Origin of the sequence: Actinacidiphila cocklensis (assembly GCF_907177275.1) — a bacterium.
Taxonomy (GTDB): Bacteria; Actinomycetota; Actinomycetes; order Streptomycetales; family Streptomycetaceae; genus Actinacidiphila; species Actinacidiphila cocklensis.
In genome coordinates this window covers 1-55,441 of sequence record NZ_CAJSLV010000081.1, presented here as the reverse complement: position 1 = coordinate 55,441, position 55,441 = coordinate 1, and the positions used below count along the sequence as shown (strand labels likewise).

At 73.0% G+C, this 55,441-nt stretch carries 59 protein-coding genes and 1 riboswitch; of the genes, 35 read left to right on the top strand and 24 right to left on the bottom strand.

Annotation, left to right across the window (positions count from 1 at the left end; genetic code table 11):
* The first annotated feature begins 12 nt into the window (after positions 1–12).
* Entirely contained in the window at positions 13–1,179 is a 1,167-nt protein-coding gene (locus NFU81_RS29385; protein WP_251496324.1) for an 8-amino-7-oxononanoate synthase, read from the top strand.
* Positions 1,180–1,286: 107 nt separating this feature from the next.
* On the opposite strand, the gene NFU81_RS29380 is transcribed toward NFU81_RS29385, so the two are convergent.
* Both NFU81_RS29380 and NFU81_RS29375 read right to left on the bottom strand, forming a co-directional pair.
* Positions 1,287–1,532 (bottom strand): DUF397 domain-containing protein, encoded by a 246-nt coding sequence (locus tag NFU81_RS29380; RefSeq protein ID WP_251496322.1) that lies wholly within the window; start codon positions 1,530–1,532, stop codon positions 1,287–1,289.
* On the bottom strand, positions 1,529–2,419 hold the full coding sequence (locus NFU81_RS29375) for a helix-turn-helix domain-containing protein (protein WP_251496806.1): 891 nt from the start codon (positions 2,417–2,419) through the stop codon (positions 1,529–1,531). Before NFU81_RS29375 ends, NFU81_RS29380 begins: the two co-directional genes overlap by 4 nt.
* Positions 2,420–2,697: 278 nt before the next feature.
* Between NFU81_RS29375 and NFU81_RS29370 the strand changes: the two genes are divergently transcribed.
* Together NFU81_RS29370 and NFU81_RS29365 are read left to right on the top strand one after the other, a co-directional pair.
* Complete coding sequence (locus tag NFU81_RS29370) at positions 2,698–3,126, top strand: ATP-binding protein (protein ID WP_251496321.1); 429 nt, start codon at positions 2,698–2,700, stop codon at positions 3,124–3,126.
* Between the two features lie 284 nt (positions 3,127–3,410).
* The gene (locus NFU81_RS29365) at positions 3,411–4,535 is read left to right on the top strand and encodes a DUF1996 domain-containing protein (RefSeq protein ID WP_422665319.1); all 1,125 of its coding nucleotides are present in this window, start codon (positions 3,411–3,413) and stop codon (positions 4,533–4,535) included.
* A gap of 105 nt (positions 4,536–4,640) precedes the next feature.
* On the opposite strand, the gene NFU81_RS29360 is transcribed toward NFU81_RS29365, so the two are convergent.
* The 3 genes from NFU81_RS29360 to NFU81_RS29350 form a co-directional block, all read right to left on the bottom strand.
* Positions 4,641–5,120 (bottom strand): C40 family peptidase, encoded by a 480-nt coding sequence (locus tag NFU81_RS29360; RefSeq protein ID WP_251496318.1) that lies wholly within the window; start codon positions 5,118–5,120, stop codon positions 4,641–4,643.
* Between the two features lie 3 nt (positions 5,121–5,123).
* Positions 5,124–5,327, bottom strand: a riboswitch (cyclic di-AMP (ydaO/yuaA leader).
* A gap of 340 nt (positions 5,328–5,667) precedes the next feature.
* Positions 5,668–5,982, bottom strand: a complete 315-nt coding sequence (locus tag NFU81_RS29355; RefSeq protein WP_251496316.1) for a hypothetical protein — start codon at positions 5,980–5,982, stop codon at positions 5,668–5,670.
* A 6-nt stretch (positions 5,983–5,988) separates the two neighbouring features.
* Positions 5,989–6,624, bottom strand: a complete 636-nt coding sequence (locus NFU81_RS29350; protein ID WP_251496313.1) for an ATP-dependent Clp protease proteolytic subunit — start codon at positions 6,622–6,624, stop codon at positions 5,989–5,991.
* Positions 6,625–6,683: 59 nt separating this feature from the next.
* Here NFU81_RS29350 and NFU81_RS29345 point away from each other — a divergent pair, with 59 nt between their 5' ends.
* From NFU81_RS29345 to NFU81_RS29315, 7 genes are all read left to right on the top strand, one after another.
* A complete protein-coding gene (locus NFU81_RS29345; RefSeq protein WP_251496310.1) occupies positions 6,684–6,974 on the top strand; it encodes a type II toxin-antitoxin system Phd/YefM family antitoxin in 291 nt (96 codons plus the stop codon).
* Between the two features lie 71 nt (positions 6,975–7,045).
* Complete coding sequence (locus NFU81_RS29340) at positions 7,046–7,348, top strand: urease subunit gamma (RefSeq protein WP_251496307.1); 303 nt, start codon at positions 7,046–7,048, stop codon at positions 7,346–7,348.
* A gap of 9 nt (positions 7,349–7,357) precedes the next feature.
* Positions 7,358–7,669: an urease subunit beta gene (locus NFU81_RS29335; RefSeq protein WP_251496303.1), complete on the top strand. Its 312-nt coding sequence runs from the start codon at positions 7,358–7,360 to the stop codon at positions 7,667–7,669.
* Positions 7,662–9,383: an urease subunit alpha gene (locus NFU81_RS29330; RefSeq protein WP_251496288.1), complete on the top strand. Its 1,722-nt coding sequence runs from the start codon at positions 7,662–7,664 to the stop codon at positions 9,381–9,383. The genes NFU81_RS29335 and NFU81_RS29330 overlap by 8 nt, the downstream gene beginning before the upstream one ends.
* Before the next feature lie 11 nt (positions 9,384–9,394).
* Entirely contained in the window at positions 9,395–10,114 is a 720-nt protein-coding gene (locus tag NFU81_RS29325; RefSeq protein ID WP_251496286.1) for an urease accessory protein UreF, read from the top strand.
* Positions 10,115–10,129: 15 nt separating this feature from the next.
* Entirely contained in the window at positions 10,130–10,813 is a 684-nt protein-coding gene (gene ureG / locus NFU81_RS29320; RefSeq protein ID WP_251496282.1) for an urease accessory protein UreG, read from the top strand.
* The gene (locus tag NFU81_RS29315; protein WP_251496279.1) at positions 10,810–11,544 is read left to right on the top strand and encodes an urease accessory protein UreD; all 735 of its coding nucleotides are present in this window, start codon (positions 10,810–10,812) and stop codon (positions 11,542–11,544) included. The genes ureG and NFU81_RS29315 overlap by 4 nt, the downstream gene beginning before the upstream one ends.
* Here the strand turns inward: NFU81_RS29315 and NFU81_RS29310 are convergent.
* The gene (locus tag NFU81_RS29310; RefSeq protein ID WP_251496276.1) at positions 11,541–12,413 is read right to left on the bottom strand and encodes a LysR family transcriptional regulator; all 873 of its coding nucleotides are present in this window, start codon (positions 12,411–12,413) and stop codon (positions 11,541–11,543) included. The two genes, NFU81_RS29315 and NFU81_RS29310, sit on opposite strands and share 4 nt — an antisense overlap.
* Before the next feature lie 68 nt (positions 12,414–12,481).
* Between NFU81_RS29310 and NFU81_RS29305 the strand changes: the two genes are divergently transcribed.
* Complete coding sequence (locus NFU81_RS29305) at positions 12,482–13,336, top strand: CTP synthase C-terminal region-related (seleno)protein (protein ID WP_422665318.1); 855 nt, start codon at positions 12,482–12,484, stop codon at positions 13,334–13,336.
* Between the two features lie 42 nt (positions 13,337–13,378).
* On the top strand, positions 13,379–14,965 hold the full coding sequence (locus NFU81_RS29300; RefSeq protein WP_251496270.1) for an alpha/beta hydrolase: 1,587 nt from the start codon (positions 13,379–13,381) through the stop codon (positions 14,963–14,965).
* A gap of 67 nt (positions 14,966–15,032) precedes the next feature.
* Here the strand turns inward: NFU81_RS29300 and NFU81_RS29295 are convergent, their stop codons facing one another.
* From NFU81_RS29295 to NFU81_RS29265, 7 genes are all read right to left on the bottom strand, one after another.
* Entirely contained in the window at positions 15,033–15,878 is an 846-nt protein-coding gene (locus NFU81_RS29295; RefSeq protein ID WP_251496267.1) for a TIGR02452 family protein, read from the bottom strand.
* Positions 15,879–15,949: 71 nt separating this feature from the next.
* Entirely contained in the window at positions 15,950–16,669 is a 720-nt protein-coding gene (locus NFU81_RS29290; protein ID WP_251496802.1) for a lysophospholipid acyltransferase family protein, read from the bottom strand.
* Positions 16,670–16,836: 167 nt separating this feature from the next.
* A complete protein-coding gene (locus NFU81_RS29285; RefSeq protein WP_251496266.1) occupies positions 16,837–17,793 on the bottom strand; it encodes a cytochrome c oxidase assembly protein in 957 nt (318 codons plus the stop codon).
* 153 nt (positions 17,794–17,946) lie between these two features.
* Positions 17,947–18,972, bottom strand: a complete 1,026-nt coding sequence (locus tag NFU81_RS29280) for a 6-phosphofructokinase (protein ID WP_251496263.1) — start codon at positions 18,970–18,972, stop codon at positions 17,947–17,949.
* A 168-nt stretch (positions 18,973–19,140) separates the two neighbouring features.
* Entirely contained in the window at positions 19,141–19,869 is a 729-nt protein-coding gene (locus NFU81_RS29275; protein WP_251496261.1) for a type 1 glutamine amidotransferase, read from the bottom strand.
* 73 nt (positions 19,870–19,942) lie between these two features.
* On the bottom strand, positions 19,943–21,181 hold the full coding sequence (locus tag NFU81_RS29270) for a MurT ligase domain-containing protein (protein ID WP_251496258.1): 1,239 nt from the start codon (positions 21,179–21,181) through the stop codon (positions 19,943–19,945).
* Positions 21,182–21,341: 160 nt separating this feature from the next.
* A complete protein-coding gene (locus tag NFU81_RS29265; RefSeq protein WP_251496256.1) occupies positions 21,342–21,983 on the bottom strand; it encodes a TetR/AcrR family transcriptional regulator in 642 nt (213 codons plus the stop codon).
* A 147-nt stretch (positions 21,984–22,130) separates the two neighbouring features.
* Between NFU81_RS29265 and NFU81_RS29260 the strand changes: the two genes are divergently transcribed.
* Positions 22,131–23,360: an acyl-CoA dehydrogenase family protein gene (locus NFU81_RS29260; RefSeq protein WP_251496254.1), complete on the top strand. Its 1,230-nt coding sequence runs from the start codon at positions 22,131–22,133 to the stop codon at positions 23,358–23,360.
* A gap of 49 nt (positions 23,361–23,409) precedes the next feature.
* On the opposite strand, the gene NFU81_RS29255 is transcribed toward NFU81_RS29260, so the two are convergent.
* Positions 23,410–23,562, bottom strand: coding sequence for a hypothetical protein (locus NFU81_RS29255; protein WP_251496251.1), 153 nt, complete (start codon positions 23,560–23,562; stop codon positions 23,410–23,412).
* Between the two features lie 70 nt (positions 23,563–23,632).
* Entirely contained in the window at positions 23,633–25,714 is a 2,082-nt protein-coding gene (locus NFU81_RS29250) for an FUSC family protein (RefSeq protein WP_251496249.1), read from the bottom strand.
* 391 nt (positions 25,715–26,105) lie between these two features.
* Between NFU81_RS29250 and NFU81_RS29245 the strand changes: the two genes are divergently transcribed.
* Positions 26,106–26,690 carry a winged helix-turn-helix domain-containing protein gene (locus NFU81_RS29245; RefSeq protein ID WP_251496247.1) on the top strand — a complete coding sequence of 195 codons (585 nt, stop codon included), beginning with the start codon at positions 26,106–26,108 and terminating at the stop codon, positions 26,688–26,690.
* Here the strand turns inward: NFU81_RS29245 and NFU81_RS29240 are convergent.
* Positions 26,674–27,138 (bottom strand): universal stress protein, encoded by a 465-nt coding sequence (locus tag NFU81_RS29240; protein WP_251496245.1) that lies wholly within the window; start codon positions 27,136–27,138, stop codon positions 26,674–26,676. The genes NFU81_RS29245 and NFU81_RS29240 overlap by 17 nt on opposite strands.
* Positions 27,139–27,363: 225 nt before the next feature.
* On the opposite strand from NFU81_RS29240, the gene NFU81_RS29235 reads away from it, so the two are divergent.
* Positions 27,364–27,912 (top strand): SRPBCC family protein, encoded by a 549-nt coding sequence (locus tag NFU81_RS29235; protein WP_251496242.1) that lies wholly within the window; start codon positions 27,364–27,366, stop codon positions 27,910–27,912.
* A gap of 121 nt (positions 27,913–28,033) precedes the next feature.
* Here NFU81_RS29235 and sigJ read toward each other — a convergent pair whose 3' ends face one another.
* Positions 28,034–29,017 (bottom strand): RNA polymerase sigma factor SigJ, encoded by a 984-nt coding sequence (gene sigJ / locus NFU81_RS29230; RefSeq protein ID WP_251496240.1) that lies wholly within the window; start codon positions 29,015–29,017, stop codon positions 28,034–28,036.
* Between the two features lie 336 nt (positions 29,018–29,353).
* On the opposite strand from sigJ, the gene NFU81_RS29225 reads away from it, so the two are divergent.
* Positions 29,354–29,977 (top strand): hemerythrin domain-containing protein, encoded by a 624-nt coding sequence (locus NFU81_RS29225; protein ID WP_251496237.1) that lies wholly within the window; start codon positions 29,354–29,356, stop codon positions 29,975–29,977.
* A gap of 31 nt (positions 29,978–30,008) precedes the next feature.
* On the opposite strand, the gene NFU81_RS29220 is transcribed toward NFU81_RS29225, so the two are convergent.
* Positions 30,009–31,106 carry a baeRF3 domain-containing protein gene (locus NFU81_RS29220; protein ID WP_251496234.1) on the bottom strand — a complete coding sequence of 366 codons (1,098 nt, stop codon included), beginning with the start codon at positions 31,104–31,106 and terminating at the stop codon, positions 30,009–30,011.
* Positions 31,107–31,567: 461 nt separating this feature from the next.
* Between NFU81_RS29220 and NFU81_RS29215 the strand changes: the two genes are divergently transcribed.
* The 6 genes from NFU81_RS29215 (at position 31,568) to NFU81_RS29190 (ending at position 38,809) form a co-directional block, all read left to right on the top strand.
* Positions 31,568–32,644, top strand: a complete 1,077-nt coding sequence (locus NFU81_RS29215) for a DUF4129 domain-containing protein (RefSeq protein WP_251496231.1) — start codon at positions 31,568–31,570, stop codon at positions 32,642–32,644.
* Complete coding sequence (locus tag NFU81_RS29210; protein WP_251496228.1) at positions 32,641–33,156, top strand: hypothetical protein; 516 nt, start codon at positions 32,641–32,643, stop codon at positions 33,154–33,156. Before NFU81_RS29215 ends, NFU81_RS29210 begins: the two co-directional genes overlap by 4 nt.
* 53 nt (positions 33,157–33,209) lie before the next feature.
* The gene (locus tag NFU81_RS29205) at positions 33,210–34,217 is read left to right on the top strand and encodes an AAA family ATPase (protein ID WP_251496226.1); all 1,008 of its coding nucleotides are present in this window, start codon (positions 33,210–33,212) and stop codon (positions 34,215–34,217) included.
* A complete protein-coding gene (locus NFU81_RS29200) occupies positions 34,214–35,542 on the top strand; it encodes a DUF58 domain-containing protein (protein WP_251496224.1) in 1,329 nt (442 codons plus the stop codon). The genes NFU81_RS29205 and NFU81_RS29200 overlap by 4 nt, the downstream gene beginning before the upstream one ends.
* On the top strand, positions 35,539–36,066 hold the full coding sequence (locus NFU81_RS29195) for a hypothetical protein (protein ID WP_251496222.1): 528 nt from the start codon (positions 35,539–35,541) through the stop codon (positions 36,064–36,066). The genes NFU81_RS29200 and NFU81_RS29195 overlap by 4 nt, the downstream gene beginning before the upstream one ends.
* 226 nt (positions 36,067–36,292) lie before the next feature.
* Positions 36,293–38,809: a glycoside hydrolase family 2 protein gene (locus tag NFU81_RS29190; protein WP_251496209.1), complete on the top strand. Its 2,517-nt coding sequence runs from the start codon at positions 36,293–36,295 to the stop codon at positions 38,807–38,809.
* On the opposite strand, the gene NFU81_RS29185 is transcribed toward NFU81_RS29190, so the two are convergent.
* The 3 genes from NFU81_RS29185 to NFU81_RS29175 are packed head-to-tail and all read right to left on the bottom strand — an operon-like array spanning position 38,787 to position 41,811.
* Entirely contained in the window at positions 38,787–39,617 is an 831-nt protein-coding gene (locus tag NFU81_RS29185) for a carbohydrate ABC transporter permease (RefSeq protein WP_251496206.1), read from the bottom strand. The two genes, NFU81_RS29190 and NFU81_RS29185, sit on opposite strands and share 23 nt — an antisense overlap.
* Positions 39,614–40,489, bottom strand: a complete 876-nt coding sequence (locus NFU81_RS29180; protein ID WP_251496203.1) for a carbohydrate ABC transporter permease — start codon at positions 40,487–40,489, stop codon at positions 39,614–39,616. The genes NFU81_RS29185 and NFU81_RS29180 overlap by 4 nt, the downstream gene beginning before the upstream one ends.
* Complete coding sequence (locus NFU81_RS29175) at positions 40,486–41,811, bottom strand: ABC transporter substrate-binding protein (protein ID WP_251496200.1); 1,326 nt, start codon at positions 41,809–41,811, stop codon at positions 40,486–40,488. Before NFU81_RS29175 ends, NFU81_RS29180 begins: the two co-directional genes overlap by 4 nt.
* A 351-nt stretch (positions 41,812–42,162) precedes the next feature.
* On the opposite strand from NFU81_RS29175, the gene NFU81_RS29170 reads away from it, so the two are divergent.
* Complete coding sequence (locus NFU81_RS29170) at positions 42,163–42,987, top strand: putative protein N(5)-glutamine methyltransferase (protein WP_251496197.1); 825 nt, start codon at positions 42,163–42,165, stop codon at positions 42,985–42,987.
* A gap of 9 nt (positions 42,988–42,996) precedes the next feature.
* On the opposite strand, the gene NFU81_RS29165 is transcribed toward NFU81_RS29170, so the two are convergent.
* Positions 42,997–43,905 carry an alpha/beta hydrolase gene (locus tag NFU81_RS29165; protein WP_251496194.1) on the bottom strand — a complete coding sequence of 303 codons (909 nt, stop codon included), beginning with the start codon at positions 43,903–43,905 and terminating at the stop codon, positions 42,997–42,999.
* Between the two features lie 108 nt (positions 43,906–44,013).
* Here NFU81_RS29165 and NFU81_RS29160 point away from each other — a divergent pair, with 108 nt between their 5' ends.
* A complete protein-coding gene (locus NFU81_RS29160) occupies positions 44,014–44,460 on the top strand; it encodes a MarR family winged helix-turn-helix transcriptional regulator (RefSeq protein ID WP_251496191.1) in 447 nt (148 codons plus the stop codon).
* 16 nt (positions 44,461–44,476) lie between these two features.
* On the opposite strand, the gene nicT is transcribed toward NFU81_RS29160, so the two are convergent.
* Positions 44,477–45,547, bottom strand: a complete 1,071-nt coding sequence (gene nicT, locus NFU81_RS29155; RefSeq protein WP_422665325.1) for a Nickel transporter NicT — start codon at positions 45,545–45,547, stop codon at positions 44,477–44,479.
* 431 nt (positions 45,548–45,978) lie between these two features.
* On the opposite strand from nicT, the gene NFU81_RS29150 reads away from it, so the two are divergent.
* The 7 genes from NFU81_RS29150 to NFU81_RS29120 all read left to right on the top strand — a co-directional run bounded on the left by NFU81_RS29150 (position 45,979) and on the right by NFU81_RS29120 (position 50,518).
* Positions 45,979–46,194 (top strand): CbtB domain-containing protein, encoded by a 216-nt coding sequence (locus NFU81_RS29150; RefSeq protein ID WP_422665317.1) that lies wholly within the window; start codon positions 45,979–45,981, stop codon positions 46,192–46,194.
* Positions 46,195–46,228: 34 nt separating this feature from the next.
* Entirely contained in the window at positions 46,229–47,086 is an 858-nt protein-coding gene (locus NFU81_RS29145) for a CbtA family protein (protein WP_251496185.1), read from the top strand.
* Positions 47,083–47,832 (top strand): (2Fe-2S)-binding protein, encoded by a 750-nt coding sequence (locus NFU81_RS29140; RefSeq protein WP_251496183.1) that lies wholly within the window; start codon positions 47,083–47,085, stop codon positions 47,830–47,832. Before NFU81_RS29145 ends, NFU81_RS29140 begins: the two co-directional genes overlap by 4 nt.
* A 50-nt stretch (positions 47,833–47,882) precedes the next feature.
* The gene (gene cobF / locus NFU81_RS29135; RefSeq protein ID WP_251496181.1) at positions 47,883–48,710 is read left to right on the top strand and encodes a precorrin-6A synthase (deacetylating); all 828 of its coding nucleotides are present in this window, start codon (positions 47,883–47,885) and stop codon (positions 48,708–48,710) included.
* A gap of 422 nt (positions 48,711–49,132) precedes the next feature.
* The gene (locus NFU81_RS29130; protein ID WP_251496178.1) at positions 49,133–49,867 is read left to right on the top strand and encodes a cobalt-precorrin-6A reductase; all 735 of its coding nucleotides are present in this window, start codon (positions 49,133–49,135) and stop codon (positions 49,865–49,867) included.
* A 78-nt stretch (positions 49,868–49,945) separates the two neighbouring features.
* The gene (locus NFU81_RS29125) at positions 49,946–50,221 is read left to right on the top strand and encodes a response regulator transcription factor (protein ID WP_422665316.1); all 276 of its coding nucleotides are present in this window, start codon (positions 49,946–49,948) and stop codon (positions 50,219–50,221) included.
* Positions 50,222–50,287: 66 nt separating this feature from the next.
* Positions 50,288–50,518 (top strand): DUF6296 family protein, encoded by a 231-nt coding sequence (locus NFU81_RS29120; RefSeq protein WP_251496175.1) that lies wholly within the window; start codon positions 50,288–50,290, stop codon positions 50,516–50,518.
* Between the two features lie 18 nt (positions 50,519–50,536).
* Here NFU81_RS29120 and nhaA read toward each other — a convergent pair whose 3' ends face one another.
* Positions 50,537–52,444, bottom strand: coding sequence for a Na+/H+ antiporter NhaA (nhaA, locus tag NFU81_RS29115; RefSeq protein WP_422665315.1), 1,908 nt, complete (start codon positions 52,442–52,444; stop codon positions 50,537–50,539).
* Between the two features lie 156 nt (positions 52,445–52,600).
* On the opposite strand from nhaA, the gene NFU81_RS29110 reads away from it, so the two are divergent.
* The 4 genes from NFU81_RS29110 to NFU81_RS29095 all read left to right on the top strand — a co-directional run.
* Positions 52,601–52,834, top strand: coding sequence for a hypothetical protein (locus NFU81_RS29110; RefSeq protein ID WP_251496170.1), 234 nt, complete (start codon positions 52,601–52,603; stop codon positions 52,832–52,834).
* 27 nt (positions 52,835–52,861) lie between these two features.
* Entirely contained in the window at positions 52,862–54,016 is a 1,155-nt protein-coding gene (locus tag NFU81_RS29105; protein WP_251496168.1) for an SPFH domain-containing protein, read from the top strand.
* A 267-nt stretch (positions 54,017–54,283) separates the two neighbouring features.
* The gene (locus NFU81_RS29100) at positions 54,284–54,712 is read left to right on the top strand and encodes an Asp23/Gls24 family envelope stress response protein (RefSeq protein ID WP_251496166.1); all 429 of its coding nucleotides are present in this window, start codon (positions 54,284–54,286) and stop codon (positions 54,710–54,712) included.
* Positions 54,713–55,150: 438 nt separating this feature from the next.
* The coding region (locus NFU81_RS29095) for a helix-turn-helix transcriptional regulator (protein ID WP_251496163.1) at positions 55,151–55,441 on the top strand (291 nt) is incomplete at its 3' end.

The following is a 55,441-nucleotide window of genomic DNA, read 5'->3' as shown; positions in this document are numbered from 1 at the left end:
CCGGGGACCGCAGTGAACAGCACACCGACCGCCGCGCCGCACAGCCCCTTCGGCTGGATCGAGGAGCAGACCGCCGCACGCGCCGCCGCGGGGCTGCACCGCGAACTGCGCCCCCGGCCCGCGCAGTCGCCGCTGCTGGACCTGGCGGGCAACGACTACCTCGGCCTGAGCCGCCACCCCGAGGTCACCAGGGCCGGCGCCGACGCGTGCCTGCACTGGGGCGCCGGGGCCACCGGCTCCCGGCTGGTCACCGGCAGCACCGCGCTGCACGCGGAACTCGAAGCGGAGATCGCCGACTTCACCGGCTTCGACGCCGCGCTGGTCCTGGCCTCCGGATACGCGGCCAACCTCGCGGCGGTCACCGCGCTCACCGCGCACGGCACCCTGCTGGTCTCCGACGCCGCCAACCACGCCTCGCTGATCGACGGCTGCCGGCTGTCCAGGGCACGCACCGAGGTCGTGCCGCACGCCGACCCCGACGCCGTACGCAAAGCGCTCGCCGGGCACACCGGACGGGCCGTCGTCGTCAGCGACTCGGTCTTCTCGGTCGACGGCGACGCCGCACCGCTCGCCGAACTCGCCGCCGCCGCACGCGAGAACGGCGCAGCCCTCCTGGTCGACGACGCCCACGGCCTCGGCGTCCTCGGCGACGGCGGCCGCGGCGCCGTCCACGCGGCGGGCCTGGCGGGGGCGCCCGACGTGGTGTGCACCGCGACCCTGTCGAAGGCACTGGGCGCGCAGGGCGGTGTCGTGCTCGGCCCGGCGGCCGTCATCGACCACCTCGTCAACGCAGCCCGCACCTTCATCTTCGACACCGGCCTCGCCCCGGCCGCCGCGGGCGCCGCCCTCGGCGCGCTGCGGCTGCTGCGCCGCGAGCCCGAGAGGGCCGGCCGCGCCCTCGCCGCCGCCCGCACCTTCCACCGGCTGCTCACCGCGGCCGGCCTCGACGCGACTGCGCCCGACGCCTGCGTCGTCTCGGTCCGCGCACCTTCGCCATCCGCGGCCGTCGAGTGGGCCGCCGCCTGCCGCTCGGCAGGCCTGTCCGTCGGCTGCTTCCGCCCCCCGTCCGTGCCCGACGGCGTCTCGCGGCTGCGCCTGACGGCCAACGCGGGCCTGACCGACGAGCAGATCGCCACGGCGGTGTCCACGGTCGTCGCGACCGCGCCCCCGGGAGCCTGACAGCTCGCCCTCCGCAGGAGAGGGCGAGCTGTCAGGTGTGCCAGGAACGACCGGCCCGCCACCGGGAGAAGGTCGGCAGACATCCTCCGGGGACGGGCGGGAAGGCCCTAGGAGGCGCTGAGGCCTTCGTCCGCGAGGGCGCGGACGAAGGCCCCCCACACCCCAGGTGGGAAGAGCAGGGCGGGCCCCGTGACGTCCTTGGAGTCGCGGACCGCGACCTCTCCCGAGGGCAACACCCCCGCCTCGACACAGTTGTTCGCCGCCGTGCTGTGGCTGCTGCGCCGCCAGGCGACGCCCGCGAGCGTCGCACTGTTGGAAACATGCCCGAAGGGCGACGGGGACAGCGCGGTCATGATGTGTGTGCCTCCTTGGTGGGCCGCGGCGTCCGCGAGAACTCGGAACCGATTCCAGCGATCATCGCAGCCGATTCCGCACAGGGAAGCGCGCGATCACGCAATCGGGCGAACGCGGCGGCGTAAGCGGTGATGTCCTCTTTCCGATCGACACAGAGACTACTCGTCAGATGGTCGAGAACAACCACATCCAGATCAGCGATGCGCGGAAAGGAGAAGATAACGAAAGAGCCGGTCACCCCTATGTGCCCGCCCGCGGCAAATGGCAGCACATGCAGGGACACATGCGGCAGCTCCGCCGCCTCCACCAGCCGCCGCAGCTGACCCGCCATCACCTCGGGGCCGCCGACCTCGCGCCGCAGCACCGCCTCGTCGAGCACCGCGGTCAGTTCGAGCGGCGGGTCCTGCTGCAGCACCGCCTGCCGGGCGATCCGCACATCGACCAGCGCCGCCACCTCGCGTGAGCCGAGCTGCGGCATGACGTCCGCGGTCAGCGCATGCGCGTACGCCGGGGTCTGCAGCAGCCCGGGAACGACGCTGGTCTCCATCGACCTGGCCCGGGTCGCCCCGGTCTCCAGGCTGATGAAGTCGCGGTACTCCACCGGCAGGACCTCCCGGAAGTCGTGCCACCAGCCCCGCTGGTGGCCGTACCCGGCGAGCGTGCGCAGCAGCTCGCGGACGTCGCGGTCGCGAACGGCGTAGATGTCCAGCAGCAGGTTGACGTCCTCGGCTCGTACGCTGCTGTGGCCGGTCTCGATCCGGCTGACCTTCGACTGGTGCCACCCGGCGAGGTCCGCGGCCTCGCCGCTGGTCAGTCCCGCCAGGTCGCGCAATCGCCGCAGCTCCGCGCCGAGTCTGCGCCGGCGTACTGCCGGCACTCTTTCCATCGTCTCTCGCGCCTCCTCGGTATGCGGCATGCCGCCCAGCACGCCGCCCTATTCACCCGATACGACAGTCTGCCGACCAAATGCGTTCTCACGTAGCAGAGTTCACCGTTTTGAGCGACAGATATATGCAGACACCTGTGGAACGTCCGTATTGGCGGCACGATGAGTGTCATTCTGGCGCGAACCCGACGTGAGCGAGGCGGCCCAATTCTCGGGCGCCCCGCTGCGGCGCAGGTGCGCACCGGAGCCAGGTCACGGCGGGAAAGGGAAGCGTCGCCATGGCAGATCTTCAGGAAGCATCCATCACCCTGCCGAGCGACCCCGCGTCGGTGACGACGGCCAGGCGCTACGTGTGCGGTCTGCTGGCCGACTGGGGGCTGCCCGCCGAGTCCCCGGCCGTCGACGCCGTACGCCTGATCGTCTCGGAGCTGGCCACCAACGCAGTGCTGCACACCTCGGGGCTGTCGCCGACCTTCACCGTCGACGTGCGCCTCGAACGCTCCGAGCAGCTGCACATCGGGGTCACCGACAGCCACCCGCGCTGGCCCCGGCAGGAGGCCGCGGCCGTGCAGGAGGACAACGGACGGGGGATGGTGATCGTCCGTCACCTCGCTGCGGAGTCCGGCGGCAGCCTCCAGGTCACCCCGACCGACGACGGGGGCAAGACCGTGTGGATCATGCTGCCGTGGGCGGTTCCGGTCGGCTGAACCGCCGGAGGGACGGCCGAGTGCCGGGCCGCACGCGGAAACCGGAAGCCTTCACAGAATCCTCACCAATGGAACGCCGCCCAGGTGAGCGGGTGTTCGGGCCGCGAGAGCCCGTGGTGGGGCTGTTTGTGTCCCTTCATCAACTGTTGACACATCCGTAGTGCGGGCGGAACATTCCGAGGCCGGGAGAGCGCTCTCCCGACTCCCGGATCGCCGAAACCGCGTATTCCGGGCATATGGGCTGTCATGCCCATAACATCCCCCCTGCGCACAAGGAGGTTTCCATGCCACGGAGGCCGAGAAAGATCCCCGGGCTGCTCGTCGCCCTCGCGCTGGTCACGGTCGGCGGCGGCGCGCTGCTGACCGCGAACGCGGCGGCGAGCACGCCGACCGCGTCACCGGCCGGCTCGTCGGCTGCCGCGTCCCACGGCTCGCCCGCCGGCAACGCGATGGCGGAGATGCCGGGTATGGCGGTGTCGAACCAGACCTCGGGCGACGACCCGGACGGCGACGGCTACATCATGGCCAACCCGCCGGTGACCGGGGTGACTCCGTCGACGTACGACCCGCCGCACGCGTACTTCCACGAGTTCCAGGCCAAGTGCGCGCCCGACCACACCGCCCCTGACGACCCGATCGTGTACCCGGGCCAGCCGGGCAAGTCCCACGACCACACCTTCATGGGCAACACCAGCACGAACGGCAACTCCACGACGGCGTCGCTGGAGGCGGCAGGCGGCACCGCGTGTCTGGCGCCCGGGGACAAGTCGGCGTACTGGATGCCCTCGCTGTTCAAGGGCGACCAGAAGATCCTGCCGATCGGGCCGCAGACGATCTACTACAAGTCGTCGGTCAACGACTACACCTCGGTGCGGCCCTTCCCCAAGGGGCTGCGGTTCGTGGTGGGCAGCCCGATGCAGACCCAGGACGAGTTCAAGAACCTCAAGGGCACGGTCGAGGGCTGGGAGTGCGGCACCAGTTACCACAACTGGAACTTCCCGGCGTCCTGCCCTAGCACCCAGGACACGCAGCTGAACATCCGTCTGCAGGCCCCCAGTTGCTGGGACGGCATCCACCTGGACACTCCTGACCACAAGAGCCACATGGCCTATCCGGTCGCGTGGGGCGCCAACCAGAACGTCTGCCCGGCCGACCACCCGGTCGCCCTGCCGATGATCGAGTTCAAGATGGCCTGGCCGGTCAACGGCGACATGTCGCAGGTGCACCTGGCCAGCGGCGCGGGCTACTCCTTCCACTACGACTTCTTCGCCGACTGGGACACCGCGACCCAGTCCGCGATGGTCGCCCACTGCATCAACGGCGGCCTGCAGTGCGACGGCCACGGCTACGACGAGTCCCAGCCGGGCAAGGGTGCCGTCCTCGACAGCAACTACCAGCTCATCCACTGACCCGTCCGGACATGCTCTCCCGGGCGGGTTTTCCCCACCCTTCCGGGAGAGCGCTCTCCAAGGTCATCGCTCGTACGGGCCGCACGTCCGGTGCGCCGGCGGCGGCTATACCCGTCCGTACCACACGCTGCTGGTCCAGATGCGCTCCAGCCGGACCCGCGCGCCGGTCTTGGGAGCGTGCCAGATCCGGCCGCCGCCCGCGTAGATCCCGACGTGGTAGACCGACGAGCCGGAAGAACCGGAGTGGAAGAACACCAGGTCGCCCACCCGGCGCGCGGACGCCGCGATGTGCCTGGTGCTGCCGTACTGCGCCACAGCGGTGCGCGGAAGCTTCTTGCCGGCCTGGCTGAACGAGTACAGCGTCAGGCCCGAGCAGTCGAAGCGGCTGGGGCCCGTGGCGCCCCACTGGTAGGGCGAGCCCTGCTTGGAGGCCGCCACCCCGAGGGCCTTCACGGCCAGCGTGGCGGCTCCCGCCTGCTGTGCGGCGCCCGGCAGCAGCGCGGGGACGGCGACCGCTGCGGCGGTGAGCACGGACGCGGCCCCGAATCGGGACAGCCGTGCGGACAGTGCGATAGGCGCGGTCATGCGCAACCCTTCGTCGTCAGCCTGCGAAGGATGACCTGTCGGGTTCGAGCAGGCGAAGATGCCCGGCCGCATGCAGCGGCTTCACCCCAAGAGGCGGCCCTTCGTGCTCAGGGCGGCCGCCTCGTCGTGCCTGGGTCCTCCGCTCCCGCCGTTGCGCTCGTGTCGACCTGGCATCCGCACGCCGGCGGGATTCGGCGTCCGTGCGGACCGCCCCGCCACGGCGGCGGGGGCTTGTCGTCACCACGGATCGTGACGCACGCCGCGCGCCGGCACCGGGCGGGAAACGCCCGTTGTGACCTTCATCACAGTGCGTCCTTCCGGGTGGCGGCGCTCCGCCGTCCGGGTGGTCCTTCCGTTCGGCGGCCCGTGTGACCTGCGGGCTTGTCGGCTGTCGGCAAACGGGCGCGCAACCGCGCCGCCCTCCCGCGCCGGGTTGCCGATCCGCCAATGGGCTGAGCCGATGTTCGGCCGAATCGGGGGCGGCCGCGCCGCACGGTGACGATCGCGGCCGCCGTCCCGGCCTTGCCGCCGCACCCGCCCGGTTCGCTCAGTCCGCGGCCCCACCCGCCTCCGGCGGCACGGCGGCGAGCGACGACCGGCGTTCGCCGTCGAGCACCCGCAGCGCCCGCCCCAGGGTGGCGTGGTGCAGATCCGTCTCGCCGCGCAGATGCATCACCGTCAGCGCCTCGCGCAGCGCGACCGCCCTGCCCACCAGCGCCTGGGCGGCCCGCAGTGCCCCGTACGTGTCGGTGGTGCGCGACGGGTTGATCCGGCCGAGCAGGTCAACGACCTCCAGGTAGCAGTCGATCAGCTCGCCCTCCGAGCGGGTCAGCGCCGGCAGCGGCGGCAGTTCCGGCACCACGGTGCCTCACCGCAGTCCGTAGGCGGGGCCGTTGGTCTTGCGGCTGGTGGTCAGCCGGTCCACCAGCCCGTAGGCGACCGCGGATTCGGCGTCGAAGACCTTGTCGCGCTCGATGTCGGTACGGACGCGGTCGATCTCCTGCCCGGTGTGGCGGGCCAGCAGCGTCTCCAACATCTCGCGGGTGCGCAGCAGTTCGTTGGCCTGGATCTCCAGGTCCGACACGTCGCCCTGCACCACGTCGCCCAGTGACGGCTGGTGGATCAGGACGCGCGCGCCCGGGGTGATCATGCGCTTGCCCGGCGTGCCCGCCGCCAGCAGCACCGCGGCGGCCGACGCCGCCTGCCCGATGCACACGGTCGCGACGTCGCAGGTGACGAACTGCATCGTGTCGTAGATCGCGGTCATGGCGGAGAAGGAGCCGCCGGGGGAGTTGACGTACAGGTGGATGTCCTGTTCCGGGGAAGCGCTCTCCAAGTGGATGAGCTGGGCCATCACGTCGTTGGCCGAGGTGTCGTCGATCGGGGTGCCCAGGAAGACGATCCGCTCCTGGAGCAGCTTGGAGTACGGGTCCATGGTGCGGATGCCGTTGCTGCTGCGCTCGGTGAACTCCGGCAGCACGTAGCGGGCGGTGGGTCGGAACATGGCAAGCACCTCCATGCGTTCAAAATGTACAGGACGTACATCTCGTTATGATGGGGAGCATGACCCATGACGTCCCGGTGACACAAGCGCGGGCAGAGCTTGCCGACCTCATCAACCGCGTGGTCTACGGCGGTGAACAGGTGGTGCTGACCCGGCACGGCAAGCCGCTCGTCGCCCTCGTCTCCGCCGCTGACCTGCAACGACTGCGCCAGCTCGACGAGCAGCCGGAGGAGCAGGTGATCAGTACGGTGTCCACCGTCGGCTCCCGGGCGTCCGCCACGGGCGAACGCCGCAGGTTCGGCATCGCCGCCGAGCACCGCGGACCCGACACGGGCGACCGGCGACCGTAACAGCCGTTAACGCGGGCGAAACTCCGCCGAACTAATCTCACGGGCCTGGCCAGAGACTGTGAGGTGCGGCTGTGCGGTTGACCCCCCACGAGCAGGAACGCCTGCTCATCCATGTCGCGGCGGACGTGGCCGACCGGCGGCGCGCCCGCGGCCTGCGGCTCAACCACCCCGAGGCCGTCGCGCTGATCACCGCGCACATCCTGGAGGGCGCCCGCGACGGACGCAGCGTCGCCGAACTCATGGAGTCCGGCCGCAGCGTCCTGACCCGCGACGACGTCATGGACGGCATCCCGGAGATGGTCCACGACGTCCAGGTCGAGGCGACCTTCCCCGACGGCACCAAGCTCGTCACCGTGCACGAGCCGATCGTCTGAGGGGGCGTCGTGATTCCCGGAGAAATTGTCCACGCCGACGCGCCGGTCGTACTCAACACCGGCCGCCCGGTGACCCGGCTCGCGGTGGTCAACACCGCCGACCGCCCGGTCCAGGTCGGCTCCCACTACCACTTCGCCGAGGCCAACCCCGGCCTGAGCTTCGACCGCGCCGCCGCCCGCGGCCTGCGGCTGAACATCGCGGCGGGCACCGCCGTACGCTTCGAGCCGGGCATCCCCGCCGAGGTCGAACTGGTGCCGATCGCCGGCGCCCGGGTGGTCGCGGGCCTGCGCGGCGAGACCGGGGGAGCGCTCGATGGCTGAACTGCCCCGCCCCGTCTACGCCGACCTCTACGGCCCCACCACCGGCGACCGTATCCGGCTCGCCGACACCGACCTGCTCGTCGAGGTCGAGCGCGACCTCGCGGGCGGTCCTGGAAATGCCGGCGACGAAGCCGTCTTCGGCGGCGGCAAGGTCATCCGCGAGTCCATGGGCCAGGGCCGCGCCACCCGCGCCGAGGGGGCGCCCGACACGGTGATCACCGGGGCGGTCGTCCTGGACCACTGGGGCGTCGTCAAGGCCGACGTCGGCCTGCGGGACGGCCGCATCACCGCGCTGGGCAAGGCCGGCAACCCGGAGACCATGGACGGCGTCCACCCGGACCTGGTCATCGGCCCGGAGACCGAGATCATCGCGGGCAACGGCAGGATCCTCACCGCGGGCACCGTCGACGCCCACGTCCACTTCATCTCGCCGACCCTGATGGACGAGGCCCTCGCCTCCGGCGTGACCACGGTGCTCGGCGGCGGCACGGGACCCGCGGAGGGCACAAAGGCCACCACTATCACCCCGGGCAGCTGGCACCTGGCGCGGATGTTCGCGGCCCTGGAGGCGTATCCGGTCAACGTCGGGCTGCTCGGCAAGGGCAACACCGTCAACCCGGAAGCTCTGCACGCCCAACTGCGGGCCGGAGCCGTCGGCTTCAAGATCCACGAGGACTGGGGCGCGACCCCGGCCGCGATCGACGCCTGCCTCGCGGTCTGCGAGCGGACCGGGGCGCAACTCGCGCTGCACACCGACACGTTGAACGAAGCCGGCTTCGTCGAGGACACCCTCGCCGCCATCGCGGGGCGCGGCATCCACGCCTACCACACCGAGGGCGCCGGCGGCGGCCACGCCCCCGACATCATCAGCGTCGTCTCGCACTCCAACGTGCTGCCGTCGTCCACCAACCCGACCCGGCCGCACACCGTCAACACCGTCGAGGAGCACCTCGACATGCTGATGGTCTGCCACCACCTCAACCCCGCGGTGCCGGAGGACCTCGCCTTCGCCGAGTCCCGGATCCGCCCGTCCACCATCGCGGCCGAGGACGTCCTGCACGACCTCGGCGCGATCAGCATCATCAGCTCCGACTCGCAGGCCATGGGCAGGATCGGCGAGATCGCGCTGCGCACCTGGCAGACCGCGCACGTCATGAAGCGCCGCCGCGGAGCGCTGCCCGGCGACGGCGCCGCCGACAACCACCGGGCGCGGCGGTACGTGGCCAAATACACCATCAACCCGGCGGTCGCCCAGGGCCTCGACCACGAGATCGGCTCGGTCGAGCCGGGCAAGCTCGCCGACCTCGTGCTGTGGGACCCGGCCTTCTTCGGCGTCAAGCCGCAACTGGTCCTCAAGGGCGGCCAGATCGCCTACGCGCAGATGGGCGACGCGAACGCGTCCATCCCGACCCCGCAACCCGTGCTGCCCCGGCCGATGTTCGGCGGCGTCGGCGCCGCCCCAGCCGGGAACTCGGTCAACTTCACCAGCCAGGCGGCACTCGACGACGGCCTGGCGGAACGCCTGGGCCTGGGCAAGCGCTTCACGGCCGCGGGCGACACCCGGGCGGTCACCAAGGCCGACATGCGGGAGAACTCGGCACTGCCGGAGGTCAGGGTCGACCCCGACACCTTCACGGTACGGATCGACGGCGAGGTCGTGGAGCCCGCGCCCGCCGCCGAACTTCCCATGGCCCAGCGGTACTTCCTCTTCTGAGGCCGGAGACGATGACGACCACCGCCGAAGCCGCCCAAGCCGCAGGGTCCGGCGCCGGTGCGCTCTCCGCGCTGCTGCTGCTGTCCGACGGGCGCTTCCCAGCAGGCGGCCACGCGCACTCCGGCGGCGCGGAGGCGGCGGTCGCCGACGGGCGGATCCGCGACGCGGCCGGCCTCGCGGACTTCTGCCGCGGCCGGCTGCACACCACAGGACTGGTCGCCGCCGCACTGGCCGCGGCGACGACCGCTGGACTCGACCCGCTCGTGCTCGACGACGCCGCGGACGCCCGTACGCCCTCGCTCGCGCTGCGCACCGTCTCCCGGCGACTCGGCCGCCAGCTGATGCGGGCCGCCCGCGCCACCTGGCCCGGCGCCGACCTGGACGCGCTCGCCGCGGCCCGGCCGCGCGGCGCCCACCAGCCCGTCGTCCTCGGCGTGACCGCGCGGGCCGCGGGCCTGCGCCCGCTGGACGCCGCCCACGCGGCCGCGTACGAATCCGCCGCGGGACCGGCCACCGCCGCGGTCCGGCTGCTCAGCCTGGACCCCTTCCACGCCGCCGCCGTCCTGGCCCGGCTCGCCCCGCAGATCGACACCACCGCCCGCGCCGCCGCCGAAGCCGCCGGCCGCGCCCTCACCCACGGCCCCACCGCCCTGCCCGCCGCCTCCGCGCCCCTGCTCGACATCGGCGCGGAGCACCACGCGGCCTGGCCGGTACGGCTGTTCGCCTCATGACCGACGGAGCCCGACATGCACCGTGACCACCCCGAGGTCTTCCCCGAGCGCTACGCCCACTCCTCCGCCGCGGTCGGCCCCGACGGCCGCCGCCGCGCCCTGCGGATCGGCCTCGGCGGCCCCGTCGGATCAGGCAAGACCGCCACGGTCGCCGCGCTGTGCCGCAGCCTGCGCGACCGGCTCGCCATCGGCGTGGTCACCAACGACATCTACACCCGCGAGGACGCCGAGTTCCTGCTGCGCAACGCCGTGCTGCCGCCCGAGCGGATCGTCGGCGTCGAGACCGGCGCGTGCCCGCACACCGCGATCCGCGACGACATCTCGGCGAACCTCGAAGCCGTCGAGGACCTGGAGGAGGCGGTGGGACCGCTCGACCTGGTGCTCGTCGAGTCCGGCGGCGACAACCTCACCGCGACCTTCTCCAAGGGCCTGGTGGACGCGCAGATCTTCGTGATCGACGTGGCCGGCGGCGACGACATCCCCCGCAAGGGCGGCCCCGGGGTCACCACCGCGGACCTGCTGGTCGTCAACAAGACCGACCTGGCCCCGCACGTCGGCGCCGACCTGGACCGGATGGCGCGCGACGCCGCCGCCCAACGGGGCGCGCTGCCGGTGGTCTTCACTTCCGTCGCCCGCGGCGACGGGATCGCGCCCGTCGCGGCGTGGATCGGCGAGCGGCTGGCGGCCTGGACCGCATGACGGTCACCTCCACGGCCCGGATCGGCGCGGTACGCGACCGGTCCGGCGGTACGGCGCTGCCGGTGCTCGCCGGCGCGGGCGCCCTCGCCCTGCGCAGGACCCGCGCGTCCCGCGGCGGTGAGGCCCGGGTCACCGTGGTCGGCGCGATGAGCGCGCCGCTCGGCGGCGACCGGCTGCGTATCGACGTGGACGTCGCCGCCGGGGCGCGGCTGACCGTCGACTCGGCCGCCGCGACCGTCTCGCTGCCCGACCACGAGGGCCGGCCGGCCTTCTACGACGTGCGGCTGACGGTCGGTGAGGGCGCGGAGCTGCGCTGGCTGCCGGAGCCGGTGATCGCCGCCGGGGGCAGCGACCTGCGGATGACCACCCGGGTGCGGCTGGCCGCGGGGGCGAGGCTGGTGCTGCGCGAGGAGCTGGTGCTCGGGCGGCACGGCGAGGCCCCCGGGCACCTCACGACCCGGCTCACCGTCGACCACGACGGGCGTACGCTGCTCGACCAGGCGCTGGCCTTCGGCCCCGGTGCCGCGCCGGGCTGGGACGGCCCCGCCGTCCTCGGCGGGCACCGCACCCTCGGCCAGCTCCTGCTCGTCCCGCCGCCCGACCTTCCCGCCGACCTCGACCTGCCGCCGCTCAGCTCCCTCACCCCGCTCGCCGCCGGCCCCGCGCTCCTGCTGACCTCCACCGCCCCGCGCCCCGCCTTCACCTCGACGGCAGCCGCCCTGGCTCGTTAGGGCGCATCCGCAAAAGCCCCGGCCAGCAGCGTGACGGCGGCGCCCGCGACGGCGCCGTGGACCAGTTCCACGCGGTGGACGAGGTGCGGTGCGGCCAGCGGTACGGCCGCGGGACCCGCTGCGGAGCGCGGCAGGACGGCGAGGCCGTGCCCGGCCCGCACCAGTTCGTGGAGCACCCGCGCGTCGCCGCCCGTGTAGGGCACCCCCACCGGATACGCCCCCGGCAGCGCCGCCCGCAGGTCGGCGAGCGGCACCGCGGCGCCCGGCGCGTCGAGCCACAGCGCGTCGGTGAGGTCGGCCAGGCGCAGCCCGTCCCGGCCGGCGAGCGGGTGCCTGGGCGGCAGCAGGACCGCCAGCGGCTCCTCGCCCGCCCCGGCCACCGTCAGCCCCTCGGCCTGCGGCAGCCGCAGCGGGTCGGTCGGCGCCACCGCCCCGTCCACCAGGGCGGCGTCGACCTCGCCGGCGACCACCGCGGGAACGGCGGCGGCCCGCTCCAGCCCCCGCACCGCCACCTCCGCCCGCGGCATCGCGCCCCGAAGCCGCGCGAGCGCCCGCCCGGCCCGCGGCCCGAACGCGCAGCCGCTCGTACCCACCACCAGACGTACCACCGGCGTACGCGCCACCCGCAGGACGTCGGCGCGGGCCGCCGCGAGCCGGGTGAGCAGGAGACCCGCGTGCTCCATCAGCCGGGCGCCCGCTTCGGTGGGGGCGACCGGGCGGCGGCCGAGCAGCGCCACCCCGAGGTCCGCCTCCAGCGCGGCGACCTGCTGCGAGACCGCCGACTGGGTGTAGCCCAGCTCCTGGGCCGCGGCGGAGAAGGACCCCAGCCGGGCGACCGCGGTGAACGTACGCAGCAGATGGGGATCCATGGCCATCAGTATCACTGATGCGGGAAGCAGCATGAATCGTTGGACGTGATGTCGCCTCCAGGCCCACGATGAGCGCCATGACACCGGACTCCCGTACCGCCCGCGCCCCTGAGGCAACCGCCCGTATCGCCCTGGTCGGCGACCGCAGCCCGTCCGTCCGGTCGCACCAGCGCGTGCCCGGCCTGCTCGACGCGCTCAGGCGCCGGCACGCCCTGCCCGTCGAGGCGTACTGGATCCCCACCGAGGACGCGCAGTCGCCCGGCGCCGTCCGCGGCTTCGACGCCGTGTGGCTGCTGCCGGGCAGCCCGTACCGCAGCGAGGCGGGCGCGCTGACCGCGGTGCGCACCGCCCGCGAGAACGCCATCCCCTTCCTCGGCACCTGCGGCGGCTTCCAGCACGCGCTGCTGGAGTTCGCCCGCAACGTGTGCGGCCTGACCACCGCCCGGCACGCCGAGAACGACCCGCGCACCCCTGAGGAGGCCGGCGACCTGCTGATCGGCCCGCTGGCCTGCTCCCTGGTCGGCCACGAGGGCCGGCTGACCACCGTCCCCGGCAGCCGCGCGGAGCAGCTGCTCGGCAGCCGGGAGAGCGTCGAGCGCTTCCACTGCGCCTACGGACCCGTCCCCGCGCTGCTGCCGCGACTGGCCGAGTCGGGCCTGCGCTTCACCGGCCACGACAGCGAGGGGGCGCCCAGGATCGCCGAGCTGCCCGGCCACCCCTTCTACCTGGCCACGCTCTTCCAGCCGGAGCTGGCAGGCGACGGCACCGACCCGCATCCGTTCCTCACCGCGCTCGCCGAGGCCGCCGTCACCCATGCGGCGCAGGCCAACGCGCAGGCGAAATCACGCTTTGATGAAGAATCACCCGGGCGGCCTGTTCACAGCGGCCACACAGGGGAAAGGATTCGCACCTCATCACTGTGAAAACCGTGGTCACAAGCCACGGTCCAGAGGGGGAGGTTCGACGTGAGACGCACGATCGTGCTCGTCTCCACCGGCGCCCTGATCGCGGGCGCCATCGCCGCGGCGCCGGCCGCCACCGCACAGACCGCCGGCAGGCACCACCTGCCGGCCGTGACCGTACCGGAGTCCGTCGGCGTGGTCCTCGCCGCGGGCGAAGCCCGGCACGAGGGCATCCAGTGGGCGGCGTGTCCCGACGGCTGGGGCCTGGCGGCCCCGGTCCAGTGCGGCTGGGTGACCGTACCCGTCGACTACCGCAAACCGTACGGCGACATTATCAAGCTCGCCGTGGACCGCGCGGCGAGCACCGGTACGGCCGGCGAGCGGCAGGGCGCACTGGTCTACAACCCGGGCGGCCCCGGCGGCTCGGGCCTGCGCTTCCCGGTGCGCAGCGCCACCGGGGCACCGCTGTGGACCAAGACCGCCAAGGCGTACGACTTCATCGGCTTCGACCCGCGGGGCGTCGGCCACTCGGCGCCGATCTCCTGCGAGGACCCGGCGGAGTACGTCTCTGCGCCGAAGGCGGACCCGGTGCCGGACACGGACGCCGACAAGCAGGCCCAGCGCAAGCTGGCCGCCGAGTACGCCCAGGGCTGCCTGGAGCGCACCGGCGCGGCGATGCTCTCCCAGATGACCACCCCCAACACCGCGCGCGACCTGGACGTCATCAGGGCGGCCCTGCACGAGGACCGGCTCAACTACCTGGGGGTCTCCTACGGTACGTACCTGGGATCGGTCTACGCCACGCTCTTCCCGACCCACGTGCGGCGGATGATCATCGACAGCGTGGTCGACCCGTCGCGCGACCAGGTCTGGTACCAGAACAACCTCGACCAGGACGTGGCCTTCCAGGGCCGCTGGGCCGACTGGGAGGCATGGGTCGCCAAGTACGACTCCGTCTACCACCTGGGCAGCACCGTCGCCCAGGTCCAGGCGAAGTGGGAGGCCCTGCGGGCGGCGACCAAGGCGCATCCGATCGGCGGCGTCGTCGGCCCCAACGAGCTGCTCAGCTTCTTCACCAACGCCCCCTATTACGACTCCACCTGGGCCACCGTCGCCGGCGTGTGGAGCCGTTACGCGGCCGGTGACACCCAGGCCATGGTCGACGCGGCCGGCCCGGACCTGTCGGACACCGCGGGCAACACCACCGCGGAGAACGGCACCGCCGTCTACACCGCGGTGGAGTGCACCGACGCCAAGTGGCCCACCAGCTGGCGCAGGTGGGACCGCGACAACACCGCGCTGCACGCGAAGTACCCGCTGCTGACCTGGTCCAACGCCTGGATGAACCTGCCGTGCGCCACCTGGCCGGTCCGCCAGCAGACCCCGGTGGACGTCCGCTCGCACCACGGGCTGCCCGGTGTGCTGATCGTGCAGAGCACCAACGACGCGGCGACCCCGTATCCCGGTGCGCTGGAGACCCACCGCCGGCTGGCCGGGTCGCGGCTGATCACCGAGCAGGGCGCGGGCTCGCACGGCGTCACCAACCTGGTGAACCCGTGCATCAACTCCCGCGTGGACGACTACCTGCTGCACGGCACGCTCGACGGGCACGACGTGGTGTGCGGACCGCACGCCACCCCCGTGCCGTAATCCACGCACGGACCAGGGGCCGCCGCCCGCACCGGAAACAGGGGTGCGGGCGGCGGCCCTCGGCGCGTCAGGCGGGGGAGCGCACCACGGGGACGGGGAAGGCCGCGTCGAAGGCGGCACGTACAGGCGAGTCCGGGCGGCGGTCGAGGACCGCGAAGACCGCCTCGTCCACGGCGTGCGCGAACCGCCCGCCCGGCCGCAGCAGCACCGCGAAGGCTTCCGCCACCCTGGCCGGGTCGTTGCGGAAGACCCCGCAGCCCCAGGCGCCCAGCACCAGCCGCCGGTAGCCCTGCGCGACCGCCACTTCGAGCACCCGCTCGGCCCGCGCGTCGAGCGCGGGACCGACCTCGGCCGTACGCTTCGGCAGCGTCCGCGCGATCACCCCGGCGTTGGGCGCGGGGGAGGTGAGGAAGCCGGCCGTCCACGGCTCGTCCAGCAGGTCGCCCCGCCCGTCGCGGAAGACCGGCACGGCGGGGGAGTGGATGACCCGGTCCGAGTAGAAGGCGTCGCGGTGCGCGCGGTGGTGCTCGTAGTAGCCGGGCGCGCGCAGCAGGCAGGTGTAGAGGGCCGAAGACCGGCACAGCGCCTCTTCCTGGGCCTGCGCGCCGTTGAGGTAGCCGCCGCCGGGGTTGCGGGCGGAGGCGAAGTTCAGCACGGCGACCGGCGCGGTGCCCGCAGCGGTCAGCCGCCGCGCGGCCGCGATGCTGTCCTCCGGCGTGACCGTGCAGTGCGCGCCCGGTCCTTCCGGCGGCGCCGGCGCCGGCACCGGGCCGGGACCGAACAGCCGGGTGCCGTCGGCGGCGGCCGCCACGGCAGGGCCGAGGCCGACCCACTGCCCGGCGGGGCCGCGGTAGCCGCCCTCGCTGACGATCCGTTCGTTCTCCCGGGCGATGTTCCGCAGCCGTGCGCTCATGGGCCGAGGCTATGCGGACCGCCGCCCGCGGTGCGAGGCGATTTCGCCCGGCCCCGGGCGGCGGCGGGCGGTCAGGACTTGCGGCGCAGCCGCGCCGCCACGCCCTTCTGCTGCGCCTGCTGCTCGGCCTTCACCTCGCCCGCGTACCGGTCGACGTACTCCTGGCCCGACATCCCCAGCACCTCGTACATGATCTCGTCGGTCACCGCGCGCACCACCTCGCGCCGGTCCTCCATGCCGTAGAAGCGGCTGAAGTCCAGCGGGGCGCCGAAGCGGATGGTGACCCGGCCCATCCGCGGGATCTTCCGCCCGGGCGGCTGCAGCTCGAAGGTGCCGAGCATCGCGCACGGGACGACCGGCGCGTGGGCGCGCAGCGCCATCACCGCCACGCCCGTCCTGCCGCGGTAGAGCCGCCCGTCGTGCGAGCGGGTGCCCTCGGGGTAGATGCCCAGCAGCTCGCCGCGGCCCAGCACGCCCAGCGCCGCGTCGATCGCCGACTGCGAGGCCTTGCCGCCCGAGCGGTCCACCGGAATCTGGCCCACCCCGCGGAAGAAGGCCGCGGTCAGCCGGCCCTTGAGCCCGGGACCCGTGAAGTACTCGGCCTTCGCCAGGAAGGTGATCCGGCGCGGCAGCATCGCCGGCATCACGAAGTGGTCGGAGAAGGACAGGTGGTTGCCGGCGACGATCGCCGCACCGGTCTCCGGGATGTTCTCCATGCCCTCGATCCGCGGCCGGAACAGCAGCCGCAGCAGCGGTCCGAGAATCACGTACTTGAGCACCCGGTAGAACACGGGCACCTCCCCCTCCACAGGTCCCGGAACGCCCGGGCCGCGCTGCGCCGGTCCACCCGCGCCCCGGCAGAGAGTAGTGCCCGCCCACCGGCCGCGACCAGCGCGCGGCGGTCACGCCGGCCACGTGTCGGCGATCCGCGTGCCCGAGGGGTCCCCGCGAGAGGGCTCTAGCCGCGTCCGCGCGCCTCGAGCGAGGCGAGATACGCGTTGTACGCCACGAGTTCGGCGTCGCCGTCCCGGTCGGCGGCCCGGTCCTTGCGGCGGGCCTGGCGCTGCTCGGAGGTGTACCACTGGAAGAGCAGGGCCACCAGCACGATCACCGACGGGATCTCGCTGAACGCCCAGGCGATACCGCCGGCCGCGGTCTGGTCGCCGAGCGGGTCGATGCCCAGCGACGCCGCGGGGTGCTTGAAGGTGGTCACCAGCGGCTCGCTCGCCATCATCACCGCGATGCCGAAGAAGGCGTGGAAGGGCATGCCGGCGAACAGCTCCAGCATCCGCATCACGTAGCCCGGCCGGTGCGGTCCTGGGTCGACGCCCATGATCGGCCAGAAGAACAGCAGGCCCACCGCGAGGAAGTGCACCATCATCGCCAGGTGGCCGGCCTCGCTGCGCATCAGGAAGTCGAACAGCGGCGAGAAGTACAGCGCGTAGAGGCTCGCGATGAACAGCGGGATGGTGAACGCCGCATGCGTGACGACCCGCAGGTACCGGCTGTGCAGCAGCTTCACCAGCAGCTCGCGCGGCCCGGTCCGGTTGCGGCCGGCCGTCGGCAGCGCGCGCAGCGCCAGCGTCACCGGGGCGCCGAGCAGCAGCAGGATCGGCGAGAGCATGCTGAGGATCATGTGCTGCACCATGTGCACGCTGAACATGACCATGCCGTAGTCGTTGAGCCGGGTGCACATCGTCAGCCCGATGGTCAGCACCCCGACGGCGAACGCCACCGTACGCCCCACCGGCCAGCGGTCGCCGCGCCGGTACAGCCGCAGCACCGCCACGCCGTACAGCACGAGCAGCAGGATGCAGCCGATCAGGAAGAACGGGTCGCCGCTGCTGAAGGCCAGCCCCCGGCCGAGGGTGAACGGCGGCAGGTCCATGTGCATGCCGTGCCCACCGTGGTCCATCCGTTCACTCCTTGCTCGCGCCGACCGGCAGCAGGCCGATTCGACCGTAGTGCCCGCTCCAGAGTAGAACCGCCCCCCTCCGGAGGTCCGGGCGGGGGCGGCTGCGTCGACGCGCGGCGGGCGCCGGTGCTGTGCGCTGCGGTGGTCAGCGGCTCACAGGACGCACTCGGCCTCGGTGTAGCGGTCGGCGGGCACGGTCTTGAGGTGCTGCACCGCGTCGGCGAGCGGCACGAGGGTGATGTCGGTGCCGCGCAGCGCGGTCATCATGCCGAACCGCCCGTTGTGCACGGCCTCCACGGCGTGCCAGCCGAAGCGGGTGGCCAGCACCCTGTCGTACGCGGTGGGGGTGCCGCCGCGCTGCACATGGCCGAGGATCACCGGGCGGGCCTCCTTGCCGAGGCGCTCCTCCAGCTCGACCGACAGCTGGTTGGCGATACCGCTGAAGCGCTCGTGCCCGTAGACGTCGGTGGCGCCGGAGGAGAACTCCATGGTGCCCTCGCGCGGCTTGGCGCCCTCGGAGACCACCACTATGGCGAACTTCTTGCCCGCCTCGAAGCGCTTGCCGACCAGCGCGGTCAGCTCGGCGATGTCGAAGGGCCGCTCGGGCACCACGATCGCGTGCGCGCCCGCGGCCATGCCCGAGTGCAGCGCGATCCACCCGGTGTGCCGCCCCATGACCTCCACGATCAGCACCCGCTGGTGCGACTCCGCGGTGGTCTTGAGCCGGTCGAGCGCCTCGGTGGCGACCATCACCGCGGTGTCGAAGCCGAAGGTGACGTCGGTCGAGGCGATGTCGTTGTCGATGGTCTTGGGCACCCCGACGATCGGCAGGCCTGCGTCCGACAGCAGCCGGGCCGCCTTGAGGGTGCCCTCACCGCCGATCGGGATGATCGCGTCCAGGCCCAGGTCCGCGACATGGCCCCTGGCCTGCTCGACACCGCCGCGCAGATGCGCCGGCTGCACCCGGGACGAGCCGAGGATGGTGCCGCCACGGGCCAGGATGCCGCTCACCGCGTCCAGGTCGAGCTTGCGGTAGTCGCACTCCAGCAGCCCCTTCCACCCGTCGTGGAAGCCGATGACCTCGTCATTGTGGTCCACGACGGCGCGGTGCACCACGGACCGGATGACGGCGTTCAGCCCGGGGCAGTCGCCGCCGCTGGTCAGTACACCAATACGCATGCTCTCGATACTCCCGCAACTCGACCGGACGGCCGGACCCCCTCGTCCGGATGGATCGCGGCAAAGCTTACCGAGCCCATGGCGCACGCCTCCACGCCGACCGCACTGCGGACACCTGACGATTACCCGAACAGCAGGCGACCGTCTCGCAGCGTGACGGGCCGCCGGTCAGGCGGGCTGCACCGCCGCCGCGATCCGCTCGGCGCGCAGCGCGTCGTACCACTGGTCGTCGACCGGCGGCAGCGCGTTCACGTCGAGGGCCAGCTTGATCATCAGGTCCGCGATGTGCGGGTTGCGGGCCATCACCGGACCGTGCATGTACGTGCCGAAGACCGTGTCGTTGAACGCGCCTTCGGTCCCGTCGCCGGTGCCGTTGCCCCTGCCGACCCGCAGCCGGGCCAGCGGCCGCGCGGTGCGCCCGAGGTGGGTGATGCCCTGGTGGTTCTCGAACCCGGTCAGCGGCGGCAGGCCGAGCTGCGGGTCTATGTCGGCGAGCACGTCGCCGACGCACCGGTCGCCCTCGCCCCGGGTGCTCACCACGTCGAGCAGGCCCAGGCCCGGTTCGGGGCGGCCCAGGTCGTTGATGAACTCGTGGCCGAGGATCTGGTAGCCGGCGCAGACCGAGAAGACGATCGCGCCGTTGGCCACCGCCCGGTTCAACCCGCCGTCGCGGCGCAGCCGTTCGGCGGCCAGCCGCTGCGGGCGGTCCTCGCCGCCGCCGATCAGGTAGATGTCGCCGGAGGTCGGGATGACCTGGTCGGACCGGACGTCCACCCGGGTCACCGGGACCCGGCGCTGCACCGCCCGGCGCTCCACCACCAGTGCGTTGCCCTGGTCGCCGTAGGTGCTCAGCAGGTCGGGGTAGACCCACACCAGGCGCAGGCTGGACTCACTCATTCGTGCTTCTCCTTGTCGGGCGGCAGCGGCTGGGCCGGCGAACGGGGCGGCGGGCGGTGCGTCCCGCCGCGGGTCAGTTGCCGACGCGGCGGCGCAGGTCCTGGAAGGCGGTGTAGTTGGCGATGGCCTCGATCCGGCCGGGCGGCGCCGCCCGTACCGCCTCGTCGAGGTCGGCGCAGACCCTGAACTGCAGGCCCGCGACCTCCAGGCGTACCGCCAGGTCGAGCTTGCGGTCGCCGATCACCAGGATCGGGTGCCCGGCCAGCCGGGTGTAGTCCACGTCCCACAGCCACGAGGTGTCGGTGCCGTCGGCGCCGCGCGCGTTCACCGACAGGATCACCGGGGTGGGCGGGCCGTCGATCAGCGAGAAGGTCTCCAGCCAGCCGGCCGGGTTCTTGGCCAGCAGCAGCCGCAGGTCGCGCTGCATGAAGGACACCACGTCGTAGCGCCCGGCGACCGCCTGCACCTTGTACATCCGCTCCAGGGCGACCTTGGGGTCGATGCCGAAGGCGGCGGCGACCGCGGCGGAGACGGCCGCGTTGGACTTGTTGGCCCGGCCCGGCAGCTGGAGCTGGATCGGCCAGGCCACGCCGTACGGGTCGACGACGTGGTCGCCGGACAGCGCCCAGGTCGGGGTGGGGCGGCGGAAGCCGCACTCGCCGCAGAACCAGTCGTCGCCCGGGCGCTGCAGCACCCCGCCGCAGGACGGGCAGGACCAGGCGTCGTCCTTCCACGACTGGCCGGCCGCGACCCACACCACGGTGGGGCTGGAGGACGCGGCCCAGGTGATCAGCGGGTCGTCCGCGTTGGCGACGATGATCGCCTCGGACCCGGCCAGGCCCTCGCGCCACTTCTCCGCCAGCATCCGGGTCTCCGCGGCCCGGTCGAGCTGGTCGCGTGACAGGTTCAGCAGGGCGATGGCCTTGGGGGCGACGTCCCTGGCCACGCCGGCCAGGTACTTCTCGTCCACCTCGATCACGCCGAAGCGGGCGTCGGAGCCGCCGGCCAGCGCGGAGGTGATGCCGGCCGGCATGTTGGCACCGAGCGCGTTCGAGACCACGGGGCCGCCGGCCCGCAGCGCCTCGGCGAGCAGCCGGGTGGTGGTCGTCTTGCCGTTGGTGGCGGACACCAGCACCACATCGAGGTGCCGGGCGAGCCTGGCCAGCAGGTCGGGGTCGAAACGCAGCGCGACCTTGCCGCCGATCACCGACCCGCTGCCCTTGCCCGCCGCGCGGGACACCGCCGCCGCCGCCCTGCCCGCCGTCACGGCCAGCTTCGCCCGTGGCGACAGCGGCTCCGAGTTGCCTGCCATCGTCTGTTCTTCCTCCTCGACTCCGGCCGCGATGCCGCCTGCGGCGGCCGGTTTTCCGTCCCCCGGGCGGCCGCTGCGGCGGCCGGCAAGTTCCGGTCGAGGCCAGCCTATCGACTTCGCGCCGCGGACCGGCAATGCGCTGCCCGGAGGCGGCCCGCGGTCACAGCCCGCGGCTGCCCGCCCGGTCGCCGGTCTCGGCGAGTCGGCCCCAGAGCAGGTCGGCCAGGTGACGCACCAGCAGATCGCGTGACAGCGGCCGCTCGCCGAGCCACCAGTCGCCCGCCGCGTACATCATCCCGACGATGCCGTGCCCCCATACCCTGGCGACCTGGCGGGTGTCGGGGCCGAGGTCGAGCCGTTCGGCTATCACCTCGCCGAGGTCCTCGCCCATCCGGCGCAGCAGCGGGACGGAGTGCCTTCCGACGTCGAAGCCCTTCTCGTCCGAGGGGGCCTCGGCGGGGTGCATCAGGAAGCGGTAGACCTGCGGCCGGGTCTCGATGGCCGACAGGTACGCGTGCAGCGTCGCCTCGACCCGGTCCCTGCGGTCGCCGGGGGAGTCGAGCGCGGCGCGCAGGGTGGCCAGCAGGGCGTCGGTGTGCCGCTTGGCCAGTGCGCGGTACAGGCCGCTCTTGTCGCCGAAGTGGCGGTAGAGGATGGGCTTGGTGATGCCGGCCTCGGCCGCGATGGCGTTCATCGACGCCTCCGGCCCGTCCCGCAGCACCACCCGCTCGGCGGCCTCGAGCAGTTCGGTACGCCGCCGCTGTGCGGCCGTCCGCTGGTCACCCCGCTGGCCGGTCTCCACCGCGCCTCCCCGCTGTTCGATTGCCGGTGGTCTGCGCAACGTAACACCCCCGGCACGGGCGCTCACGCGGAGTTTGGCGAGTTGACATCGCTTACCAGACGGTAACAGACTGCTGTTACCGCAAGTAACTAGCATGTGGAGGGGACGATGGGCGACTTCACGCTCGATCTCAACGATGACCAGCGGTCCGTGCGCGACTGGATCCACGGCTTCGCCGCCGACGTGATGCGCCCGGCCGCGGCCGAATGGGACGAACGCGAGGAGACCCCGTGGCCCATCATCCAGGAGGCGGCCAAGATCGGCCTGTACTCGCTGGACTTCTACGCCCAGCAGTTCTTCGACCCCACCGGGCTCGGCATCCCGATGACGATGGAGGAGCTGTTCTGGGGTGACGCGGGCATCGCCCTGTCCATCGTCGGCACCGGGCTGGCCGCGGTCGGCGTCCTGGCCAACGGCACCGAGGAGCAGATCGGCACCTGGGTCCCCCAGATGTACGGCGACGCCGCCGACGTCAAGGTCGCCGCGTTCTGCTCCTCCGAGCCCGACGCCGGCTCCGACGTGGGCGCCATGCGCACCCGCGCGGTGTATGACGAGGCCACCGGCGAGTGGGTGCTCAACGGCACCAAGACCTGGGCCACCAACGGCGGCATCGCCAACGTCCACGTCGTCGTCGCGGTGGTCGACCCGGAGCTGGGCACCCGCGGCCACGCCTCCTTCATCGTGCCGCCCGGCACGCCGGGACTCTCGCAGGGCCAGAAGTTCAAGAAGCACGGCATCCGCGCCTCGCACACCGCGGAGGTCGTCCTGGAGGACGTCCGCGTCCCCGGCGACTGCCTGCTCGGCGGCAAGGACAAGCTCGACGAGCGGCTGGCCAGGGCGCACGAGCGGGCGAAGTCCGGCGGCGCGGGCGGCAGCAAGAACGCCGCCATGGCCACCTTCGAGGCCTCCCGGCCCGCGGTCGGCGCGATGGCGGTGGGCACCGCGCGGGCCGCGTACGAGTACGCCCTCGAATACGCCACCGGGCGCGAGCAGTTCGGCCGGCCGATCATCGACAACCAGGGCGTCGCCTTCCAGCTCGCCGACATGCGCACCCAGATCGACGCGGCCCGGCTGCTGGTGTGGCGGGCCTCCTGGATGGCGACCGCGGGCAAGCCCTTCACCTCGGCCGAGGGGTCGATGTCCAAGCTCTTCGCCAGCGAGACGGCCAAGAAGGTCACCGCCCAGGCCATCCAGATCCTCGGCGGCAACGGCTACACCCGCGAGTACCCGGTCGAGCGGATGCACCGCGACAGCGCGATCTACACGATCTTCGAGGGCACCAGCGAGATCCAGCGGCTGGTCATCGCCAGGACGCTGTCCGGGGTGCCGATCCGCTGACCGGCTCAGGGCCCGCCGTCCCCTTCAGCGGGTACGGCGGGCCGCGGGCCTACTTGTCGTTGCCGTAGCCCCGCAGCAGGAACCACGCCATGAGCGCCACGCCGACCACCGTGACGACGATGACCGTGCGCATCACCGGCCCTGGGCCCGGCGAGTTCGACAGCGCCAGGTTCGTCACGTCGTGGATCGTGCCGATGTGCATGGGAAGGCTCCTTCTGGTCCGGCCCACCAGCGTAGACCCGCCCGCATGCCACACCGCCCCCGGGCACGCCCTAGCCTCCGGCCGGGTGTCGCTGCCCCGCCGACCTGGGGCGGAGCGCCTCGGCCAGCTCGTCGAGAGTGTCCACCAGCAGCTCCGCGCCACGGCGTACGACCCGGTCGCCCGCCGGATCGGACTGCCAGCCGGCCAGCTCGGCGCGCAGCGCCTGCCAGTCCGGCGCCCTGCGCGCCCTGACCTCGTCGGCCGCGGTCGCCGTGACCTCCCGCAGCGCCGCCGCGAAGCGCGCCGCCTCCGGCACCGGCGCCCTGTCCTTGCCCGGCTGGTGCGCCTCCATCACCAGGCCCACCCGGCCCACCGCCGACAGCGCGGCGTCCGCGTCCCGCACCGCGCTGCGCGACAGGCCGCGGTGCCGCACCGGTTCCGCGTCGGCCCTGGTCACCGCCTGGTCCCAGGCCGCGCCCGCCGCCCGCAGATCGAGCAGCGCCCGGCGTACGGCACCGGGCCGGCGCCGCGACGGATCGGCGTGCGCCTCCATCACCGCGGCCACGTATCCGGCGGTCGCCTCGATCCAGTCGGCCAGCCGGTCCCGCAGCCGCGGGGTCTCCCAGGCGGGGAAGACCGCGTAGGCCGCCATCGCCAGCAGCCCGCCGAGCAGCGTCAGCAGCACCCGGTCGCGCACCGTCTGCTCCAGCTGCGTACCGCCCATGCCCAGCAGGAAGACCACGTAGGCGCCCACGCAGGCCTGCGCGACCACGTAGCCGATGCGCAGCAGCAGGTACATCAGCCCGATGCTGACCACCGCGAGCGCGGCGAAGGTGTACGTGCCCGGGTGCGCGACCCGGGCGATCGCGGTGGCCAGCGCGACGCCCACCAGCGACCCGGCGAAGCGCGCGACCCCGCGCTCGTAGGTCTGGGTGAAGTCCGGCCGCATCACCATGACGGCGGCCAGCGGCGCCCAGTAGCCGTGGCCCAGCGGCAGCGCGGTGCCCAGCAGGTAACCGGCCGAGGCCACCGCTGAGACCCGCAGCGCGTGCCGGAAGACCGGCGAGTCCCAGCGGACCTGGCGGCGCACGGTGCGCACCGCGGTCGGCAGCATCTCGCCGACCGACGGGCGCAGCAGATGCGCGGTGCCGGTCGCGTCGGAGGGACCCGAGCCCTCGGCCCGCTCCACCGCGGCGCTCAGCAGCGACACCAGACGGGTCGCCGACCTGCGGGCCGCGCCGGTCAGTTCGGTGCCCGGCGCGTCGGCCCGCAGCAGCGCGTCGGCCTGGTCGGGGACCCGTACCGGCCCGCCGTTCCTGATCGCCCGGGCCACCGCGTCCAGGACGGTCGCCGCCACCGCCAGCACCTCGCGCGCCCGGTCCCGTTCGGGGCCCTCGGCCGCGGCGCCCACCGTCGGGTCGGCCAGCGACGCGAGCACCGGGCGGATGCGCTCGGCCAGCGCCCGGTTGCCGTGCAGCTCCTCCGGCCGCCGCCTGGCCTGCCGGGCGCTCACCACGGCCGCGCTGCGGGCGGTCATCAGCGGCTCGGGGTCGAAGGGCGCCAGCGGGTCGTGCCGCAGCCGGCGCGCGTAGTCCGCCTCGGCGGCGAACGCGTCGGCCAGCGCGTCGCGCTGGGCGCCCCAGCGGCGGATCGGGAAGACCACGATCAGCGCCGCCTGCACCAGCGCGCCGAGCCCGACGAGGGCGGCGTGGTGCAACGCGCTCAGCGTCGACGTCGGCAGAGTGACCGTCACCAGCATCACCGCGACCGTCAGCGACGCGACGACGCCGGTGGTCGGGCCGAGCGCCCACGCCATGCCGGCGGCGAAGGCCCACACCGCGAGCAGGACGACGAACACCGCCACATGCGAGGCGGCCAGGTATCCCAGGAAGGTGCTCACCGCCAGCCCCGCGCCCGCGGCGAGCGCGAGCACCGGCCTCGGCCGCCAGCTGCGCTGGAAGGTCGCCATCCCCGCGGCGAAGGCGCCGAAGGCCGACGAGGCGGCCACCGGCGGCGACCACAGCCACAGCGAGAGGCCCACGACGATCGCCACGCCGCAGGCCGCACGCAGCGCCACCAGCGGCTCCAGCCGGGTCCGTTCCACCCGCAGGCCGGACCTGGCGGTCTCCCGCAGCGCACGCAACCACGTCATGGTGCAGAGAATAGGCAGAAGGAAGATCCACCGGGCAGCTGCGAAATGCCCTGTACCAGCTGATACGGGGCGCTTCAGGGGGTCGGGGTGACCGGGCACACTCCGCGGGCCGCCCCGCCCCCTCACACCTGCGCGCCGCCGTCTGCTTCAATGGGGGACATGGCCAGCACTACTGACACCGGGACAGGTCGAAACGACCTCGAGCCCTTCTGGCCGTCCCGGCAGGAGCACCACTTCGACCGCTGGTGTTGCCGCGCGATCCCCGCGCGGACCCGCGTCCCTCGCTGACCTGCCAGCAGCCCTGCCTCATCGGCAACGGGTGGCCGTACGGCGGCAACCGGTCCCGCGCACAACGGAGTCCCACGACCCTTCGCGCGAAAGAGCCGAACCCATGTCCAACCTGCCTTCCCTGACGTCCCTGCCCACCCCTTCCGCCGCCGGCAACCGGCAGCGGCTGCGTGCGGTACGCCCCGACGAGGTGCCCCCCGCCCCCGACTTCCTGCCGCCCGGCGCGACCTGGCTGCCCGCGCCCGGGCACGTGCTGCCCGCGGTCGCCGGCGGCGCCCCGATGGTCGGCTACCTGGTGCTGGTGCCCGCCGAGCCGGGCGCGCCGTCGCCGCAGCCACCCGCCGTCGCCGAGCAGCCGCTCGCCGCAGGCGGGGTGCGGATCGACGAGGACCGCCGCACCGCGGCGGTCGACGACCGCCAACTCGACCTGACCTACCTGGAGTTCGAACTGCTGGCACACCTGGTGGCGCACCCGCACCGGGTGCACTCCCGCGACCAGCTGGTCACTACGGTGTGGGGGTACGGCCACGTCGGCGACGGCCGCACCGTGGACGTGCACATCGCCCGGCTGCGCCGCAAGCTCGGCGCGGACCACCGCGGCAGCATCGTGACCGTGCGCCGGGTCGGCTACAAGTACGCCCCCGCGCAGGGCGACCGGGTGCAGCAGGGGGCTACGGCACGACGGTGACGGGCCACTTGCCCGCCTTCACCAGGCGGACGGCCACCGAGCCCACCAGCCGGTGGCCGGCCCGCTCCGAGGCGCCGACCACGACCGCGTCCGCGGTCAGCTGGTCGGCGGCCGCGGCAAGACCGCCGAAGGGGTCGCCGCGGAAGGTGTGGAACTCCCACCGCACCTCGAAGGTCCCGCTCAGCCGCTCCACCGACGCGCGGATCTCGGCCACCAGCTGGGCCGCGATCCCGGTGTCCACCTCCGACACCGGGACGCCCATCGCCGCGCCGCCCGGCAGGTACGGCTGCACGTAGACGAGGGCCAGCAGGGCGTTCTGCCGCCGCGCCAGCCCCGCCGCATAGGCGGCGGCGCGCCAGGACGAGTCGGAGCCGTCGAGGCCGGCCACGATCACCTTCGGCCCGTCGGTCCCGCGTTCGAATCGTGTCGGGGATTTCTGCTCGTCCACCCGGTCAGGCTATCGGCCTGCGGCCTGCGGTTTCATCCCCGACCACGCAGCGTGGTCACCCCAATGGGTGTATTGCCACGACATGGGCACCTTTGCGGGGCACGCTTTCCAGGAGGAGTGAAACAGGCAGCGTCCCACCGGCCGGCGTGCGCACCGCGGTCAGGTCCGTGCCCGTGTCATGGCTCGCCGCCCACGCCGCTACCGGGGAGGTTTGTGATGCCGAGCGTGTCCACGAGCGTGTTCGTGTCGAGGCCGGACGCCGAGGTCTTCGACTTTCTCGCCGACGCCCGCAATCTCGCCCTGTGGAGCTCCGGGGTGACCTCCGTGGACGCCGACGACGTGCTGCCCGGCCGCGACGCCGCGTACGGCTACCGATACCCGGGCAGGCGCCGGCCGCACCGGCTGGTGTGCGACCACTTCGAGCCCTGCCGACGCATAGTCTTCCGCGGGCAGCGGATGTGGAGCCCGCTGGGCACCCAGGTGCCCGTGTACGGCTTCGACCTGATCCCGCACGGTGACGGCACGATGGTCCGGCTGTCCGTGACCAGCTGCCTGAGTGCCGCGCTGCTGCTGCTCGCCCCGGTCGTCGCGATGGCGTGGCGGCGCGACCTGCCCGCCGACGCCCGCAAGTTCGGCGACATCCTCGGCGGCTCCGCAGCCGCCCCGCTGCACGGCCCGCAGGTGCCCGCCTCGGGCGGGTCCGGCGGTGACCCCGGCGCCCCGGCCGCGACACCGCTGCGCACCGCGCCGGGTGGATTCGACTACGCTCATTGAGTGTTAAACTAACAACGTGACGCGGCGCCCCCGAGCCCGTCATGCGTGACTGCCCCGGCCAGGTCCCCCCGTCCCGGCCGGGGCTCCCGCATGTCCGGGGGTCTGCGGGACGCCGTGCCGGTCAGGGCCCCGCGGGGCCGCCCTCCTGCGGGGAGACGCCGGAGAGCTTGTCCGGGTTGGTGACCAGGTAGATGTCCGTGACCCTGTCGCTGTCCGCGTCCAGGTCCACGACCATGACAGCGGTGGGGGAGTCGCCGGAGAACACCACCACCGACGGGTCGCCGTTGACCTGCCGGTAGCGGATGTCGACCGACTCCGGCAGCCGGTTGGCGGCGTAGCCGGTGATCAGCTTCGCCACCTTCTCCTGGCCGGACACCGGCCGCAGCGCCGCGTTCGCCTTGCCGCCGCCGTCGGTCCACAGGGTCACCTCGGGGGCGAGCAGGCTCATCAGCTCCGTCAGGTCCCCGCCCAGCGCCGCGGCGATGAACCGCTCGGTCACCTGCCGCTGCAGCCGCCGGTCGGCCTGGTAGCGCGGCCTGCGGGCCTGCACGTGCTCGCGCGCCCGGTGCGCCAGCTGCCGGATCGCCGACGGGCTGCGCTCCAGGATCTCGGCGATCTCGGTGTGCGGGTAGCCGAACACCTCGTGCAGCACGAACACCGCCCGCTCCAGCGGCGTCAGCGTCTCCAGCACCACCAGCATCGCCATCGACACCGACTCGCTGCGCAGCGCCGACTCGGCGACGTCCGCCGCCTCCGCCGCCTGCGGCTGGTCCGCGGTCTGCTGCGCCCCGGTGGCCAGCGGCTCGGGCAGCCACGGGCCGACGTACGTCTCGCGGCGGCGGCTGATGCTGGCCTGCCGCGCGAGCGCCTGGTTGACCGCGATCCTGACCAGGTACGCGCGCGGGTTCTCGATGTCCGCGCCGGTCTGCCTCCCGCTGCGGCGGGTCCAGGCCAGCCAGGTCTCCTGCAGGACGTCCTCGGTGTCGGAGACGCTGCCGAGCATGTTGTAGGCCACCGAGAACAGCAGCTCCCGGTGACTGACGAACACCGCGGTCGCGCGGTTGTCAGGGGCAGCCGCCAGCTGCCGGGTCGGAGTGTCGGACACGATGGAGCCTCCTGTGGTGCGTTTCCCCGTTGGCCCTGAGAGGGTGCACGCACCTTCCAGCGTGACATCGGATGGCCGAAATGTGATGTGCGTCTCCTTCGGTGGCCTAAATGTGCGGCTGGGGCGTGTTTGCCCGGCCGTTTCCGCGGACCCGCTGCGGGCCGGATGTCACATCGTGGCGGCGCGGGGACTCTGTGATGCATGGGGCGTGGCCGACGGCCCGGCGGCAGCCCGGAAACGGGTGCTGGAGGGGAGCCGCCGGTCCATGGCCACGCCCCCTGCCGCCCCGCCCGGGACGGCAGGACCCCAACGACGTACCGAAGGAAGTAGTCCGCCGTGGCCGACACGCAGCAGGACATCGATTTCACCATCATGTACGCGACCCACCGCGCCTTCCGGCGCGACCTGCGGCGGCTGGCCGCCGCCGTGGAGGCGGGCCGGGCCGGCACGCCGCAGGTCCTGGCCGGCTGGGAGAACTTCAGCCTCCAACTCGACAACCACCACTCCGTCGAGGACGCGGCCCTGTGGCCCCAGGTCGAGGCCAGGATCGAGGACCGCCCGGAAGACCAGCGGCTGATGGAGGCCATGGAGGCCGAGCACGCGGAACTCGGCCCGCGGATCGCCGAGGTCGACACCGCGCTCAGGGCCGGCGCCGACGACCTCCCGGCCAGGATCGAGGACCTCTACCTGGTGATGGACCACCACTTCGCGCACGAGGAGGACCGTGCGCTGCCGCTGATCCAGGACGTGCTGACGCCTGCCGAGTGGCGGAAGTTCGGTCTCGCCAACGCCAGGAACCTCGGCGTCAAGGGCGTCGCCGTCTACGTCCCGTGGGTCGCCGACGGCACCACCGCCCAGGAGCAGCGCGAATTCCTGTCCGCGTTCCCTCCCCCGGTCCGCGCGGTCAACAAGCTCCTGTGGCAGCGCTCCTACCGCAAGAAGCAGCTCTGGCAGGTCTGAGCGGGGCCGTGGCCCGCGCCCGACGGGCGGCTCAGTAGCGCAGCACCGCCGCGACGTGCCCGACATCGGCCAGTTCGCCGTCGGGGACGAACCGCACCCTCGCCCCCGTGTCGAGCGCCTGCTCGGCGATCTCGTCGACGATGTCGTCCCGCGCGCCCCGGTCGCCCGAGGCCGCCGGGACGAGGTGGTCGCCGTCGTCCCGCACCGTCGTGCGGTAGCCGTCCTCGATCGCGACCAGCGCCACCCGCGCCTCCGCGACCGACTGCCACACCTCGTCCACGCCGCCGGCGAAGGCCTTGCGGCTGCGCGCGTCGTCCAGCTCCGACAGCACGCCCGCGACCTCCTCCTGCGCCCGCGTGCCCGCGGCGGTGGCGAGCGCCTGGCGCAGGGCCTCCGCCGGCCCCTCGGCCAGCCCGCCCTGGGTGATCAGCCCGGCGGCCTCCTTCACCAGCTTGCCCGCGTCGTCCAGCGCGGCCAGCGCCTCCGACTCGCCGACCACGTACATCGGCCGCGGGTCGGCCGCGACGACCACACCGGCGCTCTCGGTCACCTCGCGCAGGAACTGCCGGGTCCGCTCGTCGTTGAAGGTGCTCGGCGTGTCGCCGATCCGCTCCTCCCGCTCCGGGTCGAAGTCCTCCGGCACCCGCCGCACCGGGAAGGTCCCGGTGAACTGCTCGGGAGCCCGTCCCTTCGTCCCGCTCCACATCGTCGCGACGTCCGCGGACAGCGCCAGCACCCAGAACGGCTGGTTGGCGACGTGCGCGGCCACCAGGTTGCGGGTCAGGAACGTCTGCGCCAGCAGCACCCGGGCCGGGACGGTCCTGGCCAGCGTCCACACCTGGTGCTCGCCGGGCGCGGCGAAGATCGCCAGGCCGTCCTCCGCGTGCACCAGGTCCACCTCGCCGAGCGCCTGGTCGAGCTGGCCGATCACGTCGATCCGGTCCGCCCGGGACACCTCGGGGTCGTTGTGCACCGCGTCCTTGGCCTCTTCCAGTAGATTGCGCAGCCGTACCGCGTCCTGCGCGTTGTCCGGTTCGCGGCGGTGGGTCGGCAGCAGCACCGACACGGCGGGGTAGGGCCGCGGCCGGCGCAGGTCGGCGAGGATGGCGGGGCTGATCGGCGCATGCATGGCATTGCCCTTTCGGCGGCGGCATCGTGTGCCGGTGACGTCCCCCGGGTCGTCCCTTTGTCTCTTCATGGATATATCAATGTGCCGCCCCTCGCAGCTTGTGCGAGGGGCGGCACAGCCGCCCGGGACCGCCCGCCGGCCCTCACCCGTACGGCTCACCGGGTGCTGCGGGCGCCCGCCGCGGGTCGCGCCGTGAGGGGCGGCGGCCCTTGGGCGGGTCCGCAAGGTCCCGTCCGCCCGAGGGCCAGGGCGACGCGCTGGACGACCTCTCACCGGCGTGCCGACCGCGCAGGCCGGCGGCCTGAACGCGGTCGTGGTCATCCTCGCCGACAGCGCCGGCGAGACCGCCTCCTGCGGCCCGCGCGCCCGCCGGGCGAAGCGGAACGTCCGCTACCAGGGGCCGCCGCAGCCGGCGGCGGACCCGTGTGCGAAGCTGCCGACCGCCAGGAGGGGAGGCGGCGGTGGACGAGCACGACGCCACAACCGGGACGCGACAAGCCGGCGAGCACCACCAGGACCGGCCGGCAGCGGGAGGACGGGGCCGGCCGGGAGCGGCCGGTGCCGCACTGGCCGTCGTCGCCGTCGCCGGTACCGCGCTCGGCGCGGTGCTGCTGCGCCCGGGCCGCTCGCTGACGGCCAGGAGCGGCGGGCCGCTGGACAACTCCGCGGTCGTCATCCTGATCGCCCTCGGCTGCCTGGCCGCGGGAGTGCTGCTCAGCAGCCACTACCGTTCCCGGCTGGGCTACGACCAGAACCTGCCGTCCTTCGAGCAGCGGCTCGCCGACGCGGTCCGGGTGACCCTGATCGCCGCGGCCGTGGTGGTGCCGGTGCTGCTGCTCAGCATGCACGACTTCCCTTCCGGCGGCGGCAGCCCGGCCCCCGAGCAGACCGGCGACGACGACTTCCCGCACCGCACCCTGCCACCGTTCACACCACACCCGGGCAGCGGGGCCGGCCACGTCCCCTCGATCACCCTGCCGCACCTCCTGGTCGTGGCCGGGATCGCGGTGCTGGTCCTCGCGCTGCTCGTCGCCGGATACCGGCTGTGGCGCCAGCTCCGGCGCACCGAGGTGCCCCCGCCGGCAGGCACCTACCGCCCTGCCGAGCAGGACGTGCTCGCCGACGCCGTCGACTCCGGGCGGCGCGCGTTGCTCGACGGCACCGACGCCCGGGCCGCCGTCATCGCCTGCTACGCGGCCATGGAGACCTCGCTGGCCCACTCCGGGATCGCCCGCAGGGCCTCCGACAGCCCGCAGGACCTGCTGGCCCGCGCCGCCGGCAGCGGCCTGCTGACCGGCCCGCACGCCACCGACCTGACGGCGCTGTTCCGCGAGGCCCGCTACTCCACGCATCCCATGGACGGCACCCACCGCGACCGGGCCGCCGCCGCGCTCGACGCCATCGCGGCGCAGCTCGCGGAACGCGCCGCCGCGGCCGACGACCCGCAGCCCGCGGCCGACGACCCGCAGCCCCCGTCCGACACCCCGCCCGCCGGCGGCACCGGGGGTCCGCAACCGAGGGCGGGAGCCCACCGGTGATCGAACGCCCCGAGCCCGGCGCCCCCGGCTCCGTACGCCACTCGCTGACCCTGCTCGCCGCCGTCGGCGCCGTCTGTGTCGTCGTGCTCGGACTCGCGGAGGGACTGCCCGGCGCGGCCACCGGGCTGGCCGTGTGCACCGTCGCGGGCCTCGCCATCGCCCGCTACGTCAGCGGCTCCGGCGCCCAGGACAGCGGCTTCCGCCGCTCGGTGCGGCTGCTCGGCAGCCGGGCACCCGCGCTCGGCGAATGGCAGCGCGTCGTCGACAAGTCGGTCGGCGACCGCAGCGACGTGCACTTCAACGCCACGCTCAGGCCCCAGCTGCAGCGCCTCTTCGCGGCCCGGCTCGCCGAGCGGCACGGTGTCGACCTCTACCGCAGGCCCGAGCGGGCCGAGGCACTCGTCGGTGCCGACCTGTGGCCCTGGATCGACCCGGAACGCCGGCCGGCGCACCGCCCGGACGAGCCGGAGCGGGTGCTGCGCGCCCTGCTCGACCGGCTGGAGGCGCTGTGAACCCCGCGACCGGCGTGCGTCCGTACCACCACCAGGCACAGTGAGGACCAGCAGTGACCAGCCAACACCGCACAGACGACCACGACGCCCTGACCCCGCGACAGGCCGGTGAGCGGGCCGCGGAGGTCCTGGCCGAGATCCGTACCGCCGTCGTCGGCAAGCCCCGGCCGCTGGACATGGTCATGCTCGGCATCCTGGCCGGCGGGCACGTCCTGATCGAGGACCTGCCGGGGCTGGGCAAGACCCTGCTGGCCCGGTCCTTCGCCACCACCCTCGGCCTGGACTTCCGGCGTATCCAGTTCACCCCCGACCTGCTGCCCTCCGACGTCACCGGCGCCCCCTTCTACGACCAGCGCACCGCCGAGATGGTCTTCAGGCCCGGACCGGTCTTCACCCACCTGCTGCTCGCCGACGAGATCAACCGCACCCCGCCCAAGACCCAGGCGTCGCTGCTGGAGGCGATGGCCGAGTCGCAGGTGTCGATCGACGGCAGCACCCGCCCGCTGCCCGACCCGTTCGTCGTCATCGCCACCGCGAACCCGATCGAGTACGAGGGCACCTACTCGCTGCCCGAGGCCCAGCTCGACCGCTTCCTGCTCCGGGTGCGGATGGGTTACCTGACCGCGTCCGAGGAGACCGGGATGCTGCGCGCCCGGATCGCCCGCGCCGCACCCGAGGCGGTGCTGCGCACCCTCAGCGGCCCGAAGGAGGTGCTGGCGATGCGCGCCGCCGTGGAGCAGGTCGAGGTCGAGGACGACCTGCTCGACTACGTCGTCGCCCTGGTCGGCGCCACCCGCACCCACCAGCACGTCCAGGTCGGCGCGTCACCGCGCGGCGGCCTGGCCCTGGTCCAGCTCGCCCGCGCCCGCGCCGTCCTCGACCTGCGCGACTACGCCACCCCCGAGGACGTCAAGGACGTCGCCGTCGCGGCCCTCGCCCACCGGATCACCCTCAAGCCCGAGCTGTGGGTCCGGCAGATCGACGCCGACGACGTGGTCGGCGAGATCGTGCAGTCCGTCGCCGCACCGCAGACCCTGCCCCGCAGCCCCGTCGCGTCATGACCGGACGACCCGCCGCCCTGGACCGGGCACTGGGCGGTGCGACCTCCGCGCCCACCGAACCGCCGCCCGCGCCGCCGCCCGGCTGGCGGGCGAGCGAGCGGACCCTGCGCTACGGCACGGTCGGCGCGGTCGCGTTGGCCGCCGCCCTGGTCACCGGCCACGCCTGGCTGCTGGCCGCGGCCGCCGCCCCGCTGGCCCTGCTCGCACTGGCGCTGCCCACCGGCCGCCGGCCGCAGCGGCTCACAGCCGCCGTCGACGTCGAGCCGCGGCGCTGCTTCGAGGGCGAGCAGATCACCGCCACCCTCACCCTCGCGCACGACGGCGCGGCCGGCCGCCTCGACCCGGGCCTCACCCTCGGCCCCGGCATGCGGCTGGACGACCTCAGCGTCACCGAAGCGCGCGTCAGGCTGACCTTCACCGCCCAGCGCTGGGGCCGCTGGACGGTCGGCACGGTCGACCTCGACGTCTACGACACCGGCGGCGCCGCCCGCCGCACCCTGCGCGTGGACCTCGGCGAGGTCGCGGTCTTCCCGGTCCCCACCGCGACCGGCCTCACCCCGATCCCGGTACGGCTGCCGCAGCGGCTCGGCGAGCACACCTCCGCCCAGCGCGGCGAGGGCGTCGAGGTCACCGGCATCCACCCGTACGTACGCGGCGACCGGCAGCGGCGCATCCACTGGCCCGCGACCACCCGGCGCGGCGAACTCCAGCTGCACCAGTTCGCCGCGGAGAGGGCCTCGGACACCGTCGTCCTGCTCGACGTGCTGGCCGACGTCCGCGACCCGGCGACCGGCACGTCCTCGCTCGACGAGACCTTCCGCGCCGCGGCAGGACTGGTCCGCGCGTATCTGCGCACCCACGACCGGATCGGCGTGGTCTCGGTCGGCGGCACCACCCGCTGGCTGCAACCCGGCAGCGGCCAGAGCTACTTCTACCGGATCGTGGAGAGCGTCCTCGACGTCCGCAAGGACCTCGGCCACCGCTCCAGCAGCCTGCACAGGCTGCCGCCGCCCGCACTGCCGCAGAGCGCGCTGGTCTACGTCTTCACGCCGCTCATCGACCAGCGCATCCTGGAGGTGCTCGACCAGGTCAGGTCGCGGGCCAACCCGCTGGTCGTGGTGGAGATCCCGACCGGCGACCCCGAGGTCGAACCCGGCGACCGCACCGCGGAGCTGGCCCTGCGGCTGTGGCGGGCCGACCGCGACGCGATGCGCTTCGCGCTGACCGAGCGCGGCATCGCCCTCATCGCCCACCGGCCGGGCGAGACCCTCGACCTGGCCCTCGCGCCGCTGCTGCGCACCCGTATCCACGGAGGACGCCCGTGAGCCGCGACTTCGACGCCCACCGGCTGACCGCCCGCATCCTCGGCGTCGCCCTGGCCGTCACCGCCTGCAACCCGCCCCGCGCCCTCGACGGGTCCCTCGCCGGCTGGGCATTCGTCCTTGCCGCGTCCGGCGCCGCCTGGTGGGCCGCGCCGATGGTCGACGCGCGCCCGGTGCTCAACTCCATGCGGTGGGCCGCGGTCGCGGTGCACCGGCGCAACACGCTGCTGGCGGCCGGCGCGGTCGTCCTGGCCGCGCTGACCGCTCCGGCGGTCTGGCTCGCCGCCTGCGTCACCGGCCTGCTGGTCGCCTACCTGCTGCTCACCGACGGCTGGACGATGGGAGCGACCGCTCCCGCGGGCGTCGACCGCGCCACTCCCGCACTGGCCGCCACCGCGGCGGCCGCGGTGGTCTTCGCCGCGTCCACCGCGCCCGTGGCCGACACCGCCTGGGCACGCCTGCCCGCGGCCCTCGCCCTGGCCGCCACCGCCGGCTGCGTCGCCCTCTCCCTGCGCCACCGCCCCTGACGCCGCCCTGCCGCGCAGGTCAGCGCTCCCCGCCGGGCCGCCCACCGGGGCCGGCCCGTGCCCCGCGCCCTCGCGAGCGGCATCTGTATCGGTTAAGTAAATACGGCTTCTTCGTCCCAACCCCCCGCTTCCCATCTGCACTTGCCGTGCTTTACCGTTTAATGGACCCGGCCAGGCCAGGGCCAGGGAACCAGCCGACGCCGTAGGCAAGAGGCAAGGAGTAGCGATGAAGGACGTCACGCCGGTGGTCGACGGCTGGAACCTCCGCCTGCCGGGCGACTTCAGGGGCGCCGGCACGGGCGAGGACGGCCGGGAGAAGGTCACCGCCGCCGTCCCCGGCTGCGTCCACACCGACCTGCTGGCCGCGGGCCTGCTCGCCGACCCCTTCCTGGACCGCAACGAGCTCGACGCCGCCTGGGTCGGCCGCACCGACTGGACGTACGAGACGGTCCTGCCCCCGCACGCCACCACCCACGAGCGCAGCGACCTCGTCTTCGACGGGCTCGACACCGTCGCCGAGATCACCCTCGGCGGCAGCGTCCTCGGCCGCACCCGCAACATGCACCGCTCCTACCGCTTCGACGTCACCGGCGAACTCCCGGGCACAGGCGTGCCGTTGACCGTGGCCTTCACCTCGGCCTACACCGAGGCCGAGCGGGTCAGGTCGCTGGTGGGAGACCGGCCCAACGCCTATCCCGAGCCGTTCCAGTTCATCCGCAAGATGGCCTGCTCCTTCGGCTGGGACTGGGGGCCGACCCTGGTCACCGCCGGGATATGGAAGCCGGTGCGCCTCGAACACTGGTCCACCGCCCGGCTGGCCCGGGTCACCCCGCTGGTCACCGTCACCGACGGCACCGGCCGGGTCGAGGCCCGTGTCGAACTGGAACGCACCGCGGCAGGCGCGGAGCGGCCGCTGACCGTACGGCTGCGGGTCGGCGGGACCGTCACCGAGACCGTCGTGCCGGCCGGCGCCGACCGGGCCGCCGCGGTCGCCGAGATCGCCGCGCCCGACCTGTGGTGGCCGCACGGCTACGGCGAGCAGCCGCTGTACGACTGCGAGGTCACCCTCCTCGACGCGCAGGCCCGCGGCCCCGCCGCCGAGCTGGACCGCTGGCAGCGCCGCATCGGCTTCCGCACCGTCACCCTGGACACCTCGCCCGACGAGCACGGCACCGCCTTCACCCTGGTCGTCAACGGCACCCCGGTCTTCGCCCGCGGCGTGAACTGGATCCCCGACGACGCCCTGCCCACCAGGATCGACGCCGCCCGCTACCGGCGGCGCCTGGAGCAGGCCGCGGCGGCCGGCGTGGACCTGGTGCGGGTGTGGGGCGGCGGCATCTACGAGAGCGACGACTTCTACGTCGCCTGCGACGAGCTGGGCCTGCTGGTGTGGCAGGACTTCCTGTTCGCCTGCGCCGCCTACCCCGAGGAGCAGCCGCTGCGCTCCGAGATCGAGGCCGAGGCCAGGGAGAACGTCAGCAGGCTCGCCGCCCACCCGAGCCTTGCGCTGTGGAACGGCAACAACGAGAACCTGTGGGGCTTCCGCGACTGGGAGTGGGAGGAGGCCCTGGCCGGCGACTCGTGGGGCGAGGGCTACTACCTCGGCCTGCTGGCCAGGATCGTCGCCGAGACCGACCCCACCCGCCCCTACTGGGCCGGCAGCCCCTGGTCGGGCTCCTGGGACCACCACCCCAACGACCCGCGGCACGGCACCGCGCACTCCTGGGAGGTGTGGAACCGCGTCGACTACACCGCCTACCTCGACGACGTCCCGCGCTTCGTCGCCGAGTTCGGCTGGCAGGCGCCGCCCGCGTACGCCACGGCCCGCCGCGCGCTGTCCGACGATCCGCTGACGCCCGACTCGCCCGGCATGCTGCACCACCAGAAGGCCGGTGACGGCAACGGCAAGCTCGCCCGCGGCCTGGCCCACCACTTCCCCGTCCCCGCCGACTTCGACACCTGGCACTACCTGACCCAGGTCAACCAGGTGCGGGCGATCGCCACCGGTATCGAGCACTGGCGATCGCACTGGCCGGTCTGCGCCGGCACCGTCGTCTGGCAGCTCAACGACTGCTGGCCGGTGACCTCCTGGGCCGCCATCGACGGTGACGAGCGCCCCAAGCCGCTCTACCACGAGCTGAAGCGCCTCTACGCCGACCGGCTGATCACCGTGCAACCGCGCCCCGAAGGGCTCGTCGCGGCGCTGGTCAACCAGACCGCGCAGGACTGGACGGGCACGGCGGTCCTGTGCCGGGTCGCGGTGGACGGCGCCGTACTCGCCGAGGTGCGGCTGCCGTTCACCGCGGCGCCCAGGACCGTCGCGCGGATCGCGCTGCCCGCCGAGGTGCTGCCCGCGGCCGGCAGCGGCAAGGAGCTGCTGACCGTACGGGTCGGCGACGAGCGCGCCTTCTGGTTCCCGGTGCGCGACAAGGACTTCGGCTACCCCGAGCCCAGTTGGGACGTCGACGTCGCCGTACGCCCCGACGGCAGGGCAGCGGTGACCGTCACCGCCCGCACCCTGCTGCGCGACCTGCTGCTGCAGGCCGACCGGCTCGGCCCCGAGGCCGGCGCGGACCGCGGCCTGACCACCCTGCTGCCGGGCGAGAGCGTGACGATCACCGTGAGCGGCTGGGACCGGCCCTCGCCGGACGCCGCAGCGGCCGCGCTCTCCTGCGTGAACGCGGCCGTGCGGGACGGCGGGGCCGGTACCGGGCCGCGGGCTACTTCGTCGCACCCCGGGTGAAGCCGTTGTAGATGAACCGCTGCAGGAACAGGAAGACCACCAGCGTCGGCACCATCACCAGGATCGCGCCCGCCGAGATGTCCTCCCAGTGGGCGCCGAACGGACCCTTGAAGCGGAACAGCGACGTCGAGATGGTGCCCAGGTTCTCCGACGGCATGTAGAGGAAGGGGATGTAGAAGTCGTTGTAGACGGTGATGCCCTTGATGATCACCACGGTGGCGATGGCCGGTTTGAGCAGCGGCAGGATGATCCGCCAGTAGATGGTGAAGGTGTTGGCCCCGTCGATCCTGGCCGCCTCGTCCAGCGAGATCGGGATGCCCCTGATGAACTGCAGGAAGATGTAGATCGAGACGATGTCGGTGCCCATGTAGAGCACGATGGGCGCCCAGCGGCTGTCGAACATCCCGAAGTTGTCGACGATCTTGAAGGTCGCGACCTGGGTCGTCACGCTCGGCACCAGCGAGCCGATCAGGAACAGCGCGATCACCAGCCGGCGCAGCCGGAAGGTGAAGCGGTCGATCGCGAACGCCGCCATCGACCCGATCAGCACGGTCCCACCGATCGAGAACACCAGGATGAACGCGGTGTTCCAGAACGCTCTGAGCATCTTGCCGGCCCGGAAGGCCGTCACGTAGTTGTGGTAGTTCAGCCAGTTGTGCGGCAGCGTCAGCGCACCGCTGCCCTGGCCGATCTCCTCGGACGTCTTCAGCGAGGTCAGGAACACCGCGAGCAGCGGCAGCAGCACCACCGCGCCGGCCAGCAGGAGCGAGAGGTACACCAGCGCCCTCAGCAGCGCCTTGCGGGTCATACGAGATCGTTCCTCTCGTCCGGCACCACGACGCGCTGCAGCCAGGTCACCAGCAGGATGATCACCAGCAGGGCGACGGCCGCCGCGGAGGCGAGCCCCATCTTGTTGAACTCGAAGGCCAGCTTCACCGTCTGGATCACGAAGGTCTGGGTGCCGGCGGCGCCGTTGGTCATGATGAACGGGATCTCGAACGCCGACAGCGACCCGGAGATCGCCAGGATCGCGCTCAGGCTCAGCACCGGCTTGATGCCCGGCGCGATGATGTGCCGGAACTGCTGCCAGCGGTTGGCGCCGTCCAGCTCCGAGGCCTCGTACAGCTCGCCGGGTATCGACTGGATCGCGCCCAGGAAGAGCACGAAGTTCAGGCCCATGAAGCGCCACACCGACACCCCGGCCAGCGAGGTGTTGGCCATCCGCCCGCTGCCCAGCCAGAAGTGGTGCCCGTGCACCCCGAAGGCGCTCAGCACCGTGTCGAGGGTGCCGTGCGGCTGGAAGAAGTACAGGAACACCAGGCCGATCGCGACCCCGTTGATGAGGTAGGGGAAGAACAGGATCCCCTTGAAGAGGTTCCTGAACCGCAGGTCGAAGCTCAGCACGGTGGCGAAGTACAGCGCCAGCACGATCTGCACCACCGACGCGACCAGGTAGTAGATGCTGACGAAGAAGACCTGGAACAGCTCGGGTCTGGTGAACAGCTCCACGTAGTTCCTGGTCCCGACGTAGTCGCGGTCGGGGCTGACCCCGTCCCAGTCGGTGAAGCTGTCCCTGATCATGTTCCCGACGGGTATGTAGGTGAACGTGATCAGCAGAGCGAGCGGCACCGCCAGGTAGAGCCACGGCGTCACGGTCCGCCAGACCCGAGCGCGGGTCACAGGCTTGCGGTCTTCTGCGCGGAGGACCACTTCTTGGCGAGGTCGGCGAAGATGCCCGGCAGGTCGCCGCCGGCCGCACCGCGGGCCACGTCGATCAGGTGCTGGCGGTAGTCGGGCTTGTTGGTCATGCCGATCTCGGACTGGTTGTCGATGCTGGTGACCTTGGCGCTCTGCGCCTGCGACATCTCCACGAACTGCACGCCGGCGTCCTGGAAGGGCTTCAGCGCCGTCGGCATCGCGCCGCCCCTGAGCGTCGGGACGGCCTGGTTGGTCTGCACATAGCCGGACTTGTCGGTGAACCAGTCGATCCAGGCCCGGGCGGCCGCCTTGTGGCCGGAGTGGATGTTCACCGCCTCCTGGTAGTCGGGCGCTACCGGGGTGCAGAACTTGCCGTCCTTCTGCGACGGGAAGGGCATGTAGCCGATCTCGGACGGGTCCTTGCCGGCCTTCTTGGCCGCGTCCTGCATCTGCACGATGGCCCACGAGCCCAGCCACATGGTGCCGATCTTCCCGGTGGCCAGCAGGTTCTTGCTGTTCTCCCAGTTGGTGGTAGTCGGGTCCTGCTCGGAGAGCTTGCCGTGCACGATGTTGTAGAGCAGCGTGTCGCCGACGTTCAGGTCGGTGCCTGCCTGCCACGGGTCGGACTGGGAGGCCGGCGCGTCGGTCGCCTTCGGGTCGCAGGTCACCGAGCCCTGGACCTGCGTCCAGCCGGTCAGCGGCCAGCCGTCCTTGTAGTTGGTGTAGTACGGCGTCGCGGACGTCTTGGACTTGATGGCCGACAGGTCGGTCAGGAACTCGTCGGGCGTCTTCGGCCAGTCGGCGATCCCGGCCTGCTGCCAGACGGCCTTGTTGTAGACGAAGCCGTCCACGTTGGCGAAGTTGGCGATGCCGTAGACCTTGCCGCCGACGGTGGCCTTCTCGGTGAAGGTGTACTTCTTGCCCAACTCGTCGGCGGTGCCCAGCGAGGCGAAGAACTTCGGGTAGTCGTCGGTCTTGATGGCCGCGGGGATCATGAGCACGTCGCCGTAGTTCGACGTGTTCATCCGGATCTTGACCTCGCCCTCGTAGTCCGTGATGCCCTCGAAGGTGACGTGGACCTTCGGGTAGAGCTTGTTGAACTCGGCCGCGTACTTCTTCATCGTCCCGTCCTGCACCAGGTCGGTGCGCTGGGTCAGGACCTTGATGTCGCCGGTGACCTTGCTCGGGTCGGTCGGTGAGGCGGCCGATTCGCCGCCGGACGACGACGAGCCGCCGCCGCCACAGGCCGTGGCCAGCAGCGCCATGGTGGCGAGCAGCGAACCGGCGAGTGCTGTGCGCTTCATATGCACCATCTCCGTTTCGACGCCGTCCTAGCGAGTGACAGGAGGGACGACGCGCAGCGCGGTTACTTAAGCGTTTCAGTAACGGAACGACGGCACTATTGCATTGGGTTGTTGGCCGGTAAAGGGACTGATTCAGCGCTGATGCTTAACCGTTACACAGCGGGTCGGTGCAGACGGCCGCAGTGCGGTGGGGTAGCTTGGGCGCCGACCGGCAGCACGCCGCGACAAGCTGAGGAGGTGGGACCGATTACCGCTGGTTCGTACCGGGCGCTCCCACCGCACGGCCTCGCGAGGCCTGCGGCCTCCTGACCGGAGCCGGGGGAGGGCCACCAGGCTTCCCGAGAGGTTCACATGTCGGACTCCCTCATGCCGCTGCCGCGCGCGGCTACCTACACCACCGTCGTCGCGCAACTCAGGGCCGCGGGCTGCGTCTTCGCCGAGGACGAGGCGCGGATCATCCTGGCCGCCGCCACCGGACCCGAGGAGACGGCCGCGATGGTCGCCCGCCGGGCCGGCGGGCTGCCGCTGGAACACGTCGTCGGCTGGGCCGAGTTCTGCGGACTGCGGATCGCCGTCGACCCCGGGGTCTTCGTGCCCCGGCGCCGCACCGAACTCCTGGTGCGCGAAGCCGTCGCGCTCGGCCGCGCCGCCGCGCGGGAGGGGCGCGAGCCCGTCGTGCTCGACCTGTGCTGCGGCTCGGGCGCGGTCGGCGCCGCCCTGGCCGCGGCCCTGGGGCGTACCCGGCTGCATGCGGCCGACCTCGACCCGGCGGCCGTCGCGTGCGCCGCCCGCAACCTCGCCCGGGCCGGCGGGCAGGTCCACCGCGGCGACCTCTTCGCGGCGCTGCCCGCGGGCCTGTGCGGCACCGTCGACCTGCTGGCCGCCAACGTGCCCTACGTGCCCAGCGCCGCGGTCGGCCTGCTGCCGGCCGAGGCCCGCGACCACGAGGCGCTGATCGCCCTCGACGGGGGCGGTGACGGTCTCGACGTGATGCGCAGGGTCGCCGCCCACGCCGCGGAATGGCTCGCCCCGGGCGGCTCGCTGCTGGTGGAGTCCGGCGAGCGGCAGGCGGAGGCCGCCGCCGGCATCCTGGCCGGCGGCGGCCTGCTGCCCCGGGTCGCGACCGACGACGACCTCGGGGCGACCGTCGTCATCGGCACCCGTCCGTCCGGGTGATCTTGCCGGTCAGCGGGCGGCGAGCTGAGGGGCGGTCAGCCTGGCCGTGAGGAAGCCGGCGATGCGGTCCAGGGCGGCGTCCGCGTCGTCGAGCCGTCCGTAGTGGTGCTGGAAGACGTGCGGGACCCCGGGCCAGACCTCCAGGGTGACCTCGACGTCGCCGGCTCCGGCCCGCCCGGCCAGCCGGACGGCGTCGTCGAGCAGCAGCTCGTGCGCGCCGACCTGCACCAGCAGCGGGGGCAGTCCCGTGAGGTCGGCGAACAGCGGGCTGGCCAGGGGCTGCGCCCGGTCGCCGTCGCCGAGGTAGTGCCCGGCGTAGTCCGCCAGGTCCTCGGCGACGAAGATCGGGTCGGCCGCCTCCAGGGTGCGGATGCTGTCGCCGCCGAGGGTGAGGTCGGTCCAGGGCGACAGCACGGCGACCGCGGCCGGCTGCGGCAGCCCCGCGGCCCGGGCTGCGACCAGCAGCGAGATCGCCAGTCCGCCGCCCGCGGAGTCGCCCGCGACGACCAGCTCCGCCGGGTCCGTGCCGCCGTCCAGCAGCGCCCGGTAGGCAGCGAGCCCGTCGTCCAGCGCCGCGGGGAAGGGGTGCTCGGGCGCCAGCCGGTAGTCCAGCGAGGTGGCCCGGATCCCGGCCCTGCGGACCAGCTCGCCGACCAGCCCCGCGTGCGTGTCGGGCGAGCCGATGACGTATCCGCCGCCGTGCAGGTAGAGCAGCCGCCCGCGGTCCGCGGCGCCGGCCGGCTCCAGTTCGAGGGCCGGGCGCCCGCCCAGGACGGTCCGGCGGGTGGCGACGCCGTCGGGTGCCGGCCGGGTGATGCCCCGGGCGAAAGCGAGGCGGGCGGCCTCGGGTTCGGGGTCCGGTGTGCGCGGGATGCTGCGGAGCAGGTCGTCCAGAGTGTCGCGCTGCTGCCGGGTCATGCGGGCCTCCAGGGGGCACGATGGGATGATGGATTCCTCGGAATGCATCTGCCACATGCCAACTGGATGCCAGGGAAGATGATTCCCAGGAATCTAAAGGAGTTCTCTGTGACCTACGTCACCCAGGTCTTCACCGACCTCGTCCGCGTCGAGACCCGGCTCTACAACGCCGTGAACGCCCGGCTCCAGACCGAACTGGGGCTGGGCCTCGGCCAGTTCGAGTTCATGGCGATCATCGACCGGGTGCCCGGCTGCCGGGTGCTCGACATCGCCCGCGAGGTGGCGATCACCGTGGGGGCCACCAGCAAGGCGGTCGACCGGCTGGAGGCGGCCGGCTGGTGCGTGCGCAGCGCGCACCCCCAGGACCGGCGCTCCTCGGTCCTTGGGCTGACGGCGGAGGGTGCCGCGCTGCTGGAGCGTTCCCGCCCTGTGGTCGAGGCGGAGCTGGCGGCCCTGACCGTCGGCGTCCCGTCCGGCGGGCTCGATCAGGTGGCCGCGACGATGGCGACGCTGCGCACCGCGCTGGAGCGGCGGTCGCCGGCCGGCGCGGAGTGAGCCGGCGGGCGGGCGCTCAGTCCTGCTGCTCCGCCATCCGCAGGCCCGCGGTCCACTTCTCCTCGATGTTGCCGAACTTCCACACCGCGAAGGCCACCGCCCAGGTGGCGAAGAACAGGCCGACGATGACGTAGCCGACGATGTTGAGGTCGAGGCCGCCGATCCAGTCCCAGAAGGCGCCGTGCAGGTCGGCCTTCTCGCTGACCAGGCCGAGCAGTTCGACGGTGCCGATGATCAGGGCCACCGCGACCGACAGGCCGGTGATGGTCAGGTTGTAGTAGACCTTGCGCACCGGCTTGGAGAAGGCCCACTCGTAGGCGAAGTTCATGAACGAGCCGTCGATGGTGTCCAGCAGGCACATTCCGGCCGCGAACAGCACCGGCAGGCACAGGATCGCGTACCAGGGCAGGCCGGAGGCGGCGCCGGAGCCCGCCAGCACCAGCAGCGCGATCTCGGTGGCGGTGTCGAAGCCCAGGCCGAACAGCAGGCCGATCGGGTACATCTGCCAGGGCTTGGTCACCGACTTCATCAGCCGGCCGAGCAGCCGGTTCATCAGCCCGCGGTTGTTGAGCTGCTCCTCCAGGGCGGCCTCGTCGAAGTGGCCTTCGCGCATCTGCCGGAAGACCTTCCAGATCCCTGCCAGGATCAGCAGGTTGACGAACGCGATGGCGTAGAGGAAGGTCCCCGAGACCGTGGTGCCGATCCAGCCGGTGACGCTGTGCAGCGCCGAGCCGTCGTCCTCCACCGGGTTCGCCAGCGACTTCACGCCCAGCGAGAGCAGGAAGGCCAGGGCGAAGACGATGCTGGAGTGGCCCAGCGAGAACCAGAAGCCCACCGACAGCGGCCGCTTGCCCTCGTGCATCAGCTTGCGGGTGGTGTTGTCGATCGCCGCGATGTGGTCGGCGTCGAAGGCGTGCCGCATGCCCAGGGTGTAGGCGGTGACCCCGATGCCGATACCGAAGGACTTGGTGCCGACGCTGTAGTGCTCGGGCGCCACGATCGCCACCAGCGTGAACCACCCGATGACGTGCAGCGCCACGATGAACGCCGCCATCCCGCCCAGCCGGGTCCACTCCGCCCGGGTCATCGAGCTGCGTATCCGGCGCCAGCGGGACCCCGTGGCGACGGCGGCCTCGGTGGTGGTGGTCATACGTTCGTCCTCCGTCGGAGCGGCTGGGGGCGCTTACCGCAACAGACTACTTGTTGCGAATGACTCGCAATAGCCTGCCCCTGCTCCGTTCCGTTCAACCCGCCCGAGGTCAGCGCGCCGCGGGCGCCCCGGGAGAGCCTGATCACACCTGCCGGGAAAGCGTGGCCGATGTCCGTTCGTCCTGATTGACGCATGACAGAACCGAGCCCTACGCTCGCTGTGTAGTGATGACTGGGGAAGCTGGTGGAATTCCAGCACGGTCGCGCCACTGTGACCCGCCGCCGCAACCGGCGTAACGGGGAGTCAGACAGCCGCTCATCACGACGCCCATGGAACAGGGACGCACGATCCCCTAAGGAGGGCTCACCTTGAGCAGCATTTCCGCATCCCGCCCGGCAGCCACGCCGGTCGTCCTGCCCGCCGCCAAAGCCGCACTGTGGATGTTCGGCGCCGCCGCCCTCGCGCTGATCGCCTACTACTTCGTCGGTGTCGACCAGGGCGCCGTCTCGGTCTTCGGCAAGGACATGCACGTCCACGAGTTCGTCCACGACGCCCGGCACTTCCTCGGTTTCCCCTGCCACTGACACCGCCGGAACCCGAGGTATCGGACAACTCGACATGGAAAAGAAGCTCATACTGCGCGGCATCCTCGCCGGCGCAGCCGCCGGTCTGCTCGCGTTCCTCTTCGCCCGCATCTTCGCCGAGCCGCAGATCAGCAAGGCGATCGACTACGAGAGCGGCCGGGACGCCGCGCAGGCCGCACTCGACAAGGCCGCGGGGCTGCCGGCCGCCGCGGCCGACCCCGACCTGTTCAGCCGCACCGTCCAGGCCGACGTCGGCATCGGCGCCGGCATGATCGTCTTCGGCATGGCGATGGGCGCGCTGTTCGCCGTCGCCTACGCCGTCTGCCTCGGCCGGGTCGGCGCCCTGCGCGCCCGCAGCCTGGCCCTGCTGGTCGCCGGCGGCGGATTCCTCGGCATGTACCTGGTGCCGTTCCTGAAGTACCCGGCCAACCCGCCCGCCATCGGCCACGAGGACACCATCAGGGCGCGCAGCGGCCTGTACCTGCTCATGGTGGTGCTCTCGGTGGCCTTCCTGGTCGCCGCCGCCTGGCTCGGCAGGCGGCTGCAACCCAGGGTCGGCAACTGGAACGCGACCCTGCTGGCGGCCGGCGCCTTCGTCGTCGCCATCGGGGCCGTGATGCTGGTACTGCCCTCGGTGGGTCATCTGGCGTACAACAAGGAGCACTTCGGCAACCACGCCACCGAGACGCCGCTGCCGCTGACCGACGGCCACGGCCGCATCGTCTACCCGGGCTTCCCGGCCGACGTGCTGTTCTCCTTCCGCTGCTACTCCGTCGCGGCCCAGCTGCTGCTCTGGTCGGCGATCGGCCTGGTCTTCGCACCGCTGGCCGAACGCGTCCTGCAGCCGCGGGCCGAGGCGGCCGCCCCGGGGGCGGCGCCCGTACCGGTATGACGCACCCCCCGCACGCAACGGCGGCACCGGGCGCGGTGGTCGAGGAGATCGCCGCGCTCGGGCCGTTCTTCGCCGTCACCACCCACCCGGCGGGCGCACCGCCCGGCGAGCCGTGGCAGCCGATGGCCGGCGCGCTGCCGGCCGAGCGGGCAGCCGCCGTCCAGGCGTATCTGGCCGCGGCCGGCGGCCAGCCGGCAGCCGCGGTCGAGCTGCGGGTCGCCGCCTCCGTCGCCCATCTCGGCCTGGCCGCACGCCTGGTGTCGCCCGCGCTGGCCGCGGCGGTCCTGCACGGGCGGCCGTTCGGCTACCACCTCGGCGCGGTGCGCTGGCAGCCGGCGCTGGGCGGCCCTGTCCCGCTCTCCCTGCCGGACGACGCCCTGCACCCGCGTGCGGCAACGCCCGAGCAACTCGCCGACGCCGTGGCCCGCCGGCTGCTGGCCGGTCCGCTCGCCGAACTCGCCGACCACTTCCGGCCGTTGGGCGTCTCCCCGCACATCCTGCTGGGCAACACCGCCTCCGCCGTCAACGGCGCCGCGACGGCGCTGGCCGCCGCCCGCCCCGAACTGGCCGCCCCCGCACATGCGTTCGCCGCCCAGCTGCTGCAACGGCCGCCGCTGCGCCCGCAGGGCGCCCGTACGCCCACCGGCGCCTTCCGGCGGCGCAGCTGCTGCCTGATCTACCGCGCCGCCCCCGACCGCAGGGGCGCCCTGTGCGGCGACTGCGCCCTGCGCGCCCCCACCGCATGAGCGGGACCGCCGCCACGAGCCGGATGGCACGCTGTGCCACACTCCGGTGCGTGAAGCAGATCTACGTCATCGGCATCGGCGCGGGTGACCCCGAGCAGCTCACCCTGCAGGCGGTACGCGCCCTGGGGCGCGTCGACGTCTTCTTCCTGCTCGACAAGGGCGAGGACAAGGCAGGCCTGGTGCGGCTGCGCGAGGAGATCCTGCAACGGCACGCGCCCCAACCGCACCGGGTGGTCGTCGCCACCGACCCGGACCGCGACCGTACGGCCGCCACCGGGTCGTACGCACCGGCCGTCGACGACTGGCGGCGCCGCCGCGGCGACATCTACCAGCGGCTGATCGCCGAGGAGTTGGCCGACGGCGGCTGCGGGGCGTTCCTGGTCTGGGGCGACCCCGCCCTCTACGACAGCACGCTGGCGATCCTGGAGGACGTCCACGCCCGCGGCGGCACCGACTTCGACTGGACGGTGGTGCCCGGCATCAGCAGCGTCGCGACGCTCGCCGCCCGGCACCGCACCGGGCTCAACCAGGTCGGCCGCCCGGTCCAGATCACCACCGGCCGGCGGCTCGCCGACGGCGGCGGGCTGCCCGACGGCGTGGACGACGTGGTGGTGATGCTCGACGCCCGCCAGGCCTTCGGTGCCCTCGCAGGCCAGGGCCTGCACATCTACTGGGGCGCCTACCTCGGCACCCCCGATGAGATCCTCCTCGCCGGCCCCCTCACCGAGGAGATGGCCGACCGCATCCGCACCACCCGCGCCGCCGCCCGCACCCGCAAGGGCTGGATCATGGACACGTACCTGCTCCGCAGGACGGTTCAGCCGGCCTCCTCGCCCGGCCCCGGCGAGACCCTTTCGCAGGGCGGCGGCCCGCGATGAGCCCTCCCGGCCCGGGTTCGGCACTCGGCGAGTGCCGCGCTGCGGCGGGGGCTCGGGCGCGCGCCCCGCACGGCGGCCTCTCGGCGGCCCGGGCGCCGTCCGCGGTGAGTGCGGCGGTGCGGTGGGCGTCAGTACGGCGGTTGTGGCGGGCCTCGCGCGACAGGGTCCCGCCCTGCGTGGAGGCTTCCTGACGTGACGGGCGCGGTAGGTGGTGAGTGCCGCGGTGCAGCGGGCGTCCGTACGGCAGATGGTGGTGTGCCCGCAGTGGCCGGGTGCCGCCCGCTGAGGCGGCCTCTCGCGGGCTCGGTATACGGGGATCGACCTGCTGCGGCGGGCTGTGGCGTGCCCGGCGCGGCCGCGCGGCGCCGCGCGCTGATCCACGGCGCGGCAGCGGTGGTCGCCGGGCGCGGCGGGGCGTGGTGATGCGGCGGGTCGTCATTCTCGGTGGGACCGCCGAGGCCCGCGTTCTGGCGGAACTGGTCGCCGCGGAGCCCGGGGTCGAGGTGACCACGTCGCTTGCCGGGCGGACGCCCGAGCCGCGGCTGCCCGCCGGGCAGGTCAGGATCGGCGGGTTCGGCGGCCCCGAGGGCCTGGCCGGGTGGCTGCGCGAGCAGCGCGCCGACGCCGTCGTCGACGCCACCCACCCCTTCGCCGAGGCGATCAGCCGGCACGCGGCGCTCGCGGCCGACGCGGCGGGCGTGCCGCTGCTCGCGCTGCGCAGGCCCGGCTGGAGCCCGGGGGAGGGGGACCGCTGGCACTGGGCGGACACCCTCGCCGCGGCCGCGGCCCTGCTCCCGGCGCTCGGGCACCGCCCGTTCCTCACCGTCGGCCGCCAGGACCTGGCGGCCTTCGCCGGGCTTCCGCTGAGCTGCCTGGCCCGCTCGATCGCCCCGCCGCCCCCGCCGCTGCCCGCGCACTGCCGGGTCCTGCTCGACCGCGGCCCGTTCACCCTCGACGCGGAACGCGCCCTGCTGCGCCGGCACGGCATCGACGTCCTGGTCACCAAGGACAGCGGCGGCCCCGCCACCGCAGCCAAGCTCACCGCCGCCCGCGAGGCCGCCCTGCCCGTACTGATCGTCCGCCGCCCGCCCCCGCCTCCCGGCGTGCCCGCCGTCGCCTCCCCGGCTGCCGCCGCGCAGTGGCTGCGCACCCGTTGAGCCAGGCGCCCCACCCGCGCGCCCGTCAACCGATCGGTTCATGCCGCCGTCCGCCACCTGCCGCCGCACCGCACCCCGGTGGTCGATCCGCCGGTGCCACCCCGCGCGGGACTCTCTGACCACGGCGGCGAAGGGCCGCCCCAAGATCAGGGAAGGCCACGGCACCTCGTCGCCGCCGGCACCACGAACAAGGAAGCCGCCCGCCGCCTGTTCATCGGCGAGGCCACCGTCAAGACCCACCTGCTGCACCTGTACGCCGAGCTCGGCGTACGCGACCGCGCCGCCGCAGTGGCCGCCGCGGACAAGGCCGGCCTGCTCGACCGACCGGCCAGGACCCCACCCCCCGGCCGCTGAGAGGCGCACCCGCCGCGCCCGAGGGATGATGAAGGGGACCGGCAGCCCACGTCGGGAGGTATCCGCATGGACTATCCGGAAACATACGAGCTGGTCTTCCACGCCGCCGCCGTCGAGGACGACGCGGTGCTGGTCCACCGCACCGACCGGTCAGGAGCCGGCGGCTACCCCATCTACCAGGACGAGACGGGCATCGTCCGCGCCGAGATCAGCGCGGACGGCGAGGTCCGCATGGTCGCCAGCGGCGGACACCAGTCACCCGACGCCCCGCTCGCCGTGCGCTGCGTACGCCGCTGACCCCGTCGCGTCACCTCCTCAGCGTGCCTTGCCAGGATTCGCACCGTCGATCAGCACCGCACGGTCACGGGCGGCGACGACCGCAGCCGACAGCGTCTGGATGTCGTACGCCCCCTGGTGCCTGCGCCCGTTGATGAAGAACGTCGGGGTGCCCGACACCCCGCTCAGGTCCGCCGACTCCACATCCCGCTCCACCCGCGCCGCGCCCTTGCGGCCCCGTAGCGCCTCACGGAAGGCGTGCAGGTCCAAGGACAGCTCCTCGGCGTGCGCCAGCAGGTCCTTCACCCCCAGCCGGTCCTGGTTCTCGAACAGCAGGTCGCGCATGTTCCAGAACGCGCCCTGCAGCCCTGCCACCTCCGCCGCCTCCGCCGCGAGCTGCGCGTTCGGGTGCACATCGGTCAGCGGCAGATGCCGCCAGACGTACCGCACGTCCCCGAAGTCGGCCAGCAGCGCGCGCACCACGGGCTCGGCCTGCCCGCAGTACGGGCACTCGAAGTCGCCGTACTCCACCACCGTCACCGGCGCGTCCATCGGCCCGCGGACATGGTCGCGGTCGGGGTCCACCGGCTCCGCGAGGTCCACGACCGACTCCGCGGTGCCCAGCAGCGCCAGCGCCCTGCGCTCCCTCGGCAGCCGCGACATCACCAGCGCCACCAGCGAGGTCGCGAGCATCGCGAAGACCACCGCGCTGAGCACGCCGATCTTCGCCTGGTCCAGCTCCCGCCCGTCGAAGGCCAGCGTCGCGATCAGCAGCGACACGGTGAAGCCGATACCGGCGATGGTCCCGCCGCCGACCACCGCCCCCCAGCCCACCGGCGGTCGCATCCGGCCGCCGCTCAGCCGCGTCGCCAGCAGCGACGCCCCCACGACGGCGATCGGCTTGCCCAGACCGTAGCCGAGCAGGATGCCCAGCGTGATCGGCGAGGTGAAGGCACTCGACAGCAGCGACCCGTTGATCTCGATACCGGCGTTGGCCAGCGCGAACAGCGGCACGATCACATAACTGGTCCACGGGTGGTACAGCCGCTGCAACCGGTCGTTGGGCGACAGCGCCGACGCGATGCCCTGCCGCGCCTCCCGCTCCAGATCCGGCGTCGGCTGCTCACGGAAGGACCGGAACAGACCGCTGGCCCGCTCCAGCGCGTCCCGCGACGCCGGGTAGGCGTACGACAGCATGCCGATGATCAGACCCACCACCACCGGGTCGACCCCGGACTGCAGGAAGGCGCCCCACGCCACGATCGCCAGCACCGCGTACACCGGCCCCCGCCGCGTCCCCGTCCTGCGGACCAGCGCGGTCGCCAGCAGCACCCCCAGACCGATCAGCAGCGGCGTCCACGACAGGTGCTCGCTGTACGCGACCGCGATCACCGCGAGCGCCACGAAGTCGTCGACCACCGCCACCGTGAGGATGAACGTGTGCAGCCGCCGCGGGAAGCGCGACCCGAGAAGCGCCAGCATGCCCAGCGCGAACGCCGTGTCGGTCGACATCGCCGCACCCCAGCCGTGCGCCGAGGACGAGCCTGCGTTCACCGCCAGGTAGATCGCCACCGGCACGACCATCCCGCAGATCCCCGCCAGCAGCGGCAGCGGGATGCGCCGCCGGTCCCGCAGTTCCCCCATGTCGAACTCGCGCCGCGCCTCCAGCCCCACGACCAGGAAGAACAGCGTCATCAGGCCGCTGTTCACCCACTCGCGCAGGTCCATGTCGATGGCGTGCGACCCCAGCCGCACGGACAGATGCGTCTCCCACACCGACGCGTAGCTGCCCGGCGCGATGTTCACCCACACCAGCGCCGCCAGCGTCGCGGCCAGCAGCACCGCCGCACTGCCGGTCTCGGTCCGGATGTACGCCCACGGCGACGACGTACCGGAGCGTTCCCTTTCGGTCCGACCTGTCAAGGGCGTGGCAAAGCCCCGGAACATCCAGCCTCCCGCTGTTCGAGTAACAGCGACACCCTGGCACGGCCAGGCCCCCTTGAGCACGCCGACCCGGTGGGTGGACACGTATCCGCCGGACGTCCCCTGGTGGGAGGATGGTGACGGCCGGGCATTCGGACGACGACGAGAGGGCGGCCGGTGGTGGCACGGGACGATGCCGTGATCGGCTGTACCGGGGAACTGCTGGTCGGCACCCGGGGCACCCAGGGACCCGGCGAGGTCCTGGTGCGGGTCAGGGGCGGCACCGAGGCCTTCCTCGCATGGTCCGACGATCCGCTGCCGAAGGGCGCCACGGTGCTCGTGGTGGATTCCCGCGGCACGCGTCAGGTCGACGTGATCGACTGGGCCGACCCGCTGGACGCCCCGGCCGGCTGAGCCGCGCAGACGAAGGAGAAGTCAAGGATGTTCGGTTATCGCGTACCCGCACCCGACGAGGCGATGCTGATCTCGGGCGGTCGCAGGGGACTGGGCGGTGCGCCCTTCCGTGTGGTCACCGGGCACGGCAAGTTCGTCCTGCCGGTCTTCCGCAAGACCCGGTTCCTGACCCTGGCGATGTGCGAGTCCGAGGTCGCCGAGACCTGCGTGACCCGGCAGGGCATCGCGCTGACCGTCAAGGCCGTCATCGCCTTCAAGGTCGGCAACGACCACGAGAGCATCGTCAACGCCGGCCAGCGCTTCCTGTCCGACCAGGACCAGATGTCGATCCTCACCGGCCGAATCTTCGCCGGCCACCTGCGGTCCATCATCGGCTCGATGACCGTCGAGGAGATCGTCACCGAGCGGCAGAAGCTCGCCACCGAGGTACTGGAGACCTCCAAGACGGAGATGGCGAAGATCGGCCTGAGCGTCGACTCGCTGCAGATCCAGTCCATCGACGACGGCGACACCGGCTACATCGAGGCGATGTCCGCCCCGCACAAGGCCGCCATCCAGCGGCAGGCGCAGATCGCCCAGGCCCAGGCCACCCAGGCCTCCGTCGAAGCACAGCAGGCCGCCGCCCGCAACCAGGCCGAGTACGCCCGGCAGACCGCCGTCGTCCAGGCCGAGTACTCCGCCCAGGTGGACCGCGCCCAGGCGCAGGCCGCCCAGGCAGGCCCGCTCGCCCAGGCCCACGCCCAGCAGGAGGTGCTCGCCGCCCAGACCGAACTGGCGCTGCGGGCCGCGGAGCTGCGCCAGCAGCAACTGGTCGCCGAGATCGTCAAGCCCGCGGAGGCCGAGGCCGAGCGCATCCGGGTGCTCGCCGTCGCCGACGCCGAGCGGATGCGTATCCAGGCCGCCGCGGCCGCGTCCCACGACCGGGTCGCCCTGGACCGGATGCTCATCGACCAGCTGCCGCAGATCGTCAAGGAGGCCGCCGCCGGCCTGTCCGGCGCGAACGTCAACGTTCTCAACGGCGCCGACGGCCTCAGCGAGATCGCCGCGGGCCTGGTCAGCCAGGGGCTGACCATCCTCGACTCGGTCCGCAAGAACCTGGGCGAGGACGGCGCCGCGGCGTCCTCCGGTGCCGTCGAGGTCCGCCGCCGCGGCAACGGCGACGGCAAGGTCGACATCGACTGACCCCGGGCTCCCGCACCACCGCGACGACGCCGCCGAGGCCCCGCGCCCGGCGGCGTCCGCACGTTCCGGGGCGTTGCGCCCACCCGCGTGAAGTGGCGCCCTCGCAGCACCGGCCGCACAGTGGAACGAGAGGGCCGAGCAGCCCGTTCGCGCGCCAGGCGCCCGCCTGCCGGGCACCACCGCGCGAGGCCCGCGAGGTACCGCCGCACGAGGCGAAACGGCCCGGCCGGTACGACGATCCACCCTTCCCAGCTAAGGGGTATTCCCATGGCGAACGAGAACGCGTCCAGGTCCGTCTCCAGCCGTCGCAGCGACATCGGCGGCAGGACCACCATCGCCGACTCCGTGGTGGCGGTCATCGCCGGCATCGCCGCCCGTGAGGTCGACGGCGTCCACACCATGGGCGGCGGCGCCACCCGCGCGATGGGGGCCGTACGCGACACGGTGTCGCGCTCAACGGACTTCACCCGCGGAGTGAAGGTCGAGGTCGGCGAGAAGCAGGCAGCGGTGGACCTGGACGTCGTCGTCCTCTACGGCACCGAGATCGCCGACGCCGCCGCCCAGATCCGCTCCCACGTCGCCAACGCGGTGGAGCGCATGACGGGCCTGGAAGTCGTGGAGATCAACGTCAGCGTCCGCGACGTCTACATCCCGGGCGAGGACAACGACGAGGAGTCGGAGTCCCGCGTCCGCTGACCCCGACGGCAGGAGTACGCCACCGCCGCAGGCAGTACGCCCCGTAACGGTTCGCCCGTCCGATGATGCCGGCCTCCGCCGCGGTGCGCTCCGGCCGCACCGCGGCCCGGCCGTGCAACCGCCCCGCACGGGCGGGCGATCCCCCGTGACTCTCGCCTTGCCCGAGACCGCACTCTGGTCCCCGTGGACACCGAGGACCTGCTGCCGATCGGGCAGTTCGCCCAGGCCACCGGCCTGACGGTGACGCCCCTGCGGCACCGGAAACGGCCTGACCGGGCCTCACCTGCAACCGGCACCCCCCCGCTCCCGCAAGGGGCGGGGGGTGCCGCGTGCGCCCATACCGCTTGGTACCTGCCCGGCGGTGACGGCCCGCCCTTCGAGCGATTCGCGTGCGATCCGGTGCGCGAACCTTGCTAGGTTGGCGCGCGGAGGTGGGTGATGCCCACGGAGAACGAGCTGTTCAGTGCGGTCGACGCGTTGCTGGAGGAGGTGGCGGCCGCGGAGGTGCTGCCGCCGCCCGCCGAGCGCCGGCGGTTGCGGGAGGCCGCAGGGCTGAGCCAGGCCCAGATCGCGCACGCGGTCGACACGCGCCGAGAGGCCGTCGGGAACTGGGAGTCGGGAAGGACCGAGCCGCGGTCGCCGCAGCGCGCCGCCTACGCCCGGCTCCTCGAAGGCCTGGCCGCGAGGTTCCCCGCCCCGGCGCCGCCGCCCTCCACCCCGGAACCGGCC

Coding starts and splice junctions, on each gene's coding strand:
- NFU81_RS29145 (WP_251496185.1), top strand. CDS start 46,229: ATGGAAAAGAAGCTCATACTGCGCGGCATCCTCGCCGGCGCAGCCGCC.
- nhaA (WP_422665315.1), bottom strand. CDS start 52,444: ATGTTCCGGGGCTTTGCCACGCCCTTGACAGGTCGGACCGAAAGGGAA.
- NFU81_RS29375 (WP_251496806.1), bottom strand. CDS start 2,419: ATGGAAAGAGTGCCGGCAGTACGCCGGCGCAGACTCGGCGCGGAGCTG.
- NFU81_RS29280 (WP_251496263.1), bottom strand. CDS start 18,972: ATGCGTATTGGTGTACTGACCAGCGGCGGCGACTGCCCCGGGCTGAAC.
- NFU81_RS29175 (WP_251496200.1), bottom strand. CDS start 41,811: ATGAAGCGCACAGCACTCGCCGGTTCGCTGCTCGCCACCATGGCGCTG.
- NFU81_RS29305 (WP_422665318.1), top strand. CDS start 12,482: ATGAGCGCCATGACACCGGACTCCCGTACCGCCCGCGCCCCTGAGGCA.
- NFU81_RS29325 (WP_251496286.1), top strand. CDS start 9,395: ATGACGACCACCGCCGAAGCCGCCCAAGCCGCAGGGTCCGGCGCCGGT.
- NFU81_RS29120 (WP_251496175.1), top strand. CDS start 50,288: ATGGACTATCCGGAAACATACGAGCTGGTCTTCCACGCCGCCGCCGTC.
- NFU81_RS29350 (WP_251496313.1), bottom strand. CDS start 6,624: ATGTTCCGACCCACCGCCCGCTACGTGCTGCCGGAGTTCACCGAGCGC.
- NFU81_RS29185 (WP_251496206.1), bottom strand. CDS start 39,617: ATGACCCGCAAGGCGCTGCTGAGGGCGCTGGTGTACCTCTCGCTCCTG.
- NFU81_RS29260 (WP_251496254.1), top strand. CDS start 22,131: ATGGGCGACTTCACGCTCGATCTCAACGATGACCAGCGGTCCGTGCGC.
- NFU81_RS29295 (WP_251496267.1), bottom strand. CDS start 15,878: ATGAGCGCACGGCTGCGGAACATCGCCCGGGAGAACGAACGGATCGTC.
- NFU81_RS29285 (WP_251496266.1), bottom strand. CDS start 17,793: ATGGACCACGGTGGGCACGGCATGCACATGGACCTGCCGCCGTTCACC.
- NFU81_RS29275 (WP_251496261.1), bottom strand. CDS start 19,869: ATGAGTGAGTCCAGCCTGCGCCTGGTGTGGGTCTACCCCGACCTGCTG.
- NFU81_RS29200 (WP_251496224.1), top strand. CDS start 34,214: ATGACCGGACGACCCGCCGCCCTGGACCGGGCACTGGGCGGTGCGACC.
- nicT (WP_422665325.1), bottom strand. CDS start 45,547: ATGACCCGGGCGGAGTGGACCCGGCTGGGCGGGATGGCGGCGTTCATC.
- NFU81_RS29130 (WP_251496178.1), top strand. CDS start 49,133: ATGCGGCGGGTCGTCATTCTCGGTGGGACCGCCGAGGCCCGCGTTCTG.
- NFU81_RS29370 (WP_251496321.1), top strand. CDS start 2,698: ATGGCAGATCTTCAGGAAGCATCCATCACCCTGCCGAGCGACCCCGCG.
- NFU81_RS29345 (WP_251496310.1), top strand. CDS start 6,684: ATGACCCATGACGTCCCGGTGACACAAGCGCGGGCAGAGCTTGCCGAC.
- NFU81_RS29220 (WP_251496234.1), bottom strand. CDS start 31,106: ATGCATGCGCCGATCAGCCCCGCCATCCTCGCCGACCTGCGCCGGCCG.
- NFU81_RS29105 (WP_251496168.1), top strand. CDS start 52,862: ATGTTCGGTTATCGCGTACCCGCACCCGACGAGGCGATGCTGATCTCG.
- ureG (WP_251496282.1), top strand. CDS start 10,130: ATGCACCGTGACCACCCCGAGGTCTTCCCCGAGCGCTACGCCCACTCC.
- NFU81_RS29245 (WP_251496247.1), top strand. CDS start 26,106: ATGTCCAACCTGCCTTCCCTGACGTCCCTGCCCACCCCTTCCGCCGCC.
- NFU81_RS29255 (WP_251496251.1), bottom strand. CDS start 23,562: ATGCACATCGGCACGATCCACGACGTGACGAACCTGGCGCTGTCGAAC.
- NFU81_RS29100 (WP_251496166.1), top strand. CDS start 54,284: ATGGCGAACGAGAACGCGTCCAGGTCCGTCTCCAGCCGTCGCAGCGAC.
- NFU81_RS29190 (WP_251496209.1), top strand. CDS start 36,293: ATGAAGGACGTCACGCCGGTGGTCGACGGCTGGAACCTCCGCCTGCCG.
- NFU81_RS29250 (WP_251496249.1), bottom strand. CDS start 25,714: ATGACGTGGTTGCGTGCGCTGCGGGAGACCGCCAGGTCCGGCCTGCGG.
- NFU81_RS29310 (WP_251496276.1), bottom strand. CDS start 12,413: ATGGATCCCCATCTGCTGCGTACGTTCACCGCGGTCGCCCGGCTGGGG.
- NFU81_RS29365 (WP_422665319.1), top strand. CDS start 3,411: ATGCCACGGAGGCCGAGAAAGATCCCCGGGCTGCTCGTCGCCCTCGCG.
- NFU81_RS29270 (WP_251496258.1), bottom strand. CDS start 21,181: ATGGCAGGCAACTCGGAGCCGCTGTCGCCACGGGCGAAGCTGGCCGTG.
- NFU81_RS29380 (WP_251496322.1), bottom strand. CDS start 1,532: ATGACCGCGCTGTCCCCGTCGCCCTTCGGGCATGTTTCCAACAGTGCG.
- NFU81_RS29140 (WP_251496183.1), top strand. CDS start 47,083: ATGACGCACCCCCCGCACGCAACGGCGGCACCGGGCGCGGTGGTCGAG.
- NFU81_RS29330 (WP_251496288.1), top strand. CDS start 7,662: ATGGCTGAACTGCCCCGCCCCGTCTACGCCGACCTCTACGGCCCCACC.
- NFU81_RS29165 (WP_251496194.1), bottom strand. CDS start 43,905: ATGACCCGGCAGCAGCGCGACACTCTGGACGACCTGCTCCGCAGCATC.
- NFU81_RS29170 (WP_251496197.1), top strand. CDS start 42,163: ATGTCGGACTCCCTCATGCCGCTGCCGCGCGCGGCTACCTACACCACC.
- NFU81_RS29360 (WP_251496318.1), bottom strand. CDS start 5,120: ATGACCGCGCCTATCGCACTGTCCGCACGGCTGTCCCGATTCGGGGCC.
- NFU81_RS29315 (WP_251496279.1), top strand. CDS start 10,810: ATGACGGTCACCTCCACGGCCCGGATCGGCGCGGTACGCGACCGGTCC.